Origin of the sequence: Bacillus sp. AFS098217, from assembly GCF_002551815.1 — a bacterium.
Lineage (GTDB): Bacteria > Bacillota > Bacilli > Bacillales > Bacillaceae_G > Bacillus_A.
Genome location: NZ_NVPR01000019.1, coordinates 1 through 57,671 on the forward strand (window position 1 = coordinate 1; position 57,671 = coordinate 57,671).

The following is a 57,671-nucleotide window of genomic DNA, read 5'->3' on the forward strand; positions in this document are numbered from 1 at the left end:
GGGCTAGGATGCTACACATTCGTCCGCCCATTTAAAGAATTCCCTGCTCAGTCTCGTAAATATAAACTCATACTTACCATCGCCAGCCAAACATTATCTCAGTTGGCCCTTGATTTTACAGAACAATATATGTACACGTTATTAGGCTCATTCCGTAATAAGATGATATTTGGTGATGTTACCCCATATGATGCAAAGATTTTCTCTGATATGTTTGGGGAAAAAGAAGAGTTTAAAGAATCTGAGTCTGAACAAGGTATTTCTCCTATGCAAGACAATCCTGTTAGTCGCTTAGGATCAACCTATCAGAAATCTAAAGAGGTAGTGATGTCACCAGGGGATATTATGGCACAAGGAGCATTCATCTGTGCTGCTCGTATTGTGCAAGATAATCATGTCCAACCGGTTCAACAAATTACAAGTAACTTTGTCCCAAAAGAAGAATTTTCAAAAGCCATTATTCGAGTGGGTGAAAAAACAGGCCAATATTGGGAGATGGAGCGTACGCGTTTAATCAATGAGGCTGTTCAAAAAGCAAATCCAATGAAACATGTGGACGCTCACAATATGAAACAAATAGAATCTTTATCACCAGTAGAAGACGGAGGTAATGAAAGTGAAACTCCTATAGAAAAAGACGAACAACAGATTGTTTCCCTAGAAGCATTTAAAGACAATAAAGTGGTAGAAGATATAGAAAGTAATGTTGGAAAATCGATTCTAAGTTTTGAATCTGAGCAGGGTGAATCTCTCGAAAAAGATGGAATTGCAGAAGAGCTTTATCATGATGCTAAGGCATTTGTAATTGATAAGCAGCAAGTTTCACCATCATTACTACAGAGAAAATATAGAATTGGATATGTTCAAGCTGCCCGCTTAGTAGAAAAGTTGGAACAAAATCTAGTAGTCAGTCCATACGTTGGAGGTTCCCCTCGTAAAGTCTTAATTTCTAGAGAGGAAAGAAATAATATTTTACCCGAGGATGTCAGTGAGAACTTGATTGGCATTCATGAGGAAGAGATACCGAAAGCGATTAAACCCAAAGAACGAACCATTCTAAACGAGGACAAAGCGGTCGAGCTTGAAGAAAGTAGTTTTAAAGATATCTTATATGATGATGCAGTGACATATGTAAAAGAAACTCAAGATGCTTCTGCGTCCGCGCTAAAGGATAAGTTCAATATTACCGACACACGTGCTACACGTTTAATCGATGCTTTAGAGCGTAACGGTATAATAGGACAAGATATGAGGGATCATGACATGCAAGTGGAACGTTTACCGAATGACTTAGAAGTTGATGTAGATATAACAGAATTAAATAAGGACTTAGCATATACTCTAGCACAACATGAATGGGCCCCTCCAATTGAACAAATGCCATTAGGTGCTACGATTGAGATAAAAGAAGAGCCTATAATGGTAACTGAAGTAAAAGAGAAAGAGTCACAAGAGCAGCCTACATCCGATAGTAAAGAAAGTAACACCAGCAAAATGGAAAACATATTAGAACCAGAGGTAGCAAGAATATACGAATCAATAAGCCATACAATTCAAGAAAACATAGCACAAGAAAGCACATTGCAACAAACGGATGAGGGTAAAGAAGAACAAAGCTTTAGTAGGATGACTATTGAAGAACGCCGTAAATACATTAGGGAGCAACAAAGAAAGATGTATGTGGAGGAACCAAGTGTATTAAAAGAACCAGCAACTAAAAAGAATACATCAAATGCTAGTGATCCACATTTAAATAACATATTTGATAATATGTAGACTATCTGCAATATATAGTTCAATGAGTTGCTTGCATTTAAGTGAGGACACTATTATATTTAGATTAACAACTATATAAATTAACTAAAAAATTACGTGAAGGACACACCTTACGTACCATTCCAACGGTACAGGTGTGTCCTTTTTACGTTTTAGGAGGAAAAATCCAATGAAAAGGTTTCAATCAAAGGATCATATGTCACTTAGAGAAAGCACACTTAATAATATACTTATAGCCCCTAATGAACCCGATGCTGGAGCAGATTTGCTTTTTCAAATAATGAAACAAGATTTAGCTGCTATTCAAATTTTTAGAAAAAGTGAAAACAACTTTACAAATTTAAATGGGCTTACCTTGATAGAACCAAGTGATAAACTTAGTTCAAAAATATATCAATGGTCTCAAGAGCAAAAGATTTTAAACGATTTTATCTACTACATAGACCCTACCAACCCTAATACACAAGGTATCAACATTTTAAACGCACCAATACGTTGTGCATATCCTTTGTTAGAGATGTGTATTGAAGAATTTATGGTAGCTGCTCCCCTTATTCAAAGAAAACAATTGGACCATATAAGAAAATACTTCTGTTTGTTGAAAGCTTGTAATCTTCACGGAGAAATAACAATTTTTGATTTAATAGCTTTATACGAAGATATAGAACTTGTATGTAATCTTCATAAGAAGTTAAAGACACAAATAGATGACTATAAAAAGTTATTCCAACACCAAGACGAAATTTCAATAGAGGAGCAATTTCTTTATGACATCATGATAGAAACTGACGAATGGCTTGATAGAGAAATTTATTTTAAGTTAGATTCTAACAACCAAGTAGTAGTATATACAGAAGGTAATTACATAGGACAACCTAAGCACTTTGAACGCAATGAAGCAATAATACAAGAATTAAGAAGTGCATTAATGGACCTATCTTCTAATAAATTCTTACAAAAGACTATATTCTGTAAAACAGATTTTGATTTTAGTAAACATATAAATCATGGTGGAGTTTTATTAGTAAATACGGCATATGATGAGTTAGGGGAGTTATCTAACCTTTTAGGAAGAATCATATTATATCATTTCGGAAATATCTCAAAAAAGTATGCTGACGAGAAAGGCCTTTACCATCACATACTTATTGATGGTATCGAACATTATTATTCTTCGCATATCAGCACACTCTTGCGTAGATCTAGGGTACAGCAGTACATAAATACTTTTTTAACGAATACAATTAGCGCATTAGATAAATTACAAGCAGACCTATTTCTTTTTAGGAATGTTATGGTCTTAGGTGGTATAACAGATTCCGACGCTACTATATTATCCGAACTAATTGAAACTGAGGAAAATTTGGTAAACCAGGAACCTAACACTTTTACAACTGCTCTTTCAAAAGACAATAATGCGGAGCGTCGGAAATACCTTAGAGAGCAGCAAAGAAAAATATTTTCGGGAGGTTCAAGTGTATTAAAAGAGATTGCTTCTCAAAAAAAAACTTCGAATATAAGTTATCCAGAACTTGATAAAATTTTTGGTGATATTGAAAATTAATAAACTACCTTTCAAGACATGTCTTCCAATAGGGAGACTGCCCGGAACCTAAGATAAAATACTTTGAACATCTGCGTGATAGGTCGAAAATGCTAGGATAGAGGGAGAAAGAATTACACATGGAGGAAGAACCAGTGGTGGAAATATTAGATTTAGGCGGACTTAAAAGCAATTGGAGAGCATTTAAAGAATTAGTCGAAAGTAAACACAAAGATTATTTAACAACGTATTACTTTGTCTTCAGAGAAGATGATTGTGGAGATGAAGCATATGTGTTCACAAGTCATTCTGATTTAGATGAATGGTTATCTAAAAAGTTTTGGGAATGGGAGCGGTATGACACTAGGAATATTGAAAATTCAATGGATGACATATATGTATGGAAACTAATTTCTGAAAGTGATTTTAAACGATTAAGTTCATTGCATGAAGGGTCTACAAAAACAACAATTGAGATTGATGGGGAAAAATATTACCGAAAGTTAATGCCAGTGAGTGTAGAAACTACGGTGATTGTTTCAACCAGTTCTTATTAAAATAGTTATTTGCGCGACACGTTTCCTTATAAGTGTGTAAACACGAAATAGGAGGGTTATCAATTTGATAACAACAACTGATTGATTGAAAGTAGGAATGAAAGCCGTCATGTTGAGCTGAAACTACTTATATATTCACTAGAAAGATTAATAAAAGGCTGTTAGAAGAAGCCGTAGAATTTCTGAATAAGAAAAATAGATTTAAAGGTATTACCATACAAAACTACCAATTGATACGAGCAATGCGTGCTTTATAAAACTAAACAAAACCCTTATTTGAGAAGGTGTAAAAAGATGAAGAAAGATAATTTAAAGCTATTAACAAACAGAATAGCTAAAGATATATACAAGGATGCAGTAAGTCACGAGCCATGTAATCGCAGGTTAATTGAAATCAAGCAACACATGGCGCCTCTTATTAGAGTTATTAAGGAGTAGCGGAAAAAAATTGAACGTTTGAATGAACAAAATAAGGATTACTTAATACAGTTAGCGGATTGCAGAGACCATTTGCTGCCTTTATTAGAAGATTGTCGAGACTACGAGGAATTGTTAGTAGCTGCAGTAAGCGATCCAATGGTGGTTTCTCATTTATGCGAGCGTGTAAAAGACGAATATGCAGATTGAATTAAGACAAAATCGTTAAATTAATACAATTTATTACTATGTTGAGGATATTAGACAATTAAAGAATCTTTTGTATACACACATTATAAAATTCCCCTTGCATTCAAGTTGCAAAACTATTATATTTAAATTAACAATTATATAAATTAACTAAAAAATTACGTGAAGGACACACCTTACGTACCATTCCAACGGTACAGGTGTGTCCTTTTTTGCGTTTTAGGAGGACATTAGGATGACAGAAGAAAAAGTAACAACACATGTAACAGGGGAATTAGACATGGTATTTGGAAGTGAAGCGGCAACAACACAAATAGGCGCACAATATGAACAATATGAGAGAGTCCGCGAACATGAATTAGAAGAATTAGCTCGTATGAAGCGTGAACGTATTGTAGGGAAAGGATTAATTACTGTAGTATCTGAAAAACTATTTCCAAGTAAAAGTGGTAAATCTGAACGCATCTTGGTATTAACAATGAAAATTGGTACTCATACCATTGCGTATTGCCCAATTACAGAAGCAGGTATACATATTCCAAAGAACCCACAGTGGCTAGTCGGCAGAACCAAACCACTTATCATTGAACATTTCCAGCAGACAGAAGAGGGAAACATTGCTGTTGTTTCCATCACAGCTGGAGAACTTGCTCTTCAAAAGAGATTATATGATGAAGTAACAGCCCAGGAGGGTAATAAGGTATACACAGGAACAGTGTCTGGACACATCGCTGCTTCACAAACAGTTTTAGTTGAAGTACATGGTGTTTCCGTAGCAGTACGTTACCCACAATGGTCCCATTCTTTTGTACGTCCAGAAGATATCGAAATTGGAGAAGTAGTAGAGCTTGTAGTTGACAAGGCAATTGAGAAAGAGGGGCGTTATGAATTTAGAGGCAATAAAAAAATTCTCGAAACGGATCCAATGGATAAATTATTAGAGATAAAGAAACGTCAAGACCGCTTTGTTGGAAAAATTGTAGGGGTAGATGCAATTGCTGGTATTTTCGTTGAGGTAGCACCTGGTATCCAGTTTAAGGGGCTAAAAGGGAGAAACCTAGCTAATCCTACACCACAAGACGCTGAAGAACAAACAATCGTTACATGTGAGCTGCTTAATATTGATCCTATAAAAAGAAGAGGTACCGTACGAATATTAAATTACCCTCAAGGACAAAGTAAAAAGTCAAACTCAACGATTTTCCACTTTTAGTTGATGGTTATGAATACGATAGAGCAGCAAAACGCTTTATATGTTCCGTCCATCCCTCATTTATCTGCTGAGGATGTGAAAGAACTACAGGTTTATCGAATACATACGTTAGATAAGATGTATGTATTTCGGTCATATCAAGAATTAGTTACTATTAAGCAGCAGTTAGAAGAAGAACAATACTTTATACTTTCTTTTATCGGCACACATACATCTGTTCGATTCAATCAAATATTGTATTTGTTGAAAGACAAATTCACACGTAAAAAGTTGAATGATTCTCTACAAGTCCTACTTTACTACCGCTTAATTGAAAAATGGCAAGTAGAGCTATTAGATTTTGAAATACAAGAGGAAGCATATACATTATCTGATAATGGATTTAAGCTTTTAAAATACTGGCAGGGGAGTAAGTTTTTCTTCTCACCAGAACGTCTAGATAATCATGGAAAATATATACACCTACGATACTGGCAGGACATTGAACTGCTTTGTCATTTACGATATAGCCCAGCTTTTCTTTCACATATTATGCATCCAGTAGTCAATAGAGGGGTCGCTACCCCTCCTATGTGCTTTCAAGTTAAATCTGGTGAACAGAGGGAAATTAACTTTGTTGTGTACTCCACCCTTATGACAGATAAAAAAGAACGATTAAAAGAATATGTAACGAAGTGGAAAGATCATGTCGAATCTGGAAAAAATATAATTATTCGTGATTTTGATATAAATCCTACTGTCATGATCATTTTCGTTTCTACCATTCAACAAGCCAAACAAATTAATAAGGAATTACTACTTGACCTACTTCCTGGAACAGTGCTCCTATGCATTGGAGAAACGCTACATACACAAGGGTTACAACATGCCTTTTATCAGCCGCTTCTAGAAGGTGAAGTAAAGCAGGTGAATACAAAACTTTTCATAACGGAATAAGCCATCCTCAAGCTATCGCTTATATAGAGGGTGGCTTATTTTATACCCTAAACATGTGTTTGTTTTCCATAAAATATAATATTTGGTAAACTATAAGTAAAGATGTATAAATATATATACAAAGTGATTATTTTACGGAATAATAGGAAATGACTATATTTGCATATCGTTCATACATATACGAATATTAGGATTACAGAGAGAAGAGAAGATAATAACATTGAAAAGAAAGGAGTATAGACATTGCTACGTATACAAAGAGGATATATGTACGATCCAGAAATTAATGAAGTGATTGTGAATGAGCTGTACTATGATTCAGAAACAGAGAAGAAACTTGGAAGCAAAATGAATACGTTTGCTGCTTCAACTTTCCCAAAAATGATTTTGGAAAGAGTTGAAGAGAGTGATTCAAAATCTTACATTGAACAAATAGAAGTAGAAGATGAACTTTCATTCCAAATACTTCGTGATTTAAAGGAACTTGGGAAACCAAAGAATCTTTATTTTGAACTACAAAACATATAAGTAAATATAGAGCGGGAGAAAAAAGAAAAACTGATTTTTAACCAAATATCTCAATATTAAAAATATTCAGTTTGTAACATTGTTTAAGTTTTTATATCTCTTCTCCCGCTCTATTTTTAATCAGATTTGTTGATTTATTTGCCTCAAATAATAAATTCGTGTAATATACAGATATATTTATTGTTTAATTGATTCCGTTTATTCCCACACCTTTTGTGTAGTGGTTGAGTAGTAGAAACATATCTTCATTTTGTTTCAATGAGAAAGNNGAAAGGGCTTCTTTGAGCCGATTTAATGTATATAGCTTATTTTGCTGTACACATTTTTAATCGACTTGAAGAAGCCTTTTTTTGTTGTCTTCAAGTTAGGAAATACTTGTATTTAGACTATCTAGGCTAAAAAAATATTGTGAATGAAAAAGCACACTTTTAATGTGCTTTTTTCTATTTTGAAAGGGGATTTTTAATTTGAATTACACACACGCGATTACGTTAGAAAAGCCATTATTATCATTAGAAGAGATTTTAGCGATATTTAATCGAAAAAAACATGCAATGAAACAATTTGATACCTATCGTATAGCTATAGATACAGAGCATTATATTTGGGCAAAGATGGCCAATCTTGAATTGCAGTATGATGACTACAAAGAGCTGCTCTCTACAATTGTAAATCATGATTGTGAAATAGATTGTAACCATTCCTATCAAGCAGACATGGTGAAACACTATTCTTGTGATTGCACGCTTGAATTGGTATTCCAAGAGTGGGGGAACACCTTGATTCATCACCTGGGATTTACTAACACTAAAGTAATCCCTGGGTATGACGAAAACAAGGAAACTTCATATGACCTATGTGAAGCTACCAATCTTATTGCCTTGTCTAATTCAGAAATAAAATACTCATTCGAAAATGTGTGTTATCCCATTGTTGAGATCATTGGGAATTTTAGATTAAAAAATCAAAAAATCCTGAGTGATTTCCCTAACCATTTAGGTATTCAATTCGCTTATAGTGAAACTACAAGTGAACTGTATATGTATATGGGGGAAAAACATGTTCCAGGACTATACCGTTTATTGGTATTGTTAAGAATTTTTGAACTTGCAGGTTTTAAGGCAAATTTATAATAGTTATATAGTACAGTAGAGAGAATGGATAGTATAAATATAAAACATAGGGAATTTATATAGAATGGAGTTCTTGTTGCGATGCTAACTGCACAAGCAATTTGACAGTTGTTAATGAGAGGAGATTAATAATATGATAACAGTTAATCGAGGATACATGTATGATCCAGAAGACGATACAGTATTAATTACAGAGATTTATTATGCGGCAGAAACATCTGTGAAATTAGGAAGTAAGATGAATACATTGTCTTACGCTGTTATTCCAGAAGAAATTAAAGAACAAATAGAAGCAGCTGCTTCTAAATCGTACATGGAGAGTGTAGAGATGCCTGAGGCGCAAGCGTTGGTGTATCAAGATGAAATCAAGATGTATGGAAAACCCGAAAAATTGTACTTTGAGTATTATGTAAATTAATGAAAAGAGCGTAGAACTAATTATGGTTCACGCTCTTTTTTACTTGCAGTGAAAACCGCCTTAGTGTAATATACAATTATATTTATTGTTTAATTGATTCCGTTTATTCCCACACCTTTGTGTAGTGGTTGAGTAGTAGAAACATGTTTTTATTTTGTTTCAATGAGAAAGGGCTTCTTTGAGCCGATTTAATGTATATAGCTTATTTTGCTATACGCATTTTTAATCGACTTGAAGAAGCCCTTTTTGTGTTGTCTAAAAGTCGAGCATATTTGTATAGCTGCACCATGGGCTAAATTAATTGTATTTAAGGAGGGAATATATATGGATAATATTATGGAGAGATTGCGGGAACCTTTTGCAATAGAGGATATAAGCTGGAGAGTGGTAAATGTATTTGATTATAGAGATACGAAGAGAGGGTTTATTGCTCCTTTTGTATCCTCACGTACAATCCAAGATCGTTTAGATGAAGTGTTCGGCATTGATGCTTGGCAAGTTTCCTACGAACGTTGGAGTGAAAAGGCTGTAAAATGTCGATTATCTGTACTTATCGATGGGAAATGGATTTATAAAGAGGACGGAAGCGAAGAGACGGATTTTAATGCAGTAAAAGGCGGATTTTCAAGTAGTTTTAAACGAGCAGCAGTTTTATTTGGTATTGGTAGATATCTATATAACGTAGAAAACGAAATTGTAGAACTAACTACTAACAAAAGAACACCAGATGATGTCTATACCAAATATCAATCACAAGGATATTATTTTACTGCTCCTTCACATTTAAAATTAAAATCTGATAAGCAGCAATTACAAAGTGGGAATCATACATCAGACGCTAAACCGAATCTACAATCAATGATTCAGGAGATTCAAAACCTAGCAATGCCTGTAGGTATCCAATCTAGAGATATTTTGATTGCATATAATTACAATCAAAATGCACAAGCAAGAAAGTTTGAGGATACAACCACTGGTGGTTTAAAAGGGATTATAAATAGTTTACAGTTGCTTCATGAGGCAAAGAATATTAGCAATGCGAATGAGAAACAACTTAACCGTTGGTTATCTACGTATATAAAAGGGGATATTACTTCTTTCAAAGAGTGGCTACTTCATGACTATACAGATGTCATTCATGAATTGATTAAAAAATTAAAGCAAGAACAAAGCGCTTGATGCTTTGTTACATACGAGAGGAAAACACTGAACAGGAATTGAGAACTGTTCTTTTTTTATTACTTTTTGGAGGGAAAATACAATGAAATTTACTATTAATCGTACTTTATTTATTGAGAAATTAGAGAAAGCAAGTGCAACTGTAGATATAAAAAACTCTATTCCTGCACTACAGGGTGTATTACTAGATTGTAATAGCGCTGGTATGGCACTAATGGGATCAGATGGCACTGAAACTGTAACACTAGTTACTCGTTTTAGTGTCGAAACTGGAGATTGTTCAGAGCCAGGAAAGGTGCTTTTTGCAGCTGCTCCTGTTTTGAAAATCATTAAGAAATTCAAAAGTGAATTCATCGGTTTAGAACATTCCAACAATGAATTAAAAATCGTTGAAAATATGAAAAAGCAGTTTAGCTTATGCACCATGGATCACAATGAGTATCCAGAAATCAAAATTGAAGCAGGAGAAGATTGGGTAACAATAAATCAAGACCAATTTGTAGATATAGCTAATAAGACTTTACATGCTATTGCGCTTTCAGACGTACGTAAAATTCTAACTGGCGTGAGCTTACAATCTGTTGATGATGAATTTTCTTGCATTGCTACTGATTCACATCGTTTAGCTCGATTGCATTTTGATTGTACTCAGATTGCAGTTGCTAAAGATGGAGAAGTTGTATTACCAAGCAAATCCCTTAAAACTGCATTAAAACTATTTAACAGAGAACCTAAGTTAGAAATGAAATTGATTAGTGACACGCAGCTACAAATGAGGGGAAAAAGTATTATCTACCAATCCCGATTATTAGCAGGAACATATCCAGATACATCAAAATTGATACCAAATACTTTTAAAAGTGATGTACAAATGGATCGTGTAGAACTAAAGAACACATTAGAGCAACTATCTGCTTTTTCTTCATCAGTAAAGATTTCATCTGAGGAGGGAGAGTTTATAAATTTCAAACCTCAAAATTCCCAAGTAGGAACAGCAAGTGTTGAGATCCCATGCAATCAAGTGGAACCTTTCACTCTTGCGTGCAATGTTGACTATCTGTTACAGGCGATACAAACGATACAAGGTGAAAATATTATCATGAAGATTATTAATAACGAAAGACCTATCGTTATTGTAGACGCAGATGATAAAAGCAGTACAAATACACAACTGATTTTACCAATACGTGTATAAAGGGGACAAAACAATGAGCATAAATCATAACGACTTCTTTGACTTACTAAAGTCAAATGAAATCTCTAATAATGAACATGACCTTAGAAAGTCATTTGAATTAATCATTAATGGATTTATGGCAAATGAAATACCAAATTTAGATGCAATTGCTTTAGAGCATATCGATGCATTTGAACAACAGTTTGAACAAATCCGCCATAGAGTCATGTTTAATCGTGATGGTACATTTCGTGTAAGTGGCACAGATTGTTTACTGAAAGAGTTCTTGCATCTACATCTCTTTTCCGAGCAATTAGAAAAAATCGAAAAGCAGGGAATAGAGGATGAAATTTTTATTTGATAATGGGTCCGAAATGCAATTGTATATACGAATTCTTCGCATTCAAAAAATGCTGAAAGAACACAATATACCTTTTCCGTTACAAATAAGAGATTTCCACAGAAACAAATGGTACATAATAAGTGACCTATTATATCAGTCTCTTGCTCATTTTAACGAGCAGACTGGTATATATGGACACTTTGCCTTTGGAACTGATGAAGAACTCATGAGCGGTAAATTATATGACTCTCAGACGATATCTTTTCATGATGAAGACGTATATACAGATTTAGCTTCTGACATTTTCACTAGAGCTGCAGAAGGGTGTTATTTTGACACAAATGGTTACTACTTATGCCTGGAATCTAAGTATTTAACACAGTCGGATTTTGATAATGCTACAAGTACTTATCGATTCAACACATACTATAGTGAAAAACATCCGAATCATATACTGATTGAATTTCTGGAAGATGGATACGAGCAATATTCATTCGAAGAGTGGGTACTTGCTTATTATGAAATTGTAGTACGCCTTGCTGCAGTAATCTCAGCAAAGGTAAAGGGGAGTATGGAATGAGAAAGTTATTTATGAGAACGAATTTTACTGTTGGGGATTATATATTAATGCTCAAATTAAATAAAATGCATGCTCTCATTAATATAGAGCGAACTAAACTGAGACTTGAAGAGGAAATGTATATCTTAAATGCCTTCCAACATAATAAAGTAATAGATTTCAGTAAGATATCATCTCGATCTATTAATCATATTCAAGAATGTATGGGGTATTTTGATGTAGATGAAGGTTGGAATTGGGAAGATATTGATAACAGCGATATTATTGCCATTTTATTGCTATCTATGAACATCTATAAAGTCAATCTTGCAAATTTTTACCCTTGTCAAACTCACTTTCTGCATCATTTCAAACGTATGCATGACTTGGGTATTGATGTCACAATTTTTCATACTTGCTATTTAGAACGCGTAAATGTGTATGAGCTAGATTGTGAAGAGGGGTTCAAGGATTTAGCAAATACTGCTCTTGCAGAAATGGGATTAGAAGTTACAGAAGTTGATAATGAGGATATAAATGATTTACTTATGTTTTCTGCAATATTCGATATTCCAATAGAGGAAATAAAAGAAATCACACAAAATTTTGATGAACCTATTGGAGAGATGATTAAAGGAATAACACTAGAGGAGAGTATTCGTGTATCTAAAGCATTGAATGATTATCCTGTAGAACATAAATATAATGAGGCTGAAAAGATACTTTATATTTATTACGGAGAAGAATACCTATTTGCTGTATATCGATTAGAAATGATACTCGATATTCTCGAATTAATGCATAACCAGGGGGAAACAACCAATGAAGACAATAGCAACATTTGATGCTTTAGATCCAGCAGGTATTGTTACGATAGAAAAATTAAACAATGGTCTATCATGTGGTGAAGCAGCTGTCACATTTAAAGATTTTTACTTAGCTTTAAAAGAAGTGATGGAGCAAGATAATACCGATGATACACACCTTTCAAGTGGAGTATTGCCAAAAGGCTGTGTAAAACATGAAATATTATCAAAGACCGGTGATAAGCAATCTGTATGGATAGAAGTACCAAAAATGCAGTGGGATATAAAATTTTTCGAGCGTACATTTAATCAAGTTGGGTTCCCACGTCTCCTTTTCCGTTATACGGTTTATCAGACGCGTGTTACCAATATTTCTGTGTATGCAGTACCAGAAAAAATGGAATTAGAGGAAGGAATGACTCTTTATAAATTTCCTTACTCCAATGTGCAAGCAAATGGATCAGTCTGTACCGGTTTAGTTTCTATTCCTGAAATAAGAATGTTAAAGGACCTAGAAACCTTTCATGTTTTATTCTTTGCTAGTTCATTTAACCATGATCTATCAAACTCTCAAACAATGCCGGTAGGTGAGATATTTAAACGTTTTGAGGGCAATGTATTTGATGATGCAATGTTAATACCTTCAAACATTACTTTTTGATTTATAGAGGAACTATTATTAAAAACGAAAAAAACTAGGAGGATTTATAGTTATGACAAATTTATTTGATTTATTCGATATGGACAAGGAAATTGAGGAGACTACAGCTCCCGTAAAGAAAACTGCAACGCAACAGGCAACTGATAAAAAGATAGAGAAAAAAGAAAAGGCTAAAGCTAAGGATAAAAATAGTAATAAGGCTACTACGAAGAAGGCAACAGATTGTCTAGACAAAATAAATGCAGAGACGGTAGTAAGACATCCAGTATTTGGTGATATACCGTTAACGGATTGGTTTACAGAGGAAGAAATTACCCAAGGAATTGCTGAACAAAAGGACGATTCCACCGAGGTAAGAAAAATCGTAGGGGAAGATATCCGCAAGAAATTGGAGCAGCGCTATCCTTCATTTGTTAAAGATTTAACGGTTATTAAACATGATGAGGATACAAACGCACTCATTCCAATTCTAACTGTAGGACCAAAAGGAGCAAGTACGACAGAGGGACAATCTATAATTGATTGTCCTTTTTCTTTTGCTGCTTGGGAATACCATTTGCTACCTGGAGGGAAAATTCCAAGAGTACTGTTAATGGACTTTATTACCATTGCACAAGGAATCTCTCGCAAATATAAGTGTGAGGTGCATTCGGATATCTATTTTAGTAAAGAGAAAGGGTATTTTATGAATTTTCCTAAACAAAAGATATCATGGGATGTAGTGATTCCAGAAGTCAATGTGGATATGCAATTAACTGCTATGAAGGTAATGGAAATTCACAGTCATCATCGCTTTTCAGCCAAACCTAGCGATTTAGATGATCGGAGCGAAAGAGCTTTTATTCTATATGGAATTATCGGTAGAATTGAAGACGTTTTTCCCGAATTCTATGTACGTACATGCGTAGCTGGTAACCACTATCGCATTGATGCTTCCCTTATCTTCGCAGGAGAATATAACCTAAAGGGAATCAGCCAAAATTACGATTTAAGCGGGATTAAATTCTAAAACAATACATAAAGGGGGCGTAAAGGAGGCATACATATTTGTCTCCTGCTTTTATTATGACTACAAACTTATTCAATCTATCAATGATTACTAATATAAAAAAACGTGTGGTTTGTTCTTTTACATCAACAACACCATTACAGGATGAGCACTATGACTACGATGGTTTTAGATTTATGTGTGATTTAGAAATCACTAAAATCTATCAAATCTTACAAGAGGAACAAATGGGTAAACCAAAAAACTCTACTGTACAACAAAATCATGTGAATGCACTCATAGAGCAAGCGAACCTGCTGCACTATGTCGTGTTCGTCGCAAAAGAAGAAGGAGTCATAAGTGCTGCTACAAAGCTCATTATGCACTCATTCGACCTATATTTAGTACACAGGGTTACAAACTTATCTATTACAACTTTAAGAGAATTAGAGAAATTACATTCTAAATAAACCAGGGGGATTATATACATGAGTTATGTTATTGATATTGCAGAAGGAACTAAGATTGTGCCACATATTGTACTTATAGGCGCTGGAGGAAACGGCGGTTTAATTCTACAACACATCGCACAAATGATGAGCATTTTCAAATTAAATGGTGAGATTGTCATTGCAGATGCGGACGTGGTAGAATCAAAAAATTTAGGGAACCAGTTATTCATTCAACAGGATGTAGGAAAACACAAAGCAGAAGTACTTGCACGTCGTTATCGTGCTGGTTATAAGGTACCTATATCTTCCTATACATCACAATATATAGAGGATATTGAAACACTAGAGCAGTTATACAGTAACAAGTATGAATTGCTAAAGAAGCAACAGGATGACAAGTACTTGTACTTACCCATTCTTATTGGGGCTGTTGATAACATGTTTTCTAGAGAGTTATTCCATCACTATTTCCATCAATGTGAAAATCTTCTCTATATTGATGTAGGAAATACGTCTGTGACAGTACCTCCTAATTGGAGAGAGGTAGATAAGAAACGCTGGACACCAGAACAACTCAATGAATATAAGAATAGTGGGTATAATGGACAAGCTATATGCGGGATTAAGCGTCATGGCCAGGTAGTCTTACCACCATTAGGTGATGCTCTCCCTCATGCGTTTGAACAAAAGGATATTGCTCCTAGTAAATTGAGTTGCTCTGATCTTGCTGCTTCAGAACCACAACGTGTCATCACAAATAAATTTGCCGCAATGGCAGTTGCACAATTTATAAATGAATTATTCGACGAGGGGACAGTATCTAATCACTATATACTCTTTCATGCCCAAAAAGCATTTATGAAGGCTGCGCCAATTAGTGAATAGAAATTAAGGAGAAAATATGTGATGAGAGTATATCGATTGAACAGTAATCAGCTAGTGCGCACCTTAACGCCAACTCGTATGTGCGAGGGAATACTAGAATATTTCAAGTATCATCAATATACAGTTGTATCAATAGTAAAATGTTCTAAAATTGATACTAAAAGACTCCCTGTTTTACTGTCTTGTATTGAGCATGAACTAAATCGTTTAGATGATACTTCATTTCTAGCAAAAGACGAGAATGACGTGATTTATTGGTGCAGAAAAGATTTCACTACTTTCCATAGTATCTCTGACACTGGCTTTTTTAACGACTTTAAACAAATTTTTGACTGTTATCAAATGTTACAAACAGTCAAAAATCAAGGATATGCATATACCGAATACTTTCGAAGAGACAAATAGATTAATCTACAAATTTTTATAAATTGGTAGAGAACATATAGTAGGGGGATATAATATGGGGATTTTTGTTTTTGAAAATACCATTGAAAATAAGACAAGCTTTGTGAAGGCTCCTTCACAACAAGAAGCAGTGAAACTGTTTAAGAGAATTTATAGTCACTTATCTGTTTACATACCTTCTCTTGTCCGAGAGATACTTCCTGAAGAGAAAATAGTACTTGACGATAAAACTGGTGAATTACATTGTATTGGAGACAATAATAAAGCAAATGACTGTCTATTGAATCTAATGTGCTTTTACTCACCTGTTGATTGGGTTCCACCTATACATACATGTGAGGTAGAAGAACATGAATCACTATCTTTCAGTGTCCATTCAAGTTGTTTTGAAGAGGATAATGAAGGATACAATGAAGAAGGAATAAAGGCGTGGGAACATGTATTACGCGTGAAATTAGATAATGATTCGGCATTTTGGAATGCTCTACAGAGATTTCTGCATATCCGAATGGTATCAATATCTGCATTAGAAAAATTAGTAGGTTAATAAGAAGAAAAGAGAGATATACTCTATATTTCACAGAGTATATCTCTCTTTTTTGTGCAAATATATAATAGCAAGGAGCATATATTAAAATGTATAATATATAAAAAAATCATTATCTTATTCAGGGGGTGATTCGCATTAACGAAGAGGTGCAAAGAGAGTTAAGCCTTTTAGTAAGTAAAATTCGAGAAACTGTTTCTTCTGTTCAAAAGATCATTCTTTTTGGTTCACATGCCTACGGTACACCTACTGAGGATAGTGATTTTGACCTTTGTGTAGTTGTTAATGGCGTAGGAAAGAGAAAAAGAGAGGTTATCAATCAAATCAATTGGGGTATTTATGACATATTGGAAACACCCGTTGATATTTTAGTGTATGGTCCAGAAGAATTCGAAGAACGTTCTGCTCGTAAAGTAACTATGGAACATAAAATTGCTGAAGAGGGGAAGGTTTTGTATGAAAAATTTTGAGGATCTAAAGGAATGGCAATTTATTGCAAAAACTGATTTAGATTCTGCAAATATAGAACGTTAGAAACAGAGGAACCAGTTACCCAAGAAACAGTTCATCTCTTTGCAAAAATGATGAAGCAGCTGAATAGAGAAACCTTTACAAGAATATAATATTCATATATAATTATTTATAGAGTTCAGACGCAAAAAAATCTATAGATTTCTCTTAACGAAAAGGACAAACCTATCGTGCTAACCATGCCGTAGGTTTGTCCTTTTTTCGTAATTTTAATGTGATTTTTAATTTCTTGTTTCAAGAAATATGCTAAAGGAGATAGAGAAATAATGAAGAGAGTGTTAAAAAACATTAGATTATTTAAAAAGGACAAGGAACCCCGAATAGGTAGGGGGAATATGGAGCAACTACAATACTTTCTTAAAAGAATATGTATTTTAGTTCCTATGATAATCAGTCTTAAACTAGTACGTCAGTACTTAAAAAGAAACGAAGCACTAATCAATGATATAAAAACAGTTGTTGAACAAGTTGGAGAAGCACAGTTAACTCATGCATTAGAAGAATTATTTATAATGTCTCTTTCCCTTGGAATAATTGGATTAATAATAGGATTCTTAATTTATCGATTTGATTTCTTAGGAAAAAAGATTTGTTCATTTATTGTCTTGTTTTTAATCGTCGATTCTATATTTTACTACATATTCCCCGAAATACCTTTAGCGATTTTAAAAAGCGCACTGTTAGCAACAACTTAACAATAAATCAAAGTCAATTGTAAAGTAGCTATTATTGGGGGATATAAGCCCTAATTTAGATATAAGGAGGGAGTTTTATGGATTTATTTTCAAATCTTTCTATTACAAATAATGCTAAAATAGCTTTTTCAATAATTGTATTATTTATATTACTTTTAGGTATTCCGATGGTCATAAAGGGGAAATTGAAAAGTGTTATCGTCTTTTTTATTTTCTTTAATTTTTGCTGTTTTAGGGGTGTTATATTTTTTCTTTGATTTTAAAATTTGAGTGTTATTATACACTTTGAATTTTGTACAGAAACGAGGGAATGTAATGAAAGTAGATAGAAATGAAGTTGGTAAACGAATCAGACAAATTAAAGATAATCAAAATCGACCATTAAGCTTAGCGGATCTGGGGAATTTGCTCATAAATAAAAATGGGAATCGTGTTCCAAAAGGTACAGTGGACTCTTGGATACGTGGATTGGGTCTTCCACCGTTTGATATTGTTAAACAGCTTGCATTATTAGGTGATACAACTACAAATTGGATTTATCATGGAGATTCAATAGAGCATTTTTCTCGTTCAAACCTTGAAAATTTAAAAGCAATTGGCAAAGAGGATGATTTTGTATTTCAAGCTTTAGCTTATATGGAGGATGCATATAAGAGGATGAGTTGGGCGAATACGATGTTAGAGCATGTAGAAAAGGTTCCAGAAGAGTTAAAACAAGAAATTAAGAAAGTACATGCAGGTATTTTGGATATGCAAGAACGGTTAAAATCGGTGGAGAGTAAGTAAAACTAGACAAAATGATGCTGATGACTCTGAAACTTGGGTTTGTAAAACGTCTAAGGTATCTGAACAAAAGCGTTGTTTTAGTAATTTGATATATAAGATGTTCATTTTCTACTAAAGCATTATTTGAATAGAAAAGGAGAGATTGAAAATGAAAAATACTCGACAAACGTTAGCAAACACTAAGGTTGGTAATCCATTTGTTTTTTGCTCGAATCTTCATAATTTAAAAGATACTCGAAGTAATTCTTTTATTGTTGGAAGACCTGGGAAGGGTACAAAAACTCATTTTATTATAGAAAGTAACTTTAAACCAGAGCTTGCACCAAAAGAAGCAAATATTGGACGTATTCAAATTGACGGTAATAATTTTGTAGTTATGTCTTATTAAAAATTAAATGAAAGTCCAGCCGCTTTTAAAACTCCCGGACTTTATTCCTGTGAATTATAACAAATGTGTTATTTGAGAAATAAGGAGGGCTTATTAATGAATAAAAAAAACACAAGGGCATTATTTGATAGATTGCTATACAATTTGAATTTGTAGAAAATTAGGCGGTGAGATTATGAAAGAAGATAAAAGACTTATTGATAGTTGGTTTGTTGTTTTTCTTCCTAGTTTATTTTTGATTTTATATTTTACTTTACAGTATTTTTTTAATGATTTAGTTGAATTTTTGGTACTGTGGCTTAAGTGAGGTTTTTTATAAAAGCGTTAATTGGTTTCAAATTTGAATTTTGTCTAAAATAGGAGGTTTTGAAATGTATACATTAGAAGAAGTAATGAATAATTTGCCTGTTGCTATTATTGTTTTTTTAATGATTCCTGTTTTATCTTATTTTGCAGTGGAACTTGCAGAGATTTGGGAGAAATACTTCTAAATAATAATTTGTAACAAAAGTGTTATTTGGTATCAAATTTGAATTTTATTAAAAAAGAACATGGAGGGAAAATTAATGTTTTCAAATCTATTTAAAAGAGAAAGTAAAGAAGAAACTATAGGAGAAGTACCAACTAGCAAAACAAAATGTCACTATGTAGAAGCTATCGATGGTGAATCATATCTTATGACACATGATCCATCTGAAGATATGAGTTATCCAGTAGACGCAGACCATATATAGATATATTGTTGAGGGAGTATTTTATCCCGTCATTGAATACGAAAAACTAAATGAAGGCAAAAAGATAGTAGGTTATTTTTATGATGAACTTTATAATGAAATCGTATGTTTTTATAAAGAAGAATTCTATTCAGATGGTGAATGGGAGCAAGTCTCTGAACCTTTTTTATTAGTCAAAAAGTATTGGGATAATATATCTGAAGTTTAGCTAAAAGACGCTAACACATATTTATGAATTTCTAAATACAAGGTGATAGATATGAAGAAAAATTTATACTGGATTATAATTATTTTTTGTTTCGCTAGTGGAATTATAGCTTCAATGGAGGTTTCTCAAACTTCTGCAAAGGAGGAATTGGTAAAGGGCTTATTGTCGGTCTTTTCAAAATGGTATATCGGATTACCTTTTTTGTTATGTTCTTTGAATATTGTGGGAGGTATTTTATTTTTCTTAAAATACACAAAGGCATTTTTGTTTGTAAGTATAGCATTTTATATAGTTGGTGGCCTTACAGTGATAATGTTACCGGAATTTTTCCACCTGAAATAAATATAAGAGTATACAATAATAAAATAGCATCAATTGTTTCTTTGAAATTTATAAAGCAACAATTGATGCTATTTTATGTAAAAAACGCCTAATGTGTAGTTAAGTATGCATTAGGCGTTTTTGCACTCTACATATTGGTAATATCGTTTTAAAGATAATTTCGTTTTAAATCCCACTCTCCGTACAATTTCTTCTTCTGATAACCCCTGTTTGATTAAACACATTATAAAGGTATTACGTAATTGTTGGGCAGAAATTCCCTTCCGTAAACCTGCACGAGCAACTTCAAGTCGAATCATTTTCTGTACTGCGACTTCCGTTAAAGCTTTCGGTGCATCATTTTCGTATACCCATCTAAACGTACCACGATTGAAATCAAATGCAACAAATAGTGGATCATCACTATGATGTCGAGGACGAACAGGTTCCGGAATATTTTTATAATATTTATATAGCTGCTTCTTATCATCATCGGACAAAATAATAACTCTATTACCACCTTCTTCCCCTGGAACAAGCATTGTATTATTACCGAACTGTATATGGCTCATATTCAGGGCTACAAGCTCTTGTAACGATAATCCATAGTCTAGTAGTAAATTTACTATACAAACGTTCCTGTCCATCAATAGAGGGCGTATAAGGGCCTGTTTCTCTGTTAAATCTTTTAGGGAAGTTAATATATTTTTTAATCTTTGTTCCTCAGCAGAAGAAATGAAATCATCATCTTTTAATGAACGATCTGGATTCAATGTAAATTCCATATCTTCCAAAGGGCTTTCAATGTTTAAAAATTTATGGAATTTTTTTAAGACAACCCAAATGCGATGCTGAGTTTTGGGAGAGTATTTACGGTTATGCTCCAATTCCCAAAAGAACGCTTGATAATCTTTTAAGGATAGATTCTCCCATGTATTAATTGCAGAAAACTTTTTATTATCCTGTAACCATCGTCCAAAATCTTGGATATCATACACATACCGCTGAATAGTTGATGGTTTTCGACCTTTTACCATTAAAAATGTGGAGAAAGCTTCTAATGTTTCTTGGAATTCATTTAGTTTTGTCATAATAATCACCTATTTTCTATGAACATTATTATAACAAAAAATACAAATAAAACATGCTACCGCCCTTTGCTACGCACGGTTGCTGGCATTTCAAAAATTCAAACGGAAAAACAACCCTTTGAACTTTTGAAATGTACGTTATTTGAAATACCAAATGACTAAAATTAAGACGAAAATCCCAAAGGGGGTGCATGATAAGTACATACAAAAGGACAAACCTGCGTCCTAAAATAGATACGTAAGTTTGCCCTTTTGTTAGTGAGTTGGTAAATATTTGGTTTATAACAATTATTGTAACTTTATAGTAAGAGATTTTTAACTGTCATCTACAAATATTGGGAATTGTTGATAAAATAAATGTTTTTTTAAAATCTAATATAAATATAAATCTTATATATATTAAAAGAAATAAAGATAAAACTTATATAGGTAATCTTGAGTTATATTAAACCTTACTCTATCAAGGATAGAGTAAATATAGAATCGTAAAAAATCATAAATAGAATAAATTGTATACGAAAAAACAATAAAAAGTGCCCCATTTAAACTACAAAAAAGCAGAAACAAAAATATATACTTCTACATGAAATATGAAAGAATTTGATACAAACTGCATTATATTTATTCATCCACTAAAATGAACGATAAATTCCTTTACACACGAATTATAGGCTTATTTTTCCACAAACTATTCACAATTGATCCAGATACCTAATGATTTTATTAACATCATTCAGTTCTTACACATAACTCACAATATTATTGATGATTTTTATTAGATTATTATAAAGAAGTAAGTAATAGTAAGGGTTTATAAGCAAATATTATTCACATTCGTATATACCTATCCTCATATCCACTAAAATTTAGATTTTACTTCTGATTTTTTGTAGGTATATTACCATTGTTTTCTCTGATGGCATTGAATTTTATCGATGCAATTGTGGAAATATGAGAAAACAAGTAGCAGTACTTGCATAAAGGTGCATAAAAAAAGACCCTATTTTTAATAGAGTCATACATATTAGCTGCTTATTAATGGAGGAGTAGAAAGAAAATCTGTATAGAACAAACACGAATAGCCCTCTACTTTTGATTTTTTCAAAAATAAAGAGCTGGATGTCGCTAATTCACTTCTATTGCTGCTAGTACTTGATCTGCAGTCGTTACCTTCATACCAGCACGAGCTAGACGTTCAAATGCACGCATAAATTCTAGTAAATTAAACTGCATTGGCAGCTCGATTACACGAAGTTTTTCTTGTGGAAGTCTATCTATTCTTTCGATAAACCATTCACGGACATCGCTAGGGATAGTACGTTCTTTATGGCCACGTGCTTTTAAAAGCTCACGCATTTCTATTTCTAAAGCGACATAAGCGTGTAGATTGATTCCTTGTTCATATGCGTATTTTCTAAATAACGTTTCTTCCTGGTACTTTAGATAATTTCGGTGATAAGATTCTTCAGTAACAGGTACAGCGAATTTTTGCTTCAGCAGCTCTTGAACGTTTCTAAACATCTTCTTAATGTTACGCAGTGAATACATAGAGTAATGTAAACCAAAGTCAAAGACAGCTTGTTCTCGTTTGCTGTTTTGCTCTTTTGGTATGTGCTGCGCAATAAGAGGGTAGATACCCTCCTTCGCTGCTGTATCAAGAATTTGATATTGTGATGTTTGATGTAATAATTTTTTTAATGTGTACACAATTTTCTTTGGGTATCCTTCTTTTCGGTCAACCATGTCACGAAGACCACGAATAACACTGCGAATTTGACGATGACAAGTATGTTTTAAAACATGAATGAATTTATTCATATCTGAAGACAGTTCACCGATATTCATTTCTTGTAGTACGGTTTCTATAAATTTCGCTTTACGAGCATATGTTGCTTTTGGTGTAAATGGATCCCTATGTTGTTCTTCTCCAGATTCCTTTGTACATAAGAAGTCAGAATGGATAGATAGATATAATGTTGTATATCGTTTAGTATTCTTTACGCCTTTTTGCATTTTACAAATTTTAAATAGGGGATTTCCCGTACATGGCAATTCAGTTGTTAATTCTTCGATAACCGCCCGTATTTGGTGCGGATATTTTTTATGTAAGAAACGATACATCCCGCCAAAGTGCGTTTTGTTTCCTCTTTCATCCTGCTTGTCCAAAGAACGCTTTAAAGTTGTCTCCGTATGTTGTTGCATAGCAATGTCTAAGAATAGCTTCTTTGCTGCAACAGATAGCTTAAAGAAAGCCTTTGTAAATACAACAGGACTAATATAAACATAAGGGTTGGCTTTTTCTGTTTCCTCATTCATAAAATGAGTCAGCTTAATTGTATAGCGGCCATCTAATCCATTTTTGATAGAGATAATGTTATGTAAGCTTAACTTTTTCAAAGCAATATAGAACTGAGAATGCTGTATGTATGCAAATTCTTCTTTGTATTGCTTGTAATCTTCCCACATCATATGTACAGTTACATTTGGAATAACTCCATTTGTGTAACATTTTTTATGTAGATATAAGAACACTTCAAGATCAGCATTCGTAATTCCATATAATTTATGCTTTCTTCCTGTTTTTTCTGCAATGGCAGAAACTGCACGACGTGAAAAAGATGGTTTTGCTTGTTTGACAAAGCCGTCTACATCCGCAATACGTTCTTCATATGTCATGTGCTGCAGAATGTCTTCTAAATATGTATCTTTATAGCTGTAGTATTTCTCTTCAAATGTTTCTACAAACTTTTGCCAAGATTTTAGTGTTACTAAAACCGCGTTTGTCGTTGCTCCATTTAAGCTACGCTGATTTTGAATAATAAATGATTTCCCCATCTTTTTCACCTCCGTTCTGCAAATTCAGAAATATATGCCAAAAGACTATAAAATATTCCAATTTTGATTATAGCAAATCGAATTTTGTAAAGATGGGCCCTTTAAGAGCAGGAGAAAAAAGAGGAAACACTTGATAAACCTTAGAGCTGTAAGACTTTAAAAAAAATATGAAAAAATTTCATATGCAATTTTTGTGAAAGATTGTTTCCTCTTTTTCAATCGGAGCAAAAACGGAAACACTCAAAACCCTTGATATAACAGTGTTTCTTTCTAATCAATTTGTAGTTGCGCGCGCGACTTGGGAAAAATGTTTCCACTTTTGCACTTTTATACGCGCGCGACTTGGGAAAAAAACTTATTTTATTTATGTGTTTCCTCCTTTTGTGTTTAGCGTAAATATTGATACATAAGGGTTTGTTGGAGGTGATTCTAATGTTATGTGCGCGCGACTTGGGAAAAATGTTTCCACTTTTGTGTGATAGGTATTAAAAAGTGTTTCTGTGATGGCATATGAACTCTAAAAAAGTGTTTCCTCTTTTTTGTGTTATGCGCGCAACTTGGGAAAAATGTTTCCACATTGTGCAGAAATAAACTATTTGATTTGAAACTCAAAAGTTAGCAAAGTATGATTTAAATACATACATAAAGGAAAATCTTATTGAAAATAAAATTTTATCCCTCATAGATACTAATCATCTTCTAAATAAGAGGATAATGCTTAGACCAGCAATAGAACTATATAATAAGGGACGAATGGAATTTTTTTGTCAAATTATACCGCTTCAAATTGAAGGGATAATATATGATTATTGTATTGAGTTAGAAATATCATGGTCTCAATTAGAACGTGATTCATTAGACAAAAAGGTTGATAAAATAGTAGAAAAAGATGGGGATTTTAAGGGATATGAGTATTTTAAGTATAAGTTTATTGAGTTAAGAAATACGCCTGCACATGGAAGGGTGCATACTGATGTGGATTATCAAAATACAGCTAATATGTTAATTCTTGATTTACTATATTTATGTGAATTTGTTGATAGCTCTGATGCAACGGTGGTAAACAGAATGAGGAGTCTTTTGGATATCTTTGAAGAGAGAAAAACTCAAATACATGTGGAATTAGTGACATTGGAGTATATATCTCGTTATAGGGAGAAGGAACTTCCTTCGATTTATAACAAGGAATGTACAATACAAGAAATTTTTGAGCATGCACATAGTGAAAGATTTTTAAATTATATGGATAGGAGAAAAGTTATGAATCAGTTAAAACAACTATTTCAAAACACGCTTTTAGTCGCATTCCCACTACTTCAATACGTAGAGAATAATACACGTATTTTACATAAATGGCGAGGACTTTGTACACTTATAAATAGTGATTTGAATTATGTTGACGATCCAATGTATACATCCATGGCTTTCAAAAAGCTTGCAAATTGGATATCCTATAAGGAATCCCAAGGTGTTAGTATTATGGAAATTGTGGCTCAGATAGAGGAATATCGAAATGAGGTTTTTGATTTACTTGCTGATACTATTTTAGAGGAATTTGAAATCGTATTAGTAACATCTGAACAAGATGAAAAAAATAAAGAACAGCAGCAAAATTATATCGAACATAGTAGCGCTGGCTTTATGTATCATTTAACGGACACAATTGCAAAAAATAATTTTACAGAGGACAAGGAATTAAATGCACATATTGCTGAACTACCAGATAAGAACAACAGTCTTGTGGTAGTATCATCACGTTTTAATGATGGGGATTTGAAATTAAGAGGGGCAGAGGAATTAAATCGGTGGAATACATTAGTTGATTCCACTTTTGTAGATAGAGTAATGGATGATTTAACTGCCGATTGTTTGGATATTGTAACAGAGATATGGGTGAAGTCAGCAAATACAGTAAATAGCCCAGTACATATAGGCTACGAGGAAATATTAGAAATGTGCAATATGAAGCAAGTAAGAAATGGTAAATCGTATTATAGAAAAGAAGACCGTTTGAAAATTATGGAGCGTTTAGCTGCACTAGCAAGTATTTTTATATATGTAAACGAAGACAATGAAATAGTTATATTAAACGATGATGAGAACCCAAGTGAGTCGCTTGCTTATAAAAAACAACGTGTACGTAGATTATTTGTAATGGATGAAATTGTATTTGCTAAGGATATTCATACTGATGAAATGTTAGGTATTGAAAGTATGAATGTAGCACCTGGAACATTTTTATCGAAGTACTTATTTGGATCAGAAAAATTGACAGGTTTGTTATCAAAAAAGGCGCTTGAGTACAATAGTAAACAACAACGCTATCACAAAAGATTAACAAGGTACTTAAGTTGGAGATGGCGGATTCAACAAGCTTATCAACATTTGATACACCCTTATTCAATTGGTGGTCCAAAAGGCTTATTAAGTGTTATGGGAGTGAGCATGAATCGCAACCCTGCACGGATAAGAAATATATTTGAGAAAACATTAGATGATTTAATGCGTGATGAAGTGATAAAGGAATGGAAGTATCAAACACCGATTGACGAAGATAAATGTGTTGGCCGTAACTGGCTTGAGAACTATTGGTTAAATCTTAAAGTAACTATAACACCTACTGATGAGTTAGTTACTTTACAACAGGAGCTATTACAAAAGAAAAAGATAGCTCCTAAAAATAAAATAATAGAAACACCAGTAAAAGAACAGATATTAGAGGGAATTGGTACGGTGGTAGAAGAAATTCGACCTCTTCAATTAAATCAGCAGCAAGAAAATAAGGAAATTAGTTGGTATCAGCAGAGGATTATGGAATATAAAGATGAAAATAAAGCCAGCTTAAGAGATATTGCGAAAGAGATAGAGATTTCACCATCTAATTTATCAAAGCTATTAACTGGAAAACGAAAAAGATTAAGTGATGAAACTCGAAATAAATTAGACAAATGGATTAAGAGACAAGAGGTAGTTAATCTATTATAATATCGTAAACCTGTGGCACGAAAAACAAGTGTCATATAAAAAGAGCCACATTTAAATGGCTCTTTTTATATTGTAGTATTTATGCTGTCTTAGAGAATTTATCTTTTGCTAAAATACTAAAAAAGCACATTGCTGCACTGGATACAGCAGTTTTCTCATTATAGCAAAGTGCCAGACAAAACAATACGAACAGTCCTCCTACAAATAAAATTTCTTTTTTAGCCTTTTTAATGATATTCATCATTGAAATGAGCCCCTTTCATTTTAAAGTTTATTACAGCGGGTATTATAATCATAAATTCACTATATTCTAAGAGGTAGAGCGAAGTTTTTTTGAAATTTTTTGCTAGGATATATAAAATCTACAAAAGGCGCACCATTGTCAATTTTGCATACATATGTGTACTTTATAAAAATAACTTGATACAAAAACCTAAATTGTATAATATATAGGTATATTGTTAGTTTATTTGATTCCGTTTATTCCCACACCTTGTGTAGTGGTTGAGTAGTAGAAACATGTTTTTATTTTGTTTCAATTTGAAAGGGCTTCTTTGAGCCGATTTAATGTATATAGCTTATTTTGCTGTACACATTTTTAATCGACTTGAAGAAGCCCTTTTTGTGTTGTCTTCAAGTTTGTAGGCAGGGCTATGGATCATTTAATAGCAAAATCATACAGTAGAGGAGAAAATAATAATGAAAAAAGATTGTACACATTTACGATTAGTACCAACAGTAGAGGAACATGAAACACGCATGAAGATGCATAATCAAAATGAGTTACAAATATCTCAAATGACATCTCAAGCAAGAGAACGTATTAATCAAATGCGTGGCTGTTTAGAAGCTGAAATTATACTGCCAGATGGTAAATTTCAATATTTTAAACCTCATACAACTGATAAAAAAGAGGCAGCACATGAGATCGCATTATACGTAGAGGGTCTGCAAGCTGCAAAAGAAGGATATATAGTTCTTTGGCGTTTTATCGGTCAACAAAGTTTCTATCATGGAACAAAAATTGTAGCCGAGCCAAAATTTCGTAAAATGATGCGTAAGCTGAAAGATTATTTCTTTGATTACCAAGAATACGAAACAGAACAATCAAAGTAAGGGGGATTAAGTATATGTTATGCGAAAATGTATTGGACCAAAGAGATCCAAATGAGCAGGAAAACACAGAGAAATCAGGTGAGTCAGATGATATATTTGCTGGCGTTGATGAAGTGCTGGAAGATGAACAATTACCGTTTTGATGAAATTGTTGTTTATAGAGGGTAAAAGGAAGAACTAAGTGATTATAAACTTGGAACTTCCTTTTTTTATTTCAAAAAGAAACTTGGAGGAGATGTATTATGCGTATAGGAAATGATATTGCGGCTGGATTTTATCCAACGCCACTAACAGAGGGAAAACATTTACTGCAGTTATTACAAATGGAATCGGAGCAGGCTTATGCTTGCTTTGATCCATGCTGCGGTGAAGGTGAGATTCTAAGCTATTTTGCGAATGAGATAAAGCAAAAGGGCATGCAGTTTCAAACATTTGGAGTCGAATTAGAGGCAAATCGTTATGAAAAAGCAAAAGAACAATTGGATGTAGTCGTACGTGCGGGATTTGAGCACATGATGATAAGTCATGATTACTTTCCATTTATCTTTTTAAATCCCCCTTATAATAAAGAGCTGCGCGTCGGTAATACAAAAACAGAGCTTATGGAGTTTAACTTCCTAAAACGTGCACACTTGTATCTACAAGAAGGAGGAATAATGGTGTATGTCATTCCATATGACCGCTTTGCAAGGGACGATATTAGCTACTTTTTAGCTAAGAACTATGAGGAAATCGGTTTGTTACGATTTGGTGATAAAAACGGAGAGTTTGACTTGTTTAAACAATGTGTTTTTATTGGACGAAAACGTGCTACTTCTACAAATGACACGTATTTTAACGACCAATTCGCCAATTTTTGTGAGAATATGAGGGACCTTGAATTTGTAAAAAAGAAAGTAATTACATTAGGACAAATGGTAAATCGTAAATCGTGGGAAATCCCAGCTGTATGTAACGATACCAAGCTTATATTTACATCGAGAGTAGATTATAAAAGCGCTTATGAAGGTATTGGCAAGTCAGAAGGAATTGCAGTACTGAAAAAGCGTTTTAATAAGGGGAGTGGATATTCACTTGCTGGTGAAAAAACGGCTGCTGAAAAAGCAAAAATGCCGATTGCTTCTGGACAATTAGGTTTATTACTTGTAACTGGTGTGGCGGATGGTTTGCTCGGTGAAGGAGATACCCTTCATGCTGTTCGTGGTTCTGAAAATGTGTACTATGAGTCATCATTCGAGCAGTTAAAAAAGCAAACAAAAGAAGTTGTTCGTCAAAAACGTCGTGCGAAATTTATTATCGCAACACCATCTGGTGAAGTAAAAGAACTTGTCTAGGAAAGGAAGATAGCCGGTATGTATTACTTATTTGGAGCAGGAACTTTATTTATCATTTGGGAGTATAGCAGTCGTATGCTTCGAATGGTAATTGCCATGACTATAGTGTGTGTATTATTGGTGAGAATAGATGCTTTATCGACATACAATTTAATTGGAATGTTCTCACCATTTCAAGAAATAGAAGGGATAATACAAGAAGCTCAATATGCTCTTCCGGAATGGAAGCAGTATATCAATTTCTAATAAAAATAACATTTAAACAGTAGGAAAAAAGATCGTATCAAATTTGATACGTTTTTTTATTTTCTTAGGGGGCTAATAATATGATAAAAGACATGATACAACAAGAAACATTTGACCAAGAGCAAACACCAGCGATGTTGCAACTAGACACTGCAACTGCATCGCATACGGCTTTTTGCTTTGCTTTAGCAGTAAACCGTAATCACCAAATACAGTTTGCGGTGTTTGGTGGAAATGATAGTTCATTAAAATCATTTCGTGCGGCAATCTCAATGGGAACAAAACGTTTGTATTTTGGAGAAGGGAAAAAGGAAGAACTTAATTATATCCTAACTAGAAAAACAAATGTAAGTGCAGCTGGTGCCTTTGAGTTCATTGGTACAAGAACAATGAATCAAAAGAAAGCCATTATTGCATATACAAAAGAATTAGAGAACAAGTTCATTGTGGCAATCGATGAATCACCCGCAATGCAAGTAAGAGACTTTCTTATGGCAGCACCATATGGTTTACCAATCCTAGAGGAATGGGCAGAGCCAATATATGAGGAAATGCTAACAAGAAAGCTGTTACAGCCATTAGAAGTGTACTTTGATCAGAATGAATTTTCTTCTTTAGAAATTGCTCAAGTGACTCTAAAGGTAGAGGATTGTAAAGAGTTTTTATCTGAAGTGATTAAAACGGGGAAATGCAAATTTCCAAAAGAAGGAATAGGTGAAAAGGTACAAGAAATTCAGGATTTAAATGAATATCTACTTGAATATTCTCCTGTCATGCTTGATAAAGTAACGAAAATGGATGAGCCACTTCATCAACCAATGAAAGATGAAGCATTATCACATTTTGATACTTATCAAAGACCTTTATTCCCTGTACAAGCGCATGTTGCTACTGGTGCAGCAAAAGCATTACAAGTACAAAAAGGAATTATTATACAAGGCGAGATGAGCACGGGCAAAAGTGCGATGATGACGGCTGCGGTAGATGGTTACTTTCATTTAAAAGGAAAGAAAGGGTATCGTACCTGCGTCTTTGTCCCACCAACCCTCACAGAGAAGTGGGCAAAAGAGGAAATACGACACTTAATTCCAGATGCAGAGATACACCTAATTAAACATACAGAAGATTTAATCCGAATTCACCAGGCATGGATCCAAGCGGGAAGACCAAAACCACAGAAACCAACATTCTTTGTCATTAGTTTTACGACGATGCGTGGCGATTCTATCAAGCATATGCCTCTTCCTTATAAAGAAATCTCTCTTTCTAAAAAAGAAGAAAAAGAGGTACAGAAATATTATAAGAAAGGGTTTTATTGTGTAGATTGTGGTTCTCCGCTTAAGAAGAAGAATTCTTCACTTATGGTATATAAGGCAAACGGAGAAAAAGAAGAAGTGTGTTCTTATAAGGATTTCACACAAAGTGATGTAGATTCAAAAACAAATAAAAATAGTGTATGTACTCATTGCAATTCATACCTATGGAGTCCGAAAGTGAAAACGAAATATGCGAGCTTTAAAGAGTGGACAAGTTATGAGAAGCAATTAGTACAAGCAATTCGAGAAGGAAATAAACCACTTCAAAAGCAATTGGAGACTGCTAATCGTGTGAAACCATATTCTGCTAAGGAAACAGGACGTGCTTACCGTAAAGTAGCAGCTGTTGAATATATTCGTAGAAAAATGAAGAACTTTTTTGATGCCTTGATCGCAGATGAGGTGCACGAATTAAAAAGTGAAACCGCTCAAGGGAATGCTTTAGGTAGTCTTGTGAAGGTTTGTAAAAAGTTTGTAGGTGGTACGGGGACTCTCTTTGGTGGGCGAGCTAGCGATGTATTTTATACATTATGGCGTGTATTCCCGCACAAAATGGTAGAGGCAGGATTTCGTTATAATTCATTAATGGAATGGAATGAAACCTACGGAAATATTGAAAGAACTTATTATCATGATGGGGAAGTTTCATCTAATGTAGCCTCATGTGGTGCACAAGGTACACTAGATAAGAGTAAGGTTGTTCCAGGTATTTCACCATATGTGTTTACAAAATTTTTAATGGACACAACAATTAATGTCCGCTTAAAAGATGTATGGCCAAGTCCAGTTGAACTTGTTAATGTACCCACCATTTTGGTTGATATGTCAGAGGAACAGCAAGAAGCCTATGAACATATGAAAAAATCCTATGAAAAAGCAATTGAGGAAGCGAAGGGTACACCTGATTTGGGGAAACTGTGGCTTTCTTATATACGTACAGGGAATTCTTATCCGGATAATATGAATCACTATCCAGATTATTATATAGATGATGCAAAAACAAAGCTTGTTTGGTCAAGTAAAGGATATAAATTCACTGAGGATTGTATACAGCCTAAAGAGAAAAAATTGCAGGATATATTACGTACTGAAATCTCTGAAGGCCGTCCAACGATTATTTATGTATCAGACACAGGAACATCTGTTAAAGAGAGAGACATTCAACCACGTCTTAAGAGGGTAGCGGAACAAGTGCCAGGAGCGAAAGTAGAGATTTTACGTACAGATACCGTTGCCCCACCTAAACGTAGTGAATGGTTAAAGGAACAAGTAAAAAACGGGGTGAATGTAATTATTTGCTCCCAAGAATTAGTAAAAGTAGGTTTGGATCTGTTGTCAACTCCAACTCTTGTATTCTATCAGTTTTCATTTAGTCTCTTTACATTAAATCAGGCTGCAAGAAGGCATTGGCGCATTGGACAGACACATCAATGTAGAACCTTCTATTTAGCATATCGCAATACGTTCCAACAACAAATTGCGGGGCTGATAGCTGAAAAGAATAAAGCGGCAGAAGCTATGAATGGTGATGCAACGAGTGATGGTCTAAATGCGATGTTGGGTGACACAGGGGACTTACAAACCTTATTAATACAAAATATTAAGAGCGGTAAACAATTAAAAGGATCAACAGAAGAATGGGCAAGCGCTGCTTCTGAAAAAACAAAAGAACTACTTGCGAATATTGGTAAAGTTGTGACACCGGTATTTGAATCATTAGAAGTACAATTCTCAAGATGGGTGAACCAATTACCAGCATCCCTAGATGTTGCCTTCATGAAAGAGGCGAGTTTTACACAGAGAGCGGTTCAATTGATTCAGACAGATAAAGTATCAGGTGCAAAAGTAGTAAATCGTGTACTTGAAATAGACGGAGATCATAAAGAGCTAATTCGTACATTGACTCAACTTATCACAGCTAGACGCTCGCTAGTGCAGAAGCAGGATATAGTGTTTTGGGATGAAGTGATCATAGAGGCGAAAGTTCCAGAGAAGAAGGGTAGAAGGAAGAGAAACAAGGTAATAGAAGGGCAATACGCATTTGACTTATTTGCTTAAAGGAAAGAGGAGGAAGAGGAATGTATACAATAGTGAGTATTCTTGTTATTGCATATATATGTTGGAAAGTAAAAGAAATGAGACACGAAGTTCAAAAAGAAATACAGAGGAAAGAAGAAAGTAAAAAGCCGAAAGAGGTAAAGCCTTATTGGTGTCCGATTCGTAATGAACCAATAGGGAGAGAGAGAGAATATGAAACGATTACTTTGGAAAAAAGCGAGCTAGAAAAAGACGTAGCAAATGTATATAATTCCATCGCTGCTCAAATTCAAGCGAATGTATCTTCTGAAACAAATAAAGAAAATGAAAAAGTAATCGCATTAGGAGATGAGACGCATGTTGAAGAATTTCAACATGCTTTCGCTCCAGAAGAAACCTATACGATTCCATTTCCGGATGATATGGATGTACCTGATTATATCCCTGAAGAAATGATGATGGAACCATATATGTTACCACAAGGGGAAATAAGTGAGACACCTGAAGGTATAGAGTATCCTGACGAAACTTCATTTATGCCAGAGAATATCAATCCCTCTTTAGGAATGAGCTGGTACGGGGTAGTTATTGGGAGAGAAAAACAATATACACGCATTTTGAATCAGGGGGATCAACAGCGTTATTGGATAGATACGCAAGGAGAGATTCTACCAGAGAACCGAATGTTGTGTATGCAAATTCACATGGATAAACCATATTCTTACACACTTTTAGATTGGAAATTTGTTGAGGAAACGATAGATAACTAGGAGGCGAATAGATTCAAATCCTAGTTGCTTTTTTTCTGAAAGATTAGAAATAAATAGGTATCGTCCCAATAATTTATATGAAAATAAAATAATGTTATTTTTGTATAAATTATTGGGACGGAATGATTCACCATATTTACAGATTCAACTATAATGAGACATTGATTATTTCGATATTTAAATATATGTAAAGTAAAATAACTTAATTAACATTTAATTGGGAGGTATTTTTTATATGCAAATTGATAAAATGCATAGTGATGTAATAGGTAAATTAAAACAAACGGTGCGCTACGAAAAAAAACAGGTTAAAGTATTACGGGTGAGTAAGAGCAGTACGAATAAACATGCTTATATGATTTTTCCGGAGTTTTCAGAGGTTAAAATTTCAAATACCGAATTAGATTCCTATATTGAAAACATAACAATAAGCGCACAGTATGTCATAGAACGCCAATTAAGTAAACAGCCAATCGAAAAGCAAAATCATTCCATTATTATGACGTGTAAAGTGGATGAAGATGGTGTGTTAAATGATGAAACGATACATTTTAATTCTACATATGTGAAGCCGCCGACTATTGCAGCGAAAGTGTTCAAACTTGTGTGTGGTCTAGGAAATCGCTTAGAGAGCCTTAAGGAATTGCATATAACGGTATTGAACAACAATATCAATCGTATCGAAATCGAATTTTGTAATCATAATGAAGAATATCAAAAAGTAGAAAGAGAAGAAATCGCTAATGCTATTATGGGGGCCTATACAAAAGCGAGTATTTATTATGCTGCAGAACTTGTATATGTGGCGGTTGGTGATGAAATGATTTTAAAAAGTATAAAGCCAAAGCTGGCTGGTGAACTGTTATGAAAAAAGAGGCAGGGATAATTGGAGTCCTTTGTACATTAGTACTCACTATATTATTGCTAATACCTCTACAAGCAGCATCTGCTAATGTGGATTTTAATAAATTAAAAGGTAACGATGTCTCCTCATCTTTTCAAGAAGGGATTAATAATAAATCGAAAGCATCTGATACAGACAATTCAGCTGCTTCCTCGTTAATTCATAAACTAGAGAGAATGTATGCACCAATGTTTAAGGTGGGAGTTAATTTTTTCTCTATTTCATTTGTGTTAGGTGTTATTGTGATGATCATGGCACTCATTACAAAAAACGGTCAGTGGATGAAATGGGCAACAGGGAGTATGATCTTTTCTTTTGTTACCATGCTTATCATGCGAGTAAGTGTATATTTTCTATTTAGTACGGATGTTTTTCATTTTATGGATATTTTTACGGACTTCCTGGACACATTCAAAGCAACAGCACTTATTTTTACACCATTTATGCTTATTGCGGGACTTCGATTACGTAAAATCCATGAGAGTACAAAACAACCCGAATATTATCGATGGTCCAATAGAGTCATAACCGGTTCAGGGCTATTATGTGTTTTGGCGGTATTAGCGCCATGGCTTTTTGCACATATGTAAGGAAACAAAGGAGGTACTGAACAATAGTTCAGTACCTTTTATCTACCCATTAGGTTTCTTCTTTCGTATTCATTAAATTCTTTTTGTGAAATTGGAGATAGTATACCGCTGAGATAGACGGCGGTGTACAAAAAATATTGATTGTCATTCGTTTTAATCGAATGTGTACCGTGTTCTTCATTATTTGGAATGATACGATCTATCTTTAATTGCATGTTGTCACAAATAATTGATTTAATCTTATATAAATTATGTGTTGGTAGTCGTCCTATATGCACATAGGTACGTTCTAACAAGTAAAGGATGACTGTCATTTGTAGAATGAACGCAACCTTTAAGATCGCTGGTAATGGCGCAATGATAACAACTGGAATGGAAATGAGGTAAATATTTGTTTTAGAGATTCTACTTTCCCGGTGATTCATTAAAGAAATGCTATGTTTTGTTCGAATTACCTGGAATCTGCTGACGATAAATAATAATAAAAAAGCAAATTCATAGATTAACCAGGTTTTCCATTCTTGTATAGATAAGTTCATTAAAAAATAGATAATGCCATTCGTCATAAGCATAGGTATTAGGTGTACTAGGCTTAATAATGTAGTATGTTCGAGAATTCTAGTTTTGTGAATATTATTCATTGTGGAATCCAAGTTTTTTAACTCCTTCTGCAATTTTCATGATGACGCCACCAATAAGCAGGTGGTATTCACCAATTCCTTTTTCATTAATGTACCAGCACATGTAATTACGGATACCAGCTTTTGCACCGTGATCATGAAGAGGAAAAGGTGAAGCGTAGATGTTCGATATCTTAGCATTATCGTCGAATTGTATTTCTTTCGCAAGAGAAAACCGTTTTTTTGAATCGTTAACAATCCAACAACCGAAAGTATCCGTTGCATACCACATTGCTTCCTTATGTATTGGGTCAATAGATGGTTCTGCTGGATAATTTTCAGCCAATTCTTTTACTTTATCTTCACGCAGCTGCTTATGAAGATAGGTATTGAGGGGGTCCTCTTCACCCGTTTGTATGAGTTCATAGGTTTCTTCAAAATTACCGCATTCATAGGGGATAAATGGACTGTTCGAATCTGCAGCTAGGTTTAAACTACAAGAATCAGACTTTGCTAGATAATATACACAGTCTTTGCAAGTAAAACAGCCAGATAAATCTATAGTGGATGACGTTTCTTGTTCCGACATTGTATTGTCAACTACGAGTTTTAACATATATATCACAATCCTTTTTGATGATTTCTTAATTTGTAGCAGGTACATCATAACATGCTTATAATTAAATGTAAATATTTTCCATATAAAAACTACCTATTTAATTTTGAAAGGAATGTTTGTTTTGAAAAAAAATAAAGAATTAATATCTTTACGAAACTCCCTGTTATTTGGATGGTTGATGACAATCATTGTAATGGGATTATCCATTTATTTTTATACAATTGTCTATCTACTCATTGGGTGCTTGATATTATCGCTTAAATACGGGTTATTGGGCACAACAAAGAATGTTGAAAAACGATTACCTACCTGGGCAAATTTTGGAGTGATTGAAAGATCAGTAAACAGGAGGGCAACAAGACCTTTCAAATTCAGGGGAGGGCTAATAGCTGCGTTAGCATTAGGATTTGTCGAAATGGTTATAAAAGGCCTTTGTATTTCATATTTAATCTTAGGATTAGAAACACATGTGTATCGATTAATACGTAGAAATACAAAAATGTAAAAGAGGGTAGGGAAAAATTATGAAGGTGCTTATATTTGAATTAATCCTAATTGCGGTATTACTGCCTGTGAATATGTTCGCGAAAAAGCATGTACCAAAATGGAAAGAGAAAGCTGGGAAAAAGAGTGTAAAGCGTATCCTAAATAAGCTAAGTAAAGAAGAATACCAGGTACTGCACGATGTAACAGTGTATACAGAGCATGGAGATACAACGCGAATAGACCATGTTGTCATTGCAGAAACAGGTGTATTTGTAATTAATACGAAGAATTACGAGGGGGGCATTTGGGGAAATGAGAAATCTGCAAGGTGGACTCAGACTATGTTTAGAAGAAAGCAAACATTCCAAAATCCATTCCGACAAAATTATGAGCATATAAAGGCGATTGAAGCGATAACGAAACAACAGCTGCCGTTCGTTTCCATTGCGACATTTCATCCCAAGTGTCGTTTGAAAAAAGTAACCGTTACATCGAGGGATAAACATACTTTGTATCATACAGACCTACGAAAATGCATTACTTCTTATACAGAAAAGAAGCTGACAAAAGAGAGCGTTCAACAAATCTATGAATCTTTAATCGGTGCGAAAATTATAGTTATGACTATTGAAAAGAAAGAAATTCAATATTTACATAAAGATTTCGCAAAATCATAGGAAATGGAGCAAAGGATATGATGCTGTATGTGATTGGTTTTGTCGGTCTTTCATTATTAGCCATACGTACAAATATGAAGTATTACAAGTTGAAAGGCGATCCAAAAGAGTTTGTGACGAAAACACATGATTAGAGCAGTTGGCATCTCTTTTGAACGGATACATAATATTTTGTATCACTGTCTATTTAACAGTTTGAAAAAATAAAAACGAATATGTTATGATATATCTAATTCAATACCAAAAAAATTCAATGCAAAAGGACACACCTACGCAGAACCCTGCCGTAGGTGTGTCCTTTTTTATTATCTAAATAATTTTAGAAGGAGAGAGAATTTATGGGAAAAACATTATTTATTACAGAAAAACCGAAAGTAGCAAATGAGATTATGAAGTCACCAAGGTTTCGGAATGCTAAGAAATATGCAGGAAGTAAACCGTACTATGGATACTACGAAAACGAGCAATATATTGTAAGTTGGTGTCGTGGTCATCTATTGGAACTAAAAAATCCGGAAGAAATGGATAGTAAGTATAAGGAATTTCGACTGGAGCATCTGCCATTAATGTATCAGCCTGCATATAAGGTGAAACAAGAAAATGCAGAGCAACTTCAAATACTTGTGAAGCTCTTACAACGTCCAGACGTAGATCATGTGGTTAACATCTGTGATGCAGATAAAGAAGGTGAATTAATATATAGGGAAGTGTATGAATATTCAAAAATAGATAAGAAGCAATCCCGAGTATTCAAGTCATCATATGAAGCTTCTGAACTAGAAGCTGCTCTTAATCGATTAGAGAGCGCAACAAAATATGATGGACTTGCAAATGCCGCTAAGGCAAGACAATATCTTGATTATCTCTTAGGGATGAATATAACCAGGGGATGTACAGTAAAATTAGCTAAAAATAAATTCCTGTTATCCTCTGGTCGGGTACAAATGTGTCTCTTACACGAGATTCGACAAAGAGAACTAGCGATTGAAAATTACACAGAACAGTCTTATTTTAACTTAAAACTACTTACTGATATGGGGCTAGCGCCTACCATGAAGAATGAAGAACAAATTTTGAATCCAGCACCTTTACAAAGCTTAGGAGAAAGGTTGAAAGGGCAACACTTAACAGTAACAGAATTCAAAGAAAGTACGAGGAAGAAGAAACCTAAGCTTCTATATAACTTAACAGATTTATACAAAGATGCTCATGCTCAGTTACACATAAATGCGGAAACCGCTAGAAAGCACATCCAGACCCTATATGAAGAAGGATTTATCACATATCCTCGAAGTTCCTCTAGGCATTTACCAACGGAGCAGGTGGAGCGTGTGAAATCAGTTATGCATGCATTAGCAAACAGTACATTTAGGTCACTTGTACAACTAGTAGATATCTCATCTATTAATTCTAAGCATACTACTTTTAATGATGAATTAGTGACAAGCCATTTTGCTATTATACCAACAAAAAAGCTATACCCTAGTGAAGAACGTCTGGAAGTAGAAAAACAGTTATACAATCTCATTGTGAAACGATTTATCGGGAATTTTATGCGCCCCGCTGTCTATCTTGTAAGAGAGGCCCAGTTCGTTGATCCAGTTGGGAATATATATGCTATCAAAGAAAATATTCTACAAGAAAAAGGGTTTTTATATGTGTTTCATGATGAAATTGAAGAAGGCAGTGTAGAAACATTCACCATTCCAGCCCTGCAGAAAGGACGTACGCTACAAATTCGTCATTTTGAGTTAATGGAGTCTAAAACAAAGAAACCAGCTCTTCATACAGAGAGTTCTATTCTCACCTTCATGGAGACAGCTGGGCGAAAAATAGATGATGAACATTTGAAGGAGTTAATGAAAGGAAAACGTATTGGAACTGTAGCTACAGAAGCGACGTTTATCCCGACTTTATTAGAAAGAAATTACATTTCTATCGAAAAGGGAAAAATTAGTACGACACCAATTGGACGTACCTTTGTAGAACAATTTCCAATTGAACAAATTAAAAATCCATTGTATACAGCTGAAATGGAAGGAATGATTCATAAAATTGAGCATAATGAAATTGGCTATGAAGAATTCGTTGCAAAAACCAACTTATTTGTAAAAGAAATAGTAAACCATTTAGTTCAAATAGAGGAAACAGTTGCGGATCATATGCTTCAAACTTGGAAGAAACAAATTGAAATTTGTCAGTGTATATGTGGGAATGGAAAGATCCTAGATAGAGGGAATTTTTTCGGTTGTAGTAATCATCCTACCTGCAGTATCGGATTACCCAAAAAAATAAAAGAAAAAACGATACCTGAAGCGCAAGTGAAAAAGCTATTTGAAGAACATAAAACGGATATTATTAAAGGTTTTAAATCAAACGGAAGAGAATTCGCAGCGTATTTTGAAATTAAAGATGGGGCAATACGATTAGCACTACCTACAAATGAGGAACTATCTCTTGGTGTATGCCCAAAATGTCAAAAGGGGCATATAATCAATCGAAAAACATTCTTTGGTTGTACAGAATATGAAAGTGGATGTCAGTTTATGTTACCAGCAAAAATAAAAGAAAAGACAATACCTGAAGCACAAGTAAAAAAGCTATTTGAAGAACATAGAACGGACGTTATCAAAGGTTTTAAATCAAACGGGAAAGAGTTCGCCGCGTACTTAGAAATTAAGGAAGGAGCAATACAATTTGCACTACCTACAAATGAGGAACTATCTCTTGGTGTATGCCCAAAATGTCAAAAGGGGCATGTAACCAATCGAAAAACATTCTTTGGCTGTACAGAATATGAAAATGGGTGTCAGTTTATGTTGCCAGCAAAAATAAAAGGGAAAACAATACCTGATGGTCAAATTAAAAAACTGCTTCAAAATAACACAACGGGATTCATTAACGGATTCAAAGGAGAAAAAGGAGAATTTACAGCTGCAATTCGATTAAAATCGGATTTTAGTATCGTTTTTGAGTTCCCAACTACGGAAGATCGTACCATTGGAAAATGTCCACTATGTCAGGGAAGAGTTATTATAGGAAAAACGAACTATCTGTGCGAGCACTATAAAAATGGATGTGATTTCCTTGTATCTGGAACGATACTAGGGAAAAAGATTAGTGGTGGCCAGATGAAAAAGTTATTGGACAAGAATATCACTGATAAGATTCAAGGTTTTACTTCTTCAAAGAAGGGAACCAAGTTCGATGCTAGGATTTCTTACGATACACAGAAGAAACGAATCGATTTTATATATGATAAATGTAAGAAATAAAAAAGATATTTACTGAATAAAAAAGTTCTTTACTATGATAGTAAAGTCCTATGAAACCTTAATTTTAAAGATGAAAGCCGCTATATAGCAAGAAATAAAAAAGATCTTTACTCATTCGAAAATACGATGATTAAGCGGTTTACTAGTAAAGAACTTTTTTATATAAGGACAATAAATCAAAATAATATTGTAAAATCTTTAATTTTATATATAAAATTAAATTGAATTGTGTTATGATAAAGATAATCTAATCTAATATGTCAATATTTAATTGCAAAAGGACACACCTACGCATAACCATGCTACAGGTGTGTCCTTTTTTTTGGTTGTTTCATACTTAATTGTAAATAAAGAGGGGAAATGGTAATGGGGATATGAGAAACATTTATGTAGAAGAGTTAATTATACAAAAAATAAATAACAATAAAACACAAATGATAAAGGAGAATGAAATGACAAACTTAAAAAGTAAAACAGACGTGAAACCAATTCCGGAGGAGGATGTCGAGCTATTAAAAGTGATGGCACATCCCGTACGATTACAAATCGTGAATGAGTTAATCCACCATAAGATATGCAATGTAACACAATTAACGGAAATATTAAAAATACCACAGTCAACGGTTTCCCAGCACTTATCAAAAATGAGAGGGAAAGTACTTCGTGCCGAAAGAAAAGGCTTAGAGATGTACTATCATATCGATAATTTTAAAGCAAGCAAGATTGTAGGGATTTTAGGGTAACACCCCCGTGACAAACCTTATAGGTTCGTGTGATGGTTGAGGGTGATTCTAATAATAGAGAATTAATTGTATTTTTATATAAAAAGTGGGAGGATTATGTTATCATAAATTTAATATCATATCGAAAAATAATATGCAAAAGGACACACCTACGCAGAACCATTGGCGTAGGTGTGTCCTTTTTTGGGTTTATTCATGAATTATACAAGTGAAGGAGAGAAAAACATGGAGTTAATTGAAAAGCAAAATTTTTATGAAACTGCAGATAATCCAAGAGTAGAACAAATGTTAGAAAAATATAAACCAACAGTATGTCCCAAATGTCATAAAAAAACGTTGAAGTCACTCTATAATGATGAACACCCGCTCTGGATTAAGGAGTGTTCATGTTGCAAATACAGAGAAGTCAATTCGAAATATAGCCCATTTGTATATGTTTGAAATAATCTAGAAAGCGGTAACCACCAGCTAAATGATCGTAAATAGAAGGGATGGGTATTTTGATGAAAGTCTTGACTAAAGTAGTAGTAATTACTTCATGTATTCTAACGTTAGCAGCATGTAGCACCTCGACGAATACAAAAAACTCGCAACCAGATCAAAAGCCTGAAAATGGCACACAACAAGCTGATATACAAAAAAATAGTGTAGATGTACCAACGGAATATAAAGCTAAATTAGAGGGGCTAGAGATCGTTAAAGGACATGTGACACATGTGAAAGATGGAGACACAGTGGACGTACAAGTAAATGACCCGAAGCAGCCGATGCGTATATTGCCGACACGCCTATTGTTGCTAAATACTCCCGAATCCGTTTCGAAAAAAATTCCACCACAGCAGATGAGTAAAGAAGCCTCTGCATTTTTAAAACAACGAATCGAAGGAAAAGATGTAACCCTGGTATACGATAAGGGACCAAAAGAGGATAAATACGGAAGAAAATTAGCATATGTGTTTTGTGAGGGAGAACATATAAATGAACTTATGGTAAAATTAGGATATGGGATTGTAGCTTATATAACGAAACCAAATACAACGCTGCTCCCAGAAATGTTAGAAGCCGAAAAACAGGCAAAGTTATCTAAAAATGGTGTTTGGAGCATAAAAGGATATGTGGATGAAAAAAGCCGTCATTATAATCGTAATGACGCTGCTTAACGAGGAGTGTTGAAGGATGCAGAGGTTAAGGGTTAAGTTTTGTACAAAGTGCCAGGAACCAATTGAAAAATCAGACCGTACACAATTAAAGGCAATACATAAAGCGGCATCAGGATTCAAAGGCTCTAACAAGAAAGAGATGAATGAAATTAAATTATTGGCTTTGAAGTTTTTTAATCAAAAGATTTGCGAATACTGTTATCTAGAAGAAATGGCAAGATTAACGACAATACTAAGAATAAAAGCAATGCAGCATACAAAATGTCCAAGTTGATGATAGTAAAATGTCATGTATAGCGCATTACTAAAATATAAGCTTGGAGGTACGCATATGAGTGAGAATAAGAAAAATATGATTATATCCTTTGTAATATCAGTTATGTTCATTATCTTTAGTGTTATGCCAATCAGCATTAATCAAAGCATACTCGCTATTTTAAAAATCGGGGCGATTGCAGGGGCGATTAATATTGTTGTAATGAGTACGTTCTTATATTTTCAACGTAAAAGAATGAAACAGCTGCTTCACTAATTTTGAGCGACAATACAAGTTTTCCTTACCTTGTTCACTTAGGGTAGGGTAAGGAAAACAGCAAGTGAGAGGGGATACGATGAGCCAAACACCTGGATTTCTAAAGTTTGTTTCCACTAAGGGTAGACGGTATGTTTATCTAGTTTTAGCGGAAAAAAAGAATAAGAAAGTCAAAACACACATTATATATCGATTCGGCTCTTTAGATAAAGCATTAGAAACCATGTATGAAATGCGTGATGAATTTGAAGACAAGTTTCCAACTGAGCTATTAGAGAAAGGATACGATTGGTCTGATCTAAACGATTGGATATTGTCTATTGAAACAGGATACTCTAAGCACGGAAAGAAGTTAGTGGTATTTCAGTTAATATAGTGGTATCAGGGAAGGAACTATAGGTAAGTCATGTATGAAAGCAGGAGATAATAGGATGAAAATAATCAAAAAATATAATATACAAATATCTTGGTTGATATCGTTATGTGGAACAATAATTAGTTTGGTATTTAGTGAACTGTTGAAACTTCCGCCATGTGATTTATGTTGGTACCAACGGATGGCTATGTATCCGCTTGTACTCATATTAGGAATTGGAATGTTAAGAAAAGACCCGCTAGTAAGTAGTTATGCTTTTCCATTTACTTTCATAGGTTTGTTGATATCGGTTTATCAGATAACGATACAAACATTCCCTTCTAGTAGCATGAAGATATGCTCGGTGGGCGTTTCTTGCACGGAAGACCAATTGAATTTGTTTGGATTTATTACCATTCCGATGCTCTCTTTTGTAGGTTTCTTGCTGATAACAATACTCTTATGCTTAAAATCTAATAAATCGTAAAAAGTGAAGTTAGTTTTACAACAGGATACGGAATATTAATATGGAATTACTAATTATGGGGATAATAAGAAAATAAAGGGGAAATTAAAATGACAACTTTAAAAAACGAAATGGAAAAAAATCAAATCTCTGAAGAGGATGTAGATATGCTAAAGGTAATGGCGCATCCAGTACGTTTACAAATTGTTAATGAATTAAAAAGTCGAAAAACATGTAATGTATCACAGTTAACTGAGATTTTAGATATTCCACAATCAACTGTTTCCCAACATTTATCGAAAATGAAAGGGAAAGTACTAAGAGCTGAAAGAAGAGGGCTAGAAAATTACTATTCTGTAAATAATTCAAAGGCAAGTCAGATTGTTGGAATTTTAGGTTGTGTGAACTAGAAATTATGATGCACACCTTTTTAAATAAAAAACATTAAAATAACCCACTTATTATTAGTGGGTTATTTTTCATACAAAAGATATTAACTATTTTGCAGAGTGTTTCCACCGTAAGTTTCAGCCGTAACACCAATGCGATCATGACCATCTGAATATAGAAGATTAGATGTTGCTGGAGCGGGAAAGTGTCCATGAGTAGCAAGTTGGTCTGTATGAGAGAATTTAGTAATGCCAAAAGTCAAAGTAGCAACAAAAGCAACTCCAGTAAGTAATAAACTAACCTTTTTCATTATTTTAGCGCCCCTTTTTCAATTAGTTTTCTTCTAGCTAGATAACACATGTGGAAATAATCACTAACCTTTTTGTGATTTTCCATCTTTCTGCATGTGGCAGCAAACAATTCACCGTATTCCACAACATAATCCCATAACTCTTCTTTCTCGAAGTATGCAATTCCTTCTTGAATAATTTCTTCTAATTCTGCTAATGGAATATTGTCGTTTAAGCTATTTAAAATAGAGAAGTGATGCGTATATTCCCCATTTTTTAATTCTCTACAGAGTTGTAATCCTTTGTTAATAAGCTCACTAGCTACAGATTGCTCTCCTAGTTTATAGTGTTCCTTGGCTTGTAGGAAAATAGCCTTAAAATGAGTAGGCATCTTAGTAGTTACTTCTGAAAGATGACGAATAGCTAAAGTGGACATGTTTTGATCAGAATAAAGCCAACCCAGGGTGCTTCTTATGTATAACAAGGAATCTTCTTCTTTATTCTTTTTCAGTAAATCAATCGCGGAATTTAGGTATTCTTCTGCCTGTTCATACTGCTTTAAATAGATACAGCAGCCGCCTAGCAAACTATTACAAAAAGCTGTTTTTACATCATATCCTTCATGATTCGAAAAGATTTCTTTTGATTTATTAGCGTATTCAATAGAAGTGAGCATGTTATAAGTATGATGATAGAATGTTGCGATTCTATAATAGAATTCAGCATGTTCTAATTCATCTGGTATATCCACTAATAATTTTTCTGCCTGTTCATAGTGTTCCTCTGCTAAAGTGTAATTTGTAATAAAAGTAGCGTGCATTGCTTTAAAGAAATGATAATAATAACGAAGAAATTGGTCTGTAGGTATATCGTAATCACTAATGGCATCAAAACTATTTTTACCAATGCTGAGACTATTCGTTAACACTGTGTAACGAAAATTGAGTAATGAATAATATAGTAATACGTTTTGATCTTGAGAGTTTTGAACTATTTCATTCTTTAACTTGTTAATTTGTTCATCAATTTCTTTTTTTAGATTAGTAGCCTTTAAGACTTGTTGAGACAACATATATTGGTACCAATCGTTTAATAATGATGTAATCTGCTCATTCCCTTTTAATGAAACATCCATGATATCCTCCCCATCCTATATGTGAATTCTAATTTTATTGATTATTACTAGCATAGCAGAATGAGGGTGTTATGGAGCTGATTACACGGTGTTTTTCAATATAAAACAGAATATTCAGTTTTTATTCGTTTTAAAAAAAGAAAGGCTCTAGCAAAATGTGCTAGAGCGAAGAAAATGTTAACGAAGGAATAACCTCTTTAGATAATTAGATTTTAACACAATTGTAACAAATAATAAATATATATAGATTTATGGGTATGTTGAGTGTACAACAAATAAGCTTGTATAAAGGCACAGACCAATCGTTACACATATTGATAGCTGCATTGTAACATAGGTGATAGGGAGCTTATAGGTAGTGATACTTTGCATACTTTGCATACTCTCCACATCTTATTTTGGGGTAGTTTGTAGTTCTGTTTTCAAACTTTATTCCAAACCAACACTAAAACGACTCAAAAATCCTTAGCGTGGTTTATTTCCGTTTCGCTAACGATACCTTATATCTCAAAATTAATATATGATAAACATACATATTATGCAGGGAAAGGGAGAGTTGGATGGTAAAGAAGATAATAATGATAGGAGCAGTAGCGGTAACAACTTTATTAGGGGCAGGCGTAACAAAGGCAGAGGAAGTTACTTAAATGAACTTGAGCCTCCTTCTAATTCACGTAAATGTGATATGATGAAACTAATTAAGTCACGAAGGCGTGAAAATAGGAGGAAGGGAAATTAGATTTGGCATGAGATGTGCTTTTGGTTCGAATAAACGAGAAGGAAAAAATTGATGTGTAAAGGGGGAAACGTAATGAAGAATCATACCAGAAGACCTAATGGGCAATTAATTCAAACCAACAAGAAATGGTCCCATCTAAAGCAAAAACAACGTGAGGATATCTCAAATTGGCTTAGAGAGGCTTATATATCGAAAGTGAAGACTAATAATCGTAGGTTAAAACCAGCTGAACACGAGGATGTTTTGGAACAAGTACTTACCAAAATTCATGAGCGAGAAATTTGGATTCCTGAATATGAAGTAGAGAGGTATTATAAAGAGAAAATAAATAAGTGGCATAATAAGATAGAAAAAGGTGGAAATACCAGAAAGTTAGATTAGGGTGTAGGGGAGATTTTTATAAATATATCATACCTCTAAATAATTGCACAAAATGTTGTTTTTGTGCAATTATTTTTTGCCTAATAAGTGTATAATATATTTATACTGATTTTAAAGGGAATTGTTATGAAGTCCAGCGAAAGATTGCTAGATTTTCCGATCTATATGAAGGGATTTTTAAATATAACTAAGTTAGCGGCTATGTAGGAACTGTATTTCAAATCGGATAAAGGTTTCAAAGAATATGGAGCAAACATAGAATGTGACTTAAATCAAGTGATTAAATAAATTCATATTATCCCAACAGTACAAAAATAGTTTGCAGAAACCGTATAATCTGAAGTTAAGAAATATGAGAAGAATAAATCTACGCCTAGTCCGCTCTTTATCAGGGAACTAGATTTATTTTTAAATTTGTATATATAATAATTGCACATAGAACATTTATTGTGCAATTATTATGTTGAATCTTTTGTTTTTAGGAGATGTATAATGAAAACTATTCGTGAACAAGATAGAATTTATATGAAAAGGTTAAAAGAAATGATGCCATGGTACGTTCAAAAATATGTAAATCGTAATGAACGGACCCTCTCCCCTTCTACTCTTTTAGGTTATCTGAGAGATTATAAGATATTTTTTGAGTGGATATTGCGTGAAGGTTTTTCTAAGAGTAATAGTATAGCTGAAGTACCTCTTACGGTCTTAGATGAGCTTCGTATCGATGATATAGAAGAGAACTTTTTAAATTACTTGGCATTTGAAAATGAAATTATCGGAAAACAGAAAAACGCAACTAATACGATTAATCACAAGATATCTTCCCTTCGCTCTCTTTTCTATTATTTGTCAAATATTGCTGAAGATGAAAATTTCAACCCTTATCTCAGACGTAATGTCATGGCTAAAATACAAATAAGTCGAAAGAAAATAGATATTGAGACAAAGGCAGAACAAATATCAGAGAAAATATTATTTGGAGATGAAATCGACGAATTTAGAGAGTTTATTGCAGAGAAATATGGTTTGCTTGACCATAATACCCTTGCATTAACAAGGTATAAACAAAATAAGGAAAGAGACTTAGCTATAATTAGCTTAATCTTAGCTTCAGGACTTCGAATTGGTGAAGTAGCAAATTTAAAATTAGCAGATGTTGATTTTGTAGATAATAAGGTAAGAGTGGATAGAAAAGGAAATAAAGAAAAGTATGTCCCCTTCTCTTCTATTGCTGCTACTGATCTAAAAATGTATTTAGAAATTCGCGAAAAACGTTATAGAGTTGAAAAAGAACAGGACACATTATTTGTTACACTACAAAGAACCCCTGTAGCTGCGCCCATGAAAAAACGATCTATGCAAACAATGATTGAAAAGTATGCAGTTGCTTTTGGTAAACCACATTTACGTGCACATATATTACGGCATACATTTGCTACTCGATTCCATGAGACGCATAAAGATTTAAATATGACTAAAAAACAATTGGGTCATGAATCCATTCAAACAACTACTATCTATACCCATGTTCAAGATTCCCGTCTACAGGATGCTGTAGAGAAAGCAGACCGTAGAGAAGAATAACATTTTTATATTTTTTCGAGGTGAATATTAATGGAATCTTTTTTAAAAGTAGTAGATAAATACGGTAGTTAGTACGATTAGAGAGGAACAGATGAGATGAATCAAATTTCGTTTGAAGATTTATTTGATGAAGAGAACAAGGAATCTACTGAGATACCTGCTCCTTGTTCTCCACTACAAAAAGATATTTTAGACTTGATTAGTTCTGGGGAAATAAGTGCATTGCAGCTATGTGAAAAGTTAATACTATCAGGCAGAATACCTAATGAAAGATATACGACAAATAAACCTAAGGCTTACGCACAAATTTGCTCAATTCTTGAGGATTTCGTTTCTCAAGGTACCCTTATTTTTATAAATGATGAAGAGAAAAAAGATAGGGTTTATAAAAAAAATTAATGGAGGATTCTAAAAATGGTCTCGATCTCAGTTGATGAGTTTGCTCGTAACTACGTAAAAGCGAATAAAGGAGAAGATTTACAAGTCATAAAGAAAAATCTCAAACAGTCTGTGAAAAACAAAAAAATTGGTGCAGTTTGTATTACATGTAATTCTACTATATGGGCAATTGGTTCTGCTGTCGTTGGTTGGAACGGCTGTTTTAGTTGTATTACAGGAGAAGCAGACAGTAGTGAGGATTATGAGATCGATACTGTGAATTATTAAATGAAATCTAAATGTGGATTTGAAATAAAGTTCGATGATGTAGTGTAGTACTTTCCAAGAGGAAAATGAAAAATTCCTCTTGGAAATAGCGCTATTTTTTGTGCCCCTAGTGAGAAGTATTTACATGATATGTATTACTTTGCGATTGTAGAAATAGCTTGTTTGTAGACCAGTTGTTGCTTGCCATGAACCATCATAAGGACGGTAAATTTATCTGTCGCAAGGATCTGCCCGCGTATTGGAAACCCACTCTTTAGAAATACAGTGATTTCTCCTTTTTTCTCTTTCAATTGTTCATACATATCAAGTTGTAAAGTTTGCATATGGTTCCTCCTTTTTTCATTATCTTACCATATTTAAGCTGCAATACTGGTTCTTATATGTATTTTGTAACAAATGTATCCAGAATCTAAGTAATTTGCACCTATAACCTCATTCGAATATTCATTTTATTCAATAAAAAAAGAGCACTATAAAGTACCCTTGAAATACTATGAGTATGAAATAAATAGCAATGCTTTTCCTTTTCACATGGCGCAGCTCTATCGCGGAAAACATGTCCCTCTGAAAAGGAGTTTGTGGAATAGCCCCGACTCAATATTGTATGTTTAAAAGTTCCTTGTGTGCAAATGAAAGAGAGCACTTCCCCAATAAGTGCTCTCCCGTAAAATATATGGGGTAACATGTTGGAAACCGTTCTGTACCATTATATGATTATCAATTCCTTTTATACCTAAAACACCCTTTAAGGGGGAACGTCAGGATTTTACGCTTTTACAACGTTAGAGGTAAGAAGTCTTGTATATCAATGTTTCTTATTTTGTTAACAGGATTTTTCTATGTAAATTGACCAACAAATAAAAATGTGGTATGTTTACATTGTATTAGATATATATTGAATGTCCATCTAATACATATAGTATAGTTCTTAATTGAATTGCATAAACTAAAAAGACGAGATGCAGTCAACATCCCGTCTAAATAACTGCTACCGTCAAGGTGGTTGTTATTGGTAGTTATTTTTTTCTAAGCCCACCCTTGTGCTTGCGACGGCTACGAAGAGTGGGTTTTTTGCTGTCTTCATTTAGAATTTGCTTTCTCAGAAGATACGCTGAAACTTCGCGTACCACTGCTTTTGCAATTTCTTTTAAAAGTTCAAACAAAAATTCCATGTTATGATCACCTCCTTTCCTTCCAGATGGAAAGAAGGGATAATAACAACCCACCTTCACAATATACAGTTATACTACTATTTTACCATATTTCTAATCACTTAAATAGCATCCCCCTCTTTTCTATGAATCTTTACAACTATTTTATTCATAGATACACACTCTGAATAGTTTACCGTAATCATAATATGTATACTTGTATTTTAGTAGTTTCTAATCTTATTTATATAATTAGAGCTTCGTAATTTTTTATTTTAAAAGATCCGTTCCCAAAATATAATTTCCTATTTTTTACTGTAAATCGATGATTTTTCTGCTTCCTTTAAAAAACGGGTTGTCAGATTGCTTTATATGGAGGGTTTCTTAAAATGGTAATGCAGTTTTAACTAAAAGGATTATATCCTATATATGAGGCTGAAAAACACTTTAAAAAGAAACCGACTTAGATAGCCGGTTTAATATGTGTGTTTTTTAAAATTCGTAACCTAATCTTCTAAATTTTTATTTATGATCTCCTCTATTACTTTTTTGTATCCCTTATACCCTTTATCCTTCGCGATTTGCTTTGCATTCTTAATTACTTCGGGCTTCAGGTATAAACTAACATGTTCTTTATTATTTGTGAATTGTATCAAATTATTTTTTTGTTGCAAATTACCACTCATTAAACAAGTGCTAAGAATTCTAAATATGTGTGCATCATACGGAATGTTTCCAAGCTTACATTTCATAAAGTAACCCTCGTTCTTTTCAGAAACAAGGACATTTGAAACTCCTAAATGAGATATAACATACAACATTACGTCAAATGCCGTATATAAAGGAAATAAAAAAGATGTATCCCCTGGTTTTGTAATTCTCTTCTTATGAATAGATTCATCAGTGAAATGGTTAGATGTGACTTTCTCAGGAATTATCAGCTGTTCATTGTGCGAGTTAATACCTACACGTTTGTTTACATCAATCACTCTTACTTCTTGATCATTCATCTCAGCCGTATCAAACAAAAGAAGGTTACTCGAATACAAATGCATATGGTCATACATTCTTTTGTTTACCATATCAACATTATTCAATTGTCTCTTGAATTCTTCTAAATCCTTGAGGTGATACAGTTTTTCTGTTGTTTTTCCTTTTTCAACTTCTTTAAATGGCAGAGAACCTTGTTTTGCGATGTTATGTACATAAGTCCTGGACTTTTGTAAGTATGCAGCCGCATCTTTTAGGGATAAATAGTCTTTGTATGCTTCTATAATCCGCTGCGCTTCCTCTTCTTCAAAACGATAACCTCCATCGCTTTTCCAGGTATCTTGATTGTTCGGTTCAACCTTTTTGTGCTTAATTAGGTACCTCAGTTGATTTTTACTTAGGCTTGCTTGCTCACATATTTCTTCAAATGTCTTATATCCCAATTCATCACCTCGTTTTACGAATTGATCAGTTTGTTTGTTTATTCCTTCGTCGCAACTCGTATTTTGTAATATCCAGTTCCTTTATAATTAATTCTATCGGATATTCTTTATGCTGCAAATACTCATAAGGGTTATTAAGATAACGTTCTCTAACCTTTTTAAATGTATCTTTTTGAGCTACAATTTCTAACTCATTACCTCTTTCTCGAATTGCATCATATACAGTGCAACCTACACATTGTATATTATTTCGTTGCTTTCTGCATCTCTCTTTGTTATTTTGATTGGTGGTTTTATTGAGTCGCGGACAATTCATACAATAAGTTGATTCTAGGTAGGAAATTTCATTAATAATTTTTCTTCGCTCATCACGCACAAGCATTCCTCCTTCATTTTCAATTTAAACAGTCCGTACTAAATAAAATATTTAAGCTAACTATATAACCCTAATATCAATTATATAAAACAGTAAACATCATGTAAAATAAATAAATTGACAATATCATTTTATACCACAATAAATAACGGGTTTATTGTGGTATAATTAGAATCATAAAACGTAGAATAAAATAGTATGAGTTTAATATTTCATTTTAATAAAGGTTGTGTTTAATTTGAATATAGTAAATTACGAACATGGAAACCAAATTGTAAAATCAAAATCTGACTTTTTTGATAGCAGTCACTTTGAAAAAATTATGGGTATGGGTATCCGAAATATTGACTACTCAAAATTAAGTGAAGAATCTTTGGTGTATTTATTTTTGCATGATGAGCCATCTTTAACTAAAAAAAGAAGTGAACGTACGAAAAAAATTTATTTACATGACCTCTCTCATTTTCTTCGATACATAAAAGAGAAATTAGGAACGATTCATACGTTGACTCACAATGAAATGGAAATCTATTTCTATGAATTGAGTAAACAATATGCTGCTACTACATTACGAAGAAAGAAAACAGTTGTACAGCAGTTTTTACAATATATCTATGATAATCAGGCCGTAGCAGAAGACTACAGTACACGTATTAAGAAAGTTTCTGTAAAAAAAGAAGCGTTGGTAAATCGTGACCTATTTCCTGAAGAAGTAAATCAAATCCTAGATACACTCAAAGGAACCAACTTCTTTATGTATTCGCTGTTCTTCCTCCTTACTACGACAGGACTTCGGATTGAAGAAGTAGCAAATGCAAAGTGGGCGGATCTTGTATTTCATCCTTCACTAAATGCTTACCTACTGCGAGTAGTGGGTAAAGGAAACAAAACCAGGGAAGTTCGTATTTTTGAGGATGTTCTAGATGAGATATACCGCGTTCGTCGTTTGCGAAAACAAATAACAGAACTGGATGTCTCAAGTACTTCTGCTTTTTTACCAAAGGCAGATGGTTCACATTATCGAGCCGACTACTTATCAAAATATGTAGCAGAAAAGATTGAGGAAACCAATTTGCCTTTTCTACGTCATCGAAAAGACCGTATTACTCCTCATACCTGCAGACACTTCTTTGCCAATTACCTCATGGGTAAAGGGGTAGAACTAAAGAAAATACGCGATTATTTAGGTCATGAATCTATTATGACGACAGAACGCTATTTAAGAGAACGTACAAGACGTCAAAACTTGGCCACAATAGATATAGGAAATTCATTGTTTAAGTAAACATATATAATAGGAAGATTCTCGATTCTCATAATCAGTTTCTTTCTATTTTTTTGTATTTCCCTGCGAAAATAGCATACTAAATTACCAATACAGACTTATTATTACAAATTAATATTTTTTTTGACTCATTATACGTCATGTTGATACAACTTATCCTTTTTGCTTTAAACTATCCCTATAAATTAAGAAGGATAAGGTGATGATATGTCTCATCTAAGCAAACGACTTGCAGAGCTGCGTAAAAAACAAGGATACACCCAATCTGATGTAGCATATCGCCTAAATATCGCTCGTACTACCTATTCAAATTGGGAGTACGGAAAAGCTGATCCTGATGCAGATTCCATCATGAAGCTTGCTGAAATACATAATGTCTCCATCGATGAATTATTTGGGCGAAACGCACCTCTCGAAAGTAAATTAGAATTAATTAAAGTAGCAATATCCGATCTGCCTCCACAAAAACAACAAGAAGTGTTAGAGGTTCTTATTGATTATACCTATTTCATAAAAAAGCATTTTACCAAATGAATGTATAATTATTTTTTAGCAAATTTTATAGTATACGTGAGTTTGACGCACTTGTGTAGTAGTAGTCGGCAAAAGGGACTACACTTTTCAATGCCCTGCCCTCGCGGAATAATCTTTGGAAAATCCTGTGTTATCAGTACATTTGATAACACAGGATTTTTTGCAATCTTACTGACAATATAGTTTAAAATTTTGATTCAGTTTTAGCTGTTAGTTTGTGAATCGTTCACAAACTTTTCTTATATTCCAAATTTGATATTTAGGAAATATCCCTAAAAACAACGAATGCGATTGCCTCAATAGAGGCAATCGCATTCTAATTATTTAAGGGTTAACCCATCCCACCACCGGGATCTCCCGATCTAGCTAATAATTGTTCTGAATCTTTTTTAACTAAATTGTTTGGTTGCTCTTTACTACCAGCAGCAGTATAAATGATTCCTGCCGCCAAAACGATACTTGTTAATACAAATAATATTTTCTTCATATAGCACCACCCTTATATATTATACCATTTTTTCTAAATTCTACTACTATTTTTTTAGGGAATTTGCTGTAGAACCTATTACCTGCACACTCGAACAACGCAATCGACTTTTCGATTAAAGTAATATCATTCTTCGCCATTCCTTTATAACAATATTGCATAGGAGTTAAATAGCCATTTTTCTTTTCTAAATCATTAAGAATATTAATTGCATTTTTGTAATTCCCCTTAATGATCTCTAAAAAAGCTTCTTCAGCAGGGTGATAAATGCTTATACCCTCCAACTCTTGTTTGTTAACTAGCTTAATAAAAGCATATGTATTAAGAATCGACTGCTTTCTTTGAATTTCCCTTTCAAAATTACATGGCTCTAATTGTTCTAGAGATTTATTTATATACTTGGATGCACGATCATAGCATTCAAAGGTATAAGACTCTGCTAAATAAACGAGTGCCGATGCCCTTAAAAGATGAAAACACCCTTCTGGACCTTCTAACTCTAGAATTTCCTGACATAAATTCCTGGACTTTTCGAGATCATCTTGCACTAGGTAAGCATATGCTAAACCTTCTTTAATCCTACCTAAATAAGATGTTCTAATAAAACTATCAGTTATCGCATTAACGTCTGGTAATAATACCTCAGCATACTCGAATAAAGAATTATATTTTTCTAAATCATACATAGTGTAGTAAGTTAATATGCCGTATAAAACCTTCATCTCTTTTGTCTTAATTACCTTGCTACCCTTACGATCTTCCAGTATAGCTAACAATTCTTGATTTTTAATACTGCCACTACTTCTAAGCCATACTAATTCATATACATAAGCCCATTCTCTATTCATTGCGAGTGACGAATTTCTCTCTTGATCCACTACTAGCTTAAGAAGTGATAAATCACCTTTTGCATTTGCATACTCCATAGCAATCCTCAAGTTCTTCTTGCTTGTTGTGACAGAACAGAAGGTGTGTAACATCTTTCTTTGTTTATTAATATCACCCGCATACAATATCTTAAATAATTTAATTAAATTCCAAAATCCAAATTGACTTTTCCCTGTTAAATTCTTCGAAAGCGTTCCCGGAGAAATACCAATTATTTTAGCGATATCCTCTTGATTTTTCCTCTGAAAATCAATTTCATCTATAATTTTACCCAAGAATTTATTTAATTTTTGTTCTGGAATTTTATCTTCTCTCTTAAGTTTTTCATTCATAATATTTTCCGATACGATAAACTTAACTAAATCTATACAATTCAATTAAATTTACACAAGTTAGTGCTTCAAAGTGTTCTCGCAACCCCGAAGGGACGAGGGGTATAACACTCCACACGAGGCAGTATCGTTACCTCATATTATCAAGCATTTACTTTACCCATCTTGATAAATTTATCGAAGCATTTAAATCCCTATCGTGATGGCTATTGCATTGAACACAGTCCCATTCACGAATCTTTAAACTCCACTGTCCTTCTGGTTGAACTGAATGGTCGTATTTAACTCCACAACATGAGCAAATCTTGCTTGAAGCGAACCATTTATCAGCTTTTACATATTCAATGCCGTACTTCTCGCACTTGTATGACAAACATTGAAAGAAGAAGTTTAATTTTTGAAATGAAAATGCTTTCGATAGTTTTTTGTTTTTTAACAGGTTTGAGATATTTAAGTCTTCCACAACAATCCTCATTGATTTGGTTTTCACCAATTTAGCTGTTGCTTGATGGATATGGTTATTTCGGATATTAGTAATTTTCCTAGATAACCGAAGGTGCTCAGTTTTAGCTTTTTCATATCCGGCAGATTGAAATTTTACACCTTTTTTAAATCTCCTAGACATATCTCTTTGCGCTGACTTTTTCCTTTTCAAAAGTTTTTTAACCTTAGCATCTTTGTTTATATTTCGTTCTTTAGTACCATTAGAAGCTACAAACAGCTCTTTTAAACCAACATCCACACCAATCGACTCATTGGTTAGTTCTTGTGATTCAAAGTCTTCTTGAAACCCTACACTAATCCACCAGTGACGACCATCAAATGTAACTCTTGGATTTGATGGTTTTTTGTTTCTTGGTAGTTGTTGGCTTGTTTTCACTTCTCCAATAGACTGAATATCAACTACTTTCTTTCCTATAATCAGCCTTTCATAATTAGCATAAAATCCTTGAATTAAATCTTTTTTGGTTTTATAAGAAGTGTGATAACCATTTTTGTACTTTTTGAACGAATTTTTTCTCGCCTTATCAAAATCTTTTGAAGCCTGTTTTGGAACTTGTGCATTGATGTCATTTAACCACTCATATCTCTTTCGCTTCTTGATCTTTGTAAATCGTTTCTGTAAATCTAATTGTGAAACAGATTTTCCAAATAGCTTATAGTATCTATCACTCATTCTTTTACAATAGTTATAAGCGAATCTTGAAGCTCCAGCATGATTTCTAAGCACTTTTTCTTGTTCAGGCGTTGGAATCAGTCTGACTTTCTTCGCCAATATCATCAGAAGTCAACTCCTTAATTATCTGTTTGGTCTTTTTAGAGCGCTTGCCTTGAAGTTTACAACTAAATACTGTAATGATCTGAACAAGGTCTTCTACGACCTCCTGTTCTTCTGTCTTAGCAGTATTGTCAATTACTTCAATCGCTGTTCCGTGTAGTTGACAGA

General features: G+C 33.7%; 66 protein-coding genes and 1 pseudogene (1 of these 67 running past the window's edge). 52 read left to right on the forward strand and 15 right to left on the reverse strand.

Annotation, left to right across the window (positions count from 1 at the left end; translation table 11 throughout):
• From COO03_RS04540 to COO03_RS04660, 26 genes are all read left to right on the forward strand, one after another.
• On the forward strand, positions 1–1,776 hold a 1,776-nt coding region (locus tag COO03_RS04540), incomplete at its 5' end, for a DNA translocase FtsK (protein ID WP_179863000.1).
• Positions 1,777–1,945: 169 nt separating this feature from the next.
• A complete protein-coding gene (locus COO03_RS04545) occupies positions 1,946–3,340 on the forward strand; it encodes a hypothetical protein (RefSeq protein ID WP_097895466.1) in 1,395 nt (464 codons plus the stop codon).
• 134 nt (positions 3,341–3,474) lie between these two features.
• Entirely contained in the window at positions 3,475–3,876 is a 402-nt protein-coding gene (locus COO03_RS04550) for a hypothetical protein (RefSeq protein WP_257132023.1), read from the forward strand.
• 862 nt (positions 3,877–4,738) lie between these two features.
• A complete protein-coding gene (locus tag COO03_RS04555) occupies positions 4,739–5,716 on the forward strand; it encodes an RNA-binding protein (RefSeq protein WP_097895468.1) in 978 nt (325 codons plus the stop codon).
• Between the two features lie 9 nt (positions 5,717–5,725).
• Positions 5,726–6,652: a hypothetical protein gene (locus tag COO03_RS04560; RefSeq protein WP_097895470.1), complete on the forward strand. Its 927-nt coding sequence runs from the start codon at positions 5,726–5,728 to the stop codon at positions 6,650–6,652.
• A 243-nt stretch (positions 6,653–6,895) separates the two neighbouring features.
• Complete coding sequence (locus COO03_RS04565; protein ID WP_097895472.1) at positions 6,896–7,180, forward strand: hypothetical protein; 285 nt, start codon at positions 6,896–6,898, stop codon at positions 7,178–7,180.
• A 467-nt stretch (positions 7,181–7,647) separates the two neighbouring features.
• Positions 7,648–8,313, forward strand: coding sequence for a hypothetical protein (locus COO03_RS04570; protein WP_097895474.1), 666 nt, complete (start codon positions 7,648–7,650; stop codon positions 8,311–8,313).
• A gap of 133 nt (positions 8,314–8,446) precedes the next feature.
• Positions 8,447–8,731 (forward strand): hypothetical protein, encoded by a 285-nt coding sequence (locus tag COO03_RS04575; RefSeq protein ID WP_097895476.1) that lies wholly within the window; start codon positions 8,447–8,449, stop codon positions 8,729–8,731.
• 324 nt (positions 8,732–9,055) lie between these two features.
• Entirely contained in the window at positions 9,056–9,910 is an 855-nt protein-coding gene (locus tag COO03_RS04580; protein WP_097895478.1) for a Rad52/Rad22 family DNA repair protein, read from the forward strand.
• An 82-nt stretch (positions 9,911–9,992) separates the two neighbouring features.
• Entirely contained in the window at positions 9,993–11,105 is a 1,113-nt protein-coding gene (gene dnaN, locus COO03_RS04585) for a DNA polymerase III subunit beta (RefSeq protein ID WP_097895479.1), read from the forward strand.
• Between the two features lie 13 nt (positions 11,106–11,118).
• On the forward strand, positions 11,119–11,448 hold the full coding sequence (locus tag COO03_RS04590) for a hypothetical protein (RefSeq protein WP_097895481.1): 330 nt from the start codon (positions 11,119–11,121) through the stop codon (positions 11,446–11,448).
• A complete protein-coding gene (locus COO03_RS04595; RefSeq protein WP_097895483.1) occupies positions 11,432–12,010 on the forward strand; it encodes a hypothetical protein in 579 nt (192 codons plus the stop codon). The genes COO03_RS04590 and COO03_RS04595 overlap by 17 nt, the downstream gene beginning before the upstream one ends.
• Positions 12,007–12,834, forward strand: a complete 828-nt coding sequence (locus tag COO03_RS04600) for a hypothetical protein (protein WP_097895485.1) — start codon at positions 12,007–12,009, stop codon at positions 12,832–12,834. The genes COO03_RS04595 and COO03_RS04600 overlap by 4 nt, the downstream gene beginning before the upstream one ends.
• On the forward strand, positions 12,812–13,456 hold the full coding sequence (locus COO03_RS04605) for a hypothetical protein (protein ID WP_097895487.1): 645 nt from the start codon (positions 12,812–12,814) through the stop codon (positions 13,454–13,456). Before COO03_RS04600 ends, COO03_RS04605 begins: the two co-directional genes overlap by 23 nt.
• A 52-nt stretch (positions 13,457–13,508) precedes the next feature.
• On the forward strand, positions 13,509–14,465 hold the full coding sequence (locus COO03_RS04610; protein WP_097895488.1) for a hypothetical protein: 957 nt from the start codon (positions 13,509–13,511) through the stop codon (positions 14,463–14,465).
• A gap of 38 nt (positions 14,466–14,503) precedes the next feature.
• A complete protein-coding gene (locus tag COO03_RS04615; protein ID WP_097895490.1) occupies positions 14,504–14,914 on the forward strand; it encodes a hypothetical protein in 411 nt (136 codons plus the stop codon).
• 18 nt (positions 14,915–14,932) lie between these two features.
• A complete protein-coding gene (locus COO03_RS04620) occupies positions 14,933–15,781 on the forward strand; it encodes a ThiF family adenylyltransferase (protein ID WP_097895492.1) in 849 nt (282 codons plus the stop codon).
• 21 nt (positions 15,782–15,802) lie between these two features.
• A complete protein-coding gene (locus COO03_RS04625; protein ID WP_097895494.1) occupies positions 15,803–16,186 on the forward strand; it encodes a hypothetical protein in 384 nt (127 codons plus the stop codon).
• A gap of 55 nt (positions 16,187–16,241) precedes the next feature.
• A complete protein-coding gene (locus tag COO03_RS04630) occupies positions 16,242–16,733 on the forward strand; it encodes a hypothetical protein (RefSeq protein ID WP_097895496.1) in 492 nt (163 codons plus the stop codon).
• A 128-nt stretch (positions 16,734–16,861) separates the two neighbouring features.
• Positions 16,862–17,203 (forward strand): nucleotidyltransferase domain-containing protein, encoded by a 342-nt coding sequence (locus COO03_RS04635; protein WP_097895498.1) that lies wholly within the window; start codon positions 16,862–16,864, stop codon positions 17,201–17,203.
• 396 nt (positions 17,204–17,599) lie between these two features.
• Positions 17,600–17,959 (forward strand): hypothetical protein, encoded by a 360-nt coding sequence (locus tag COO03_RS04640; RefSeq protein ID WP_097895690.1) that lies wholly within the window; start codon positions 17,600–17,602, stop codon positions 17,957–17,959.
• Positions 17,960–18,274: 315 nt separating this feature from the next.
• Positions 18,275–18,745 (forward strand): hypothetical protein, encoded by a 471-nt coding sequence (locus COO03_RS27425; RefSeq protein ID WP_257132024.1) that lies wholly within the window; start codon positions 18,275–18,277, stop codon positions 18,743–18,745.
• Between the two features lie 148 nt (positions 18,746–18,893).
• Positions 18,894–19,133: a hypothetical protein gene (locus COO03_RS04655; protein ID WP_097895501.1), complete on the forward strand. Its 240-nt coding sequence runs from the start codon at positions 18,894–18,896 to the stop codon at positions 19,131–19,133.
• A gap of 175 nt (positions 19,134–19,308) precedes the next feature.
• Positions 19,309–19,440 carry a hypothetical protein gene (locus COO03_RS27430; RefSeq protein WP_257132025.1) on the forward strand — a complete coding sequence of 44 codons (132 nt, stop codon included), beginning with the start codon at positions 19,309–19,311 and terminating at the stop codon, positions 19,438–19,440.
• Between the two features lie 259 nt (positions 19,441–19,699).
• A complete protein-coding gene (locus COO03_RS26845) occupies positions 19,700–19,867 on the forward strand; it encodes a hypothetical protein (RefSeq protein WP_179863001.1) in 168 nt (55 codons plus the stop codon).
• A gap of 259 nt (positions 19,868–20,126) precedes the next feature.
• The gene (locus COO03_RS04660; RefSeq protein ID WP_097895503.1) at positions 20,127–20,417 is read left to right on the forward strand and encodes a hypothetical protein; all 291 of its coding nucleotides are present in this window, start codon (positions 20,127–20,129) and stop codon (positions 20,415–20,417) included.
• A gap of 110 nt (positions 20,418–20,527) precedes the next feature.
• Here the strand turns inward: COO03_RS04660 and COO03_RS04665 are convergent, their stop codons facing one another.
• Positions 20,528–21,487, reverse strand: coding sequence for a tyrosine-type recombinase/integrase (locus COO03_RS04665; RefSeq protein ID WP_097895505.1), 960 nt, complete (start codon positions 21,485–21,487; stop codon positions 20,528–20,530).
• 1,125 nt (positions 21,488–22,612) lie between these two features.
• Entirely contained in the window at positions 22,613–24,322 is a 1,710-nt protein-coding gene (locus COO03_RS04670; RefSeq protein WP_097895507.1) for a hypothetical protein, read from the reverse strand.
• A gap of 1,260 nt (positions 24,323–25,582) precedes the next feature.
• Between COO03_RS04670 and COO03_RS04675 the strand changes: the two genes are divergently transcribed.
• Positions 25,583–27,307: a helix-turn-helix domain-containing protein gene (locus tag COO03_RS04675; RefSeq protein WP_097895694.1), complete on the forward strand. Its 1,725-nt coding sequence runs from the start codon at positions 25,583–25,585 to the stop codon at positions 27,305–27,307.
• A 79-nt stretch (positions 27,308–27,386) separates the two neighbouring features.
• Here the strand turns inward: COO03_RS04675 and COO03_RS26850 are convergent, their stop codons facing one another.
• Complete coding sequence (locus COO03_RS26850; protein WP_179863002.1) at positions 27,387–27,551, reverse strand: hypothetical protein; 165 nt, start codon at positions 27,549–27,551, stop codon at positions 27,387–27,389.
• 455 nt (positions 27,552–28,006) lie between these two features.
• On the opposite strand from COO03_RS26850, the gene COO03_RS04680 reads away from it, so the two are divergent.
• The 8 genes from COO03_RS04680 to COO03_RS26305 all read left to right on the forward strand — a co-directional run bounded on the left by COO03_RS04680 (position 28,007) and on the right by COO03_RS26305 (position 35,620).
• Positions 28,007–28,423, forward strand: a complete 417-nt coding sequence (locus tag COO03_RS04680) for a DUF6018 family natural product bioysynthesis protein (protein ID WP_097895510.1) — start codon at positions 28,007–28,009, stop codon at positions 28,421–28,423.
• A gap of 14 nt (positions 28,424–28,437) precedes the next feature.
• Entirely contained in the window at positions 28,438–28,566 is a 129-nt protein-coding gene (locus tag COO03_RS27435) for a hypothetical protein (RefSeq protein ID WP_257132026.1), read from the forward strand.
• Between the two features lie 99 nt (positions 28,567–28,665).
• Positions 28,666–29,757, forward strand: coding sequence for a DUF6094 domain-containing protein (locus COO03_RS04685; RefSeq protein WP_097895512.1), 1,092 nt, complete (start codon positions 28,666–28,668; stop codon positions 29,755–29,757).
• An 18-nt stretch (positions 29,758–29,775) separates the two neighbouring features.
• A complete protein-coding gene (locus tag COO03_RS04690; RefSeq protein ID WP_097895514.1) occupies positions 29,776–30,003 on the forward strand; it encodes a hypothetical protein in 228 nt (75 codons plus the stop codon).
• An 80-nt stretch (positions 30,004–30,083) separates the two neighbouring features.
• On the forward strand, positions 30,084–33,377 hold the full coding sequence (locus COO03_RS04695) for a hypothetical protein (protein WP_097895516.1): 3,294 nt from the start codon (positions 30,084–30,086) through the stop codon (positions 33,375–33,377).
• Positions 33,378–33,397: 20 nt separating this feature from the next.
• Positions 33,398–34,126 carry a transposase gene (locus COO03_RS04700; RefSeq protein WP_097895518.1) on the forward strand — a complete coding sequence of 243 codons (729 nt, stop codon included), beginning with the start codon at positions 33,398–33,400 and terminating at the stop codon, positions 34,124–34,126.
• A gap of 235 nt (positions 34,127–34,361) precedes the next feature.
• Positions 34,362–34,994 carry a hypothetical protein gene (locus tag COO03_RS04705; protein WP_097895519.1) on the forward strand — a complete coding sequence of 211 codons (633 nt, stop codon included), beginning with the start codon at positions 34,362–34,364 and terminating at the stop codon, positions 34,992–34,994.
• Entirely contained in the window at positions 34,991–35,620 is a 630-nt protein-coding gene (locus tag COO03_RS26305) for a hypothetical protein (protein ID WP_142316234.1), read from the forward strand. The genes COO03_RS04705 and COO03_RS26305 overlap by 4 nt, the downstream gene beginning before the upstream one ends.
• A gap of 38 nt (positions 35,621–35,658) precedes the next feature.
• Here COO03_RS26305 and COO03_RS04715 read toward each other — a convergent pair whose 3' ends face one another.
• Complete coding sequence (locus COO03_RS04715) at positions 35,659–36,273, reverse strand: hypothetical protein (protein ID WP_097895521.1); 615 nt, start codon at positions 36,271–36,273, stop codon at positions 35,659–35,661.
• The gene (locus tag COO03_RS04720; protein ID WP_097895523.1) at positions 36,254–36,856 is read right to left on the reverse strand and encodes a hypothetical protein; all 603 of its coding nucleotides are present in this window, start codon (positions 36,854–36,856) and stop codon (positions 36,254–36,256) included. Before COO03_RS04720 ends, COO03_RS04715 begins: the two co-directional genes overlap by 20 nt.
• A 115-nt stretch (positions 36,857–36,971) precedes the next feature.
• Between COO03_RS04720 and COO03_RS04725 the strand changes: the two genes are divergently transcribed.
• From COO03_RS04725 to COO03_RS04780, 11 genes are all read left to right on the forward strand, one after another.
• Complete coding sequence (locus tag COO03_RS04725) at positions 36,972–37,364, forward strand: hypothetical protein (RefSeq protein ID WP_373605236.1); 393 nt, start codon at positions 36,972–36,974, stop codon at positions 37,362–37,364.
• A 19-nt stretch (positions 37,365–37,383) separates the two neighbouring features.
• Positions 37,384–38,022: a nuclease-related domain-containing protein gene (locus tag COO03_RS04730; protein WP_097895526.1), complete on the forward strand. Its 639-nt coding sequence runs from the start codon at positions 37,384–37,386 to the stop codon at positions 38,020–38,022.
• Positions 38,023–38,360: 338 nt separating this feature from the next.
• Entirely contained in the window at positions 38,361–41,297 is a 2,937-nt protein-coding gene (locus COO03_RS04735; protein WP_097895528.1) for a type IA DNA topoisomerase, read from the forward strand.
• A 452-nt stretch (positions 41,298–41,749) separates the two neighbouring features.
• On the forward strand, positions 41,750–42,040 hold the full coding sequence (locus tag COO03_RS04745; protein WP_097895699.1) for an ArsR/SmtB family transcription factor: 291 nt from the start codon (positions 41,750–41,752) through the stop codon (positions 42,038–42,040).
• A gap of 225 nt (positions 42,041–42,265) precedes the next feature.
• On the forward strand, positions 42,266–42,481 hold the full coding sequence (locus tag COO03_RS04750) for a hypothetical protein (RefSeq protein ID WP_097895530.1): 216 nt from the start codon (positions 42,266–42,268) through the stop codon (positions 42,479–42,481).
• Positions 42,482–42,543: 62 nt separating this feature from the next.
• A complete protein-coding gene (locus tag COO03_RS04755) occupies positions 42,544–43,200 on the forward strand; it encodes a thermonuclease family protein (RefSeq protein WP_097895532.1) in 657 nt (218 codons plus the stop codon).
• 16 nt (positions 43,201–43,216) lie between these two features.
• A complete protein-coding gene (locus COO03_RS04760; protein WP_097895533.1) occupies positions 43,217–43,474 on the forward strand; it encodes a hypothetical protein in 258 nt (85 codons plus the stop codon).
• Between the two features lie 57 nt (positions 43,475–43,531).
• Positions 43,532–43,732, forward strand: coding sequence for a hypothetical protein (locus tag COO03_RS04765; protein ID WP_097895534.1), 201 nt, complete (start codon positions 43,532–43,534; stop codon positions 43,730–43,732).
• A 79-nt stretch (positions 43,733–43,811) separates the two neighbouring features.
• Positions 43,812–44,108, forward strand: coding sequence for a hypothetical protein (locus tag COO03_RS04770; protein WP_097895535.1), 297 nt, complete (start codon positions 43,812–43,814; stop codon positions 44,106–44,108).
• Positions 44,109–44,163: 55 nt separating this feature from the next.
• Positions 44,164–44,574: a disulfide oxidoreductase gene (locus COO03_RS04775; RefSeq protein WP_097895536.1), complete on the forward strand. Its 411-nt coding sequence runs from the start codon at positions 44,164–44,166 to the stop codon at positions 44,572–44,574.
• Between the two features lie 89 nt (positions 44,575–44,663).
• Complete coding sequence (locus tag COO03_RS04780; protein ID WP_097895538.1) at positions 44,664–44,963, forward strand: ArsR/SmtB family transcription factor; 300 nt, start codon at positions 44,664–44,666, stop codon at positions 44,961–44,963.
• A gap of 83 nt (positions 44,964–45,046) precedes the next feature.
• Here COO03_RS04780 and COO03_RS04785 read toward each other — a convergent pair whose 3' ends face one another.
• Both COO03_RS04785 and COO03_RS04790 read right to left on the reverse strand, forming a co-directional pair.
• Entirely contained in the window at positions 45,047–45,253 is a 207-nt protein-coding gene (locus tag COO03_RS04785) for a hypothetical protein (RefSeq protein ID WP_097895540.1), read from the reverse strand.
• Entirely contained in the window at positions 45,253–46,368 is a 1,116-nt protein-coding gene (locus COO03_RS04790) for a tetratricopeptide repeat protein (RefSeq protein ID WP_097895541.1), read from the reverse strand. The genes COO03_RS04785 and COO03_RS04790 overlap by 1 nt, the downstream gene beginning before the upstream one ends.
• Positions 46,369–47,179: 811 nt before the next feature.
• On the opposite strand from COO03_RS04790, the gene COO03_RS04795 reads away from it, so the two are divergent.
• From COO03_RS04795 to COO03_RS04810, 4 genes are all read left to right on the forward strand, one after another.
• Positions 47,180–47,488 carry a transposase gene (locus COO03_RS04795; protein ID WP_097895543.1) on the forward strand — a complete coding sequence of 103 codons (309 nt, stop codon included), beginning with the start codon at positions 47,180–47,182 and terminating at the stop codon, positions 47,486–47,488.
• Positions 47,489–47,980: 492 nt separating this feature from the next.
• The gene (gene xerS / locus COO03_RS04800; RefSeq protein WP_097895545.1) at positions 47,981–49,072 is read left to right on the forward strand and encodes a tyrosine recombinase XerS; all 1,092 of its coding nucleotides are present in this window, start codon (positions 47,981–47,983) and stop codon (positions 49,070–49,072) included.
• A 96-nt stretch (positions 49,073–49,168) separates the two neighbouring features.
• Positions 49,169–49,471, forward strand: a complete 303-nt coding sequence (locus COO03_RS04805) for a DUF3895 domain-containing protein (protein WP_097895547.1) — start codon at positions 49,169–49,171, stop codon at positions 49,469–49,471.
• Between the two features lie 15 nt (positions 49,472–49,486).
• Positions 49,487–49,738: a hypothetical protein gene (locus tag COO03_RS04810; RefSeq protein ID WP_097895549.1), complete on the forward strand. Its 252-nt coding sequence runs from the start codon at positions 49,487–49,489 to the stop codon at positions 49,736–49,738.
• A gap of 134 nt (positions 49,739–49,872) precedes the next feature.
• Here COO03_RS04810 and hfq read toward each other — a convergent pair whose 3' ends face one another.
• From hfq to COO03_RS04830, 4 genes are all read right to left on the reverse strand, one after another.
• On the reverse strand, positions 49,873–50,061 hold the full coding sequence (hfq, locus tag COO03_RS04815; protein WP_097895551.1) for an RNA chaperone Hfq: 189 nt from the start codon (positions 50,059–50,061) through the stop codon (positions 49,873–49,875).
• Positions 50,062–50,754: 693 nt separating this feature from the next.
• Entirely contained in the window at positions 50,755–50,910 is a 156-nt protein-coding gene (locus COO03_RS26855; RefSeq protein ID WP_179863003.1) for a hypothetical protein, read from the reverse strand.
• Positions 50,911–51,395: 485 nt separating this feature from the next.
• Positions 51,396–52,322 (reverse strand): helix-turn-helix domain-containing protein, encoded by a 927-nt coding sequence (locus tag COO03_RS04825; protein WP_097895554.1) that lies wholly within the window; start codon positions 52,320–52,322, stop codon positions 51,396–51,398.
• A gap of 25 nt (positions 52,323–52,347) precedes the next feature.
• Positions 52,348–52,704: a zinc-finger domain-containing protein gene (locus COO03_RS04830; RefSeq protein WP_257132027.1), complete on the reverse strand. Its 357-nt coding sequence runs from the start codon at positions 52,702–52,704 to the stop codon at positions 52,348–52,350.
• Between the two features lie 232 nt (positions 52,705–52,936).
• Here COO03_RS04830 and COO03_RS04835 point away from each other — a divergent pair, with 232 nt between their 5' ends.
• The gene (locus COO03_RS04835) at positions 52,937–53,983 is read left to right on the forward strand and encodes a tyrosine-type recombinase/integrase (protein ID WP_097895557.1); all 1,047 of its coding nucleotides are present in this window, start codon (positions 52,937–52,939) and stop codon (positions 53,981–53,983) included.
• A gap of 207 nt (positions 53,984–54,190) precedes the next feature.
• The gene (locus tag COO03_RS04840; RefSeq protein WP_097895559.1) at positions 54,191–54,517 is read left to right on the forward strand and encodes a helix-turn-helix domain-containing protein; all 327 of its coding nucleotides are present in this window, start codon (positions 54,191–54,193) and stop codon (positions 54,515–54,517) included.
• Between the two features lie 331 nt (positions 54,518–54,848).
• On the opposite strand, the gene COO03_RS26860 is transcribed toward COO03_RS04840, so the two are convergent.
• The 4 genes and pseudogenes from COO03_RS26860 to COO03_RS04855 form a co-directional block, all read right to left on the reverse strand.
• Positions 54,849–55,004 (reverse strand): hypothetical protein, encoded by a 156-nt coding sequence (locus COO03_RS26860; RefSeq protein ID WP_179863004.1) that lies wholly within the window; start codon positions 55,002–55,004, stop codon positions 54,849–54,851.
• Complete coding sequence (locus COO03_RS04845; protein ID WP_097895561.1) at positions 55,001–56,224, reverse strand: AimR family lysis-lysogeny pheromone receptor; 1,224 nt, start codon at positions 56,222–56,224, stop codon at positions 55,001–55,003. The genes COO03_RS26860 and COO03_RS04845 overlap by 4 nt, the downstream gene beginning before the upstream one ends.
• 151 nt (positions 56,225–56,375) lie before the next feature.
• Entirely contained in the window at positions 56,376–57,506 is a 1,131-nt protein-coding gene (locus COO03_RS04850) for an RNA-guided endonuclease InsQ/TnpB family protein (RefSeq protein ID WP_097895563.1), read from the reverse strand.
• A pseudogene (locus COO03_RS04855) lies at positions 57,466–57,671 on the reverse strand (IS607 family transposase); it runs 433 nt beyond the window's last position. Before COO03_RS04855 ends, COO03_RS04850 begins: the two are co-directional and overlap by 41 nt.

Bases quoted from the DNA above. Each gene is read 5' to 3' on its own strand.
- COO03_RS04545 (WP_097895466.1), top strand. From the start codon at position 1,946: ATGAAAAGGTTTCAATCAAAGGATCATATGTCACTTAGAGAAAGCACA.
- COO03_RS04555 (WP_097895468.1), top strand. From the start codon at position 4,739: ATGACAGAAGAAAAAGTAACAACACATGTAACAGGGGAATTAGACATG.
- COO03_RS04560 (WP_097895470.1), top strand. From the start codon at position 5,726: ATGAATACGATAGAGCAGCAAAACGCTTTATATGTTCCGTCCATCCCT.
- COO03_RS04575 (WP_097895476.1), top strand. From the start codon at position 8,447: ATGATAACAGTTAATCGAGGATACATGTATGATCCAGAAGACGATACA.
- COO03_RS04580 (WP_097895478.1), top strand. From the start codon at position 9,056: ATGGATAATATTATGGAGAGATTGCGGGAACCTTTTGCAATAGAGGAT.
- dnaN (WP_097895479.1), top strand. From the start codon at position 9,993: ATGAAATTTACTATTAATCGTACTTTATTTATTGAGAAATTAGAGAAA.
- COO03_RS04590 (WP_097895481.1), top strand. From the start codon at position 11,119: ATGAGCATAAATCATAACGACTTCTTTGACTTACTAAAGTCAAATGAA.
- COO03_RS04595 (WP_097895483.1), top strand. From the start codon at position 11,432: ATGAAATTTTTATTTGATAATGGGTCCGAAATGCAATTGTATATACGA.
- COO03_RS04600 (WP_097895485.1), top strand. From the start codon at position 12,007: ATGAGAAAGTTATTTATGAGAACGAATTTTACTGTTGGGGATTATATA.
- COO03_RS04605 (WP_097895487.1), top strand. From the start codon at position 12,812: ATGAAGACAATAGCAACATTTGATGCTTTAGATCCAGCAGGTATTGTT.
- COO03_RS04610 (WP_097895488.1), top strand. From the start codon at position 13,509: ATGACAAATTTATTTGATTTATTCGATATGGACAAGGAAATTGAGGAG.
- COO03_RS04620 (WP_097895492.1), top strand. From the start codon at position 14,933: ATGAGTTATGTTATTGATATTGCAGAAGGAACTAAGATTGTGCCACAT.
- COO03_RS04625 (WP_097895494.1), top strand. From the start codon at position 15,803: ATGAGAGTATATCGATTGAACAGTAATCAGCTAGTGCGCACCTTAACG.
- COO03_RS04630 (WP_097895496.1), top strand. From the start codon at position 16,242: ATGGGGATTTTTGTTTTTGAAAATACCATTGAAAATAAGACAAGCTTT.
- COO03_RS04640 (WP_097895690.1), top strand. From the start codon at position 17,600: ATGGAGCAACTACAATACTTTCTTAAAAGAATATGTATTTTAGTTCCT.
- COO03_RS27425 (WP_257132024.1), top strand. From the start codon at position 18,275: ATGAAAGTAGATAGAAATGAAGTTGGTAAACGAATCAGACAAATTAAA.
- COO03_RS04655 (WP_097895501.1), top strand. From the start codon at position 18,894: ATGAAAAATACTCGACAAACGTTAGCAAACACTAAGGTTGGTAATCCA.
- COO03_RS27430 (WP_257132025.1), top strand. From the start codon at position 19,309: ATGAAAGAAGATAAAAGACTTATTGATAGTTGGTTTGTTGTTTTTCTT.
- COO03_RS26845 (WP_179863001.1), top strand. From the start codon at position 19,700: ATGTTTTCAAATCTATTTAAAAGAGAAAGTAAAGAAGAAACTATAGGA.
- COO03_RS04660 (WP_097895503.1), top strand. From the start codon at position 20,127: ATGAAGAAAAATTTATACTGGATTATAATTATTTTTTGTTTCGCTAGT.
- COO03_RS04665 (WP_097895505.1), bottom strand. From the start codon at position 21,487: ATGACAAAACTAAATGAATTCCAAGAAACATTAGAAGCTTTCTCCACA.
- COO03_RS04670 (WP_097895507.1), bottom strand. From the start codon at position 24,322: ATGGGGAAATCATTTATTATTCAAAATCAGCGTAGCTTAAATGGAGCA.
- COO03_RS04675 (WP_097895694.1), top strand. From the start codon at position 25,583: ATGAATCAGTTAAAACAACTATTTCAAAACACGCTTTTAGTCGCATTC.
- COO03_RS26850 (WP_179863002.1), bottom strand. From the start codon at position 27,551: ATGATGAATATCATTAAAAAGGCTAAAAAAGAAATTTTATTTGTAGGA.
- COO03_RS04680 (WP_097895510.1), top strand. From the start codon at position 28,007: ATGAAAAAAGATTGTACACATTTACGATTAGTACCAACAGTAGAGGAA.
- COO03_RS27435 (WP_257132026.1), top strand. From the start codon at position 28,438: ATGTTATGCGAAAATGTATTGGACCAAAGAGATCCAAATGAGCAGGAA.
- COO03_RS04685 (WP_097895512.1), top strand. From the start codon at position 28,666: ATGCGTATAGGAAATGATATTGCGGCTGGATTTTATCCAACGCCACTA.
- COO03_RS04690 (WP_097895514.1), top strand. From the start codon at position 29,776: ATGTATTACTTATTTGGAGCAGGAACTTTATTTATCATTTGGGAGTAT.
- COO03_RS04695 (WP_097895516.1), top strand. From the start codon at position 30,084: ATGATAAAAGACATGATACAACAAGAAACATTTGACCAAGAGCAAACA.
- COO03_RS04700 (WP_097895518.1), top strand. From the start codon at position 33,398: ATGTATACAATAGTGAGTATTCTTGTTATTGCATATATATGTTGGAAA.
- COO03_RS04705 (WP_097895519.1), top strand. From the start codon at position 34,362: ATGCAAATTGATAAAATGCATAGTGATGTAATAGGTAAATTAAAACAA.
- COO03_RS26305 (WP_142316234.1), top strand. From the start codon at position 34,991: ATGAAAAAAGAGGCAGGGATAATTGGAGTCCTTTGTACATTAGTACTC.
- COO03_RS04720 (WP_097895523.1), bottom strand. From the start codon at position 36,856: ATGTTAAAACTCGTAGTTGACAATACAATGTCGGAACAAGAAACGTCA.
- COO03_RS04725 (WP_373605236.1), top strand. From the start codon at position 36,972: ATGTTTGTTTTGAAAAAAAATAAAGAATTAATATCTTTACGAAACTCC.
- COO03_RS04730 (WP_097895526.1), top strand. From the start codon at position 37,384: ATGAAGGTGCTTATATTTGAATTAATCCTAATTGCGGTATTACTGCCT.
- COO03_RS04735 (WP_097895528.1), top strand. From the start codon at position 38,361: ATGGGAAAAACATTATTTATTACAGAAAAACCGAAAGTAGCAAATGAG.
- COO03_RS04745 (WP_097895699.1), top strand. From the start codon at position 41,750: ATGACAAACTTAAAAAGTAAAACAGACGTGAAACCAATTCCGGAGGAG.
- COO03_RS04750 (WP_097895530.1), top strand. From the start codon at position 42,266: ATGGAGTTAATTGAAAAGCAAAATTTTTATGAAACTGCAGATAATCCA.
- COO03_RS04755 (WP_097895532.1), top strand. From the start codon at position 42,544: ATGAAAGTCTTGACTAAAGTAGTAGTAATTACTTCATGTATTCTAACG.
- COO03_RS04760 (WP_097895533.1), top strand. From the start codon at position 43,217: ATGCAGAGGTTAAGGGTTAAGTTTTGTACAAAGTGCCAGGAACCAATT.
- COO03_RS04765 (WP_097895534.1), top strand. From the start codon at position 43,532: ATGAGTGAGAATAAGAAAAATATGATTATATCCTTTGTAATATCAGTT.
- COO03_RS04770 (WP_097895535.1), top strand. From the start codon at position 43,812: ATGAGCCAAACACCTGGATTTCTAAAGTTTGTTTCCACTAAGGGTAGA.
- COO03_RS04775 (WP_097895536.1), top strand. From the start codon at position 44,164: ATGAAAATAATCAAAAAATATAATATACAAATATCTTGGTTGATATCG.
- COO03_RS04780 (WP_097895538.1), top strand. From the start codon at position 44,664: ATGACAACTTTAAAAAACGAAATGGAAAAAAATCAAATCTCTGAAGAG.
- COO03_RS04785 (WP_097895540.1), bottom strand. From the start codon at position 45,253: ATGAAAAAGGTTAGTTTATTACTTACTGGAGTTGCTTTTGTTGCTACT.
- COO03_RS04790 (WP_097895541.1), bottom strand. From the start codon at position 46,368: ATGGATGTTTCATTAAAAGGGAATGAGCAGATTACATCATTATTAAAC.
- COO03_RS04795 (WP_097895543.1), top strand. From the start codon at position 47,180: ATGAAGAATCATACCAGAAGACCTAATGGGCAATTAATTCAAACCAAC.
- xerS (WP_097895545.1), top strand. From the start codon at position 47,981: ATGAAAACTATTCGTGAACAAGATAGAATTTATATGAAAAGGTTAAAA.
- COO03_RS04805 (WP_097895547.1), top strand. From the start codon at position 49,169: ATGAATCAAATTTCGTTTGAAGATTTATTTGATGAAGAGAACAAGGAA.
- COO03_RS04810 (WP_097895549.1), top strand. From the start codon at position 49,487: ATGGTCTCGATCTCAGTTGATGAGTTTGCTCGTAACTACGTAAAAGCG.
- hfq (WP_097895551.1), bottom strand. From the start codon at position 50,061: ATGCAAACTTTACAACTTGATATGTATGAACAATTGAAAGAGAAAAAA.
- COO03_RS26855 (WP_179863003.1), bottom strand. From the start codon at position 50,910: ATGGAATTTTTGTTTGAACTTTTAAAAGAAATTGCAAAAGCAGTGGTA.
- COO03_RS04830 (WP_257132027.1), bottom strand. From the start codon at position 52,704: ATGCTTGTGCGTGATGAGCGAAGAAAAATTATTAATGAAATTTCCTAC.
- COO03_RS04840 (WP_097895559.1), top strand. From the start codon at position 54,191: ATGTCTCATCTAAGCAAACGACTTGCAGAGCTGCGTAAAAAACAAGGA.
- COO03_RS26860 (WP_179863004.1), bottom strand. From the start codon at position 55,004: ATGAAGAAAATATTATTTGTATTAACAAGTATCGTTTTGGCGGCAGGA.
- COO03_RS04845 (WP_097895561.1), bottom strand. From the start codon at position 56,224: ATGAATGAAAAACTTAAGAGAGAAGATAAAATTCCAGAACAAAAATTA.
- COO03_RS04850 (WP_097895563.1), bottom strand. From the start codon at position 57,506: ATGATATTGGCGAAGAAAGTCAGACTGATTCCAACGCCTGAACAAGAA.